The sequence below is a fragment of the Saccharibacillus deserti genome (genome assembly GCF_013618475.1).
GTDB lineage: Bacteria > Bacillota > Bacilli > Paenibacillales > Paenibacillaceae > Saccharibacillus > Saccharibacillus deserti.
On sequence record NZ_JABJVN010000007.1, the window covers coordinates 1 to 56994 of the forward strand.

Here is a 56994-nt window from a genome sequence, read left to right on the forward strand (position 1 = left end):
TCCCTGATAGCTCAGTTGGTAGAGCACTCGACTGTTAATCGAGTTGTCACAGGTTCGAGTCCTGTTCGGGGAGCCATATGGAGAGGTGTCCGAGTGGCCGAAGGAGCACGATTGGAAATCGTGTAGGCGTCTAAAGCGTCTCGAGGGTTCGAATCCCTCTCTCTCCGCCATATTTTTTACAGTAAGGCCCGTTGGTCAAGGGGTTAAGACACCTCCCTTTCACGGAGGTAACAGGGGTTCGAATCCCCTACGGGTCATTCTTCTTTTCGAAAGAGAAGAAGCACGAAAAAACATTTGACATAAGGCTGCTAACATGCTATAATAGTAAGCGTATGTGAAATGGAGGCTTAGCTCAGCTGGGAGAGCATCTGCCTTACAAGCAGAGGGTCGGGGGTTCGAGCCCCTCAGCCTCCACCATATAGTTATACACTCTGACGCGGGGTGGAGCAGCTCGGTAGCTCGTCGGGCTCATAACCCGAAGGTCGCAGGTTCAAATCCTGCCCCCGCAATTGCTTCACCTTATGGCTTGGAACCGTGGTGTAGGGGTTAACATGCCTGCCTGTCACGCAGGAGATCGCGGGTTCAAATCCCGTCGGTTCCGCCATTTTTATTTCTTCAAATGTTTGTGATCGGGTTGTAGGAAAACTGCGAGGCTCGGTAGCTCAGTCGGTAGAGCAAAGGACTGAAAATCCTTGTGTCGGCGGTTCGATTCCGTCCCGAGCCACCATTTGATAACCAAATATCCACACAATCAACAAATTGGCCGGTGTAGCTCAATTGGTAGAGCAACTGACTTGTAATCAGTAGGTTGGGGGTTCAAGTCCTCTCGCCGGCACCATTTCTTGAATTGTGGAGGCTTAGCGAAGTGGCCAAACGCAGCAGACTGTAAATCTGTTCTCTCTGAGTTCGGTGGTTCGAATCCATCAGCCTCCACCAGTTATAGGGGCATAGTTTAAAGGTAGAACAACGGTCTCCAAAACCGTTAGTGTGGGTTCAATTCCTGCTGCCCCTGCCATAGTAATTTCATATTTAACCCAAAGATTCATTTTGTATTTTGGCGGTCGTGGCGAAGGGGTTAACGCATCGGACTGTGACTCCGACATTCGCGGGTTCAATTCCCGTCGATCGCCCTTTTCTTTTTTGGGGGTTAGCCAAGCGGTAAGGCAACGGACTTTGACTCCGTCACGCATAGGTTCAAATCCTATACCCCCAGCCATTTTTATTAGTTTTTGAGCGGACGTGGCTCAGCGGTAGAGCATCGCCTTGCCAAGGCGAGGGTCGCGGGTTCGATTCCCGTCGTCCGCTCCATTTTTATTTTATGGCGCCATAGCCAAGTGGTAAGGCACAGCTCTGCAAAAGCTCTACCCCCAGTTCGAATCTGGGTGGCGCCTCCAGTTTTATTTTAAGAGAAAGTTTGTGCCCTTAGCTCAGCTGGATAGAGCGTTTGACTACGAATCAAAAGGCCAGGAGTTCGAATCTCTTAGGGCACGTTTTATATTTGCCGGCGTGGCGGAATGGCAGACGCGCTCGACTCAAAATCGAGTGGGAAACCGTGGAGGTTCGAGTCCTCTCGCCGGTATACTATAACGAAGAACCTGCATTTTGCAGGTTCTTTTTTTGTTATAATACAAAGAATATAAGGAAAGGAGCAGAGTTTATGTGGAAAGCCGCAGAGCGGAACCCCGGAGAAAACGGGAAAGATTATGCTTATCGGGTAATTCGTCAGAATATTATGGATTTGACGCTGGCCCCCGGTTTGGCTGTCAGTGAGATCGATTTGGCGGCTGCGCTTCAGCTTTCCCGAACACCGGTCCGGGAAGTCATGTCCAGGCTGAAAGAGGAATACCTGGTAGAGGTGATTCCGCAGGTCGGCACCTACATTTCCAAGATTCATGCACAGCTGATCGAAGAAGCGGCTTTTATGCGTTTTACGTTGGAAAAAGAAGTGCTGCTGCTTGCCTGTGAAAGTTTCCCTTTGAACCTCCTGTCGGATATGCAGCGAAATGTAGAAATGCAGCAAAAGAAGGTAGAAAAACTTTCTGCGGGTGCGGCTGCTTTTCACTATTTGGATAATGAGTTTCACCGGCTGCTTTTTCGGGGATGCGGAAAAGAACAGGTGTGGAACGCGGTTACCCGGCTGAGCACACACTACAATCGGATGAGACTGTTGTTCGAGACGGAGCATCCGGCTGAAGCCGCGATCCGGCAGCATATAGAGTGGATGGCTCTGATTGCCGGCGGGCAGCGGGAGGCCGTTGAATCGGCTGTCTATAGTCATATCCTAGAGCCTATTCTTCATTGGAAAACCCTGTTGGGGGACGAGCGCTATAAAAGTTATTTCAAGTCTTCCCATGGTTTTGAGATTTCCTCTTCGTCAAACGGTGTTTTTACAAGGAATGAAGACTGAGGCGGCCGTCCAAGTGCGGGTCTGTCGTCGACAGCGAACCGGAGAAGCGCAGCAGTGAGGGATCGAACTCTTGCAGGATTTAAACTGGCATGCTAGTATTCCAGTAAATCCGATTTTGGTATAGGGAGGGATAAGGGGTGGAAATGACGTTTCGCTGGTATGGCGACGAAGATCCGGTCAAACTGGAATACATCGCGCAGATTCCCGGTATGAAAGGGATCGTAAGCGCAATTTACGACGTGCCGGTTGGCGAAGTATGGCCGATTGAGAATATTCAACAACTGAAGAAGAAGGTTGAGGAAGTCGGACTTCGTTTAGCAGTTATTGAAAGCGTTCCCGTTCATGAAGACATCAAGTTGGGACTGCCTGGACGGGAGCGTTATATTGAGAACTATATCCAGACGCTTCGCAATCTTGGAGAAGAAGGAATCCCGCTAGTCTGTTACAATTTTATGCCGGTATTCGATTGGACCCGTTCGGACCTCGAGTTTGAACTGCCCGACGGGTCGACTACGCTGATCTACGAAGAAGAAACGATTCGCCGAATGGATCCCAAGCTTGGCGAATTGGCGCTGCCCGGTTGGGATACTTCTTACGGAGAAGGCGGATTGGGGCATCTGCTGGAGCAGTATGAACAGGTTGATGAAGAACGGTTGTGGGAGAACCTGGCCTATTTTATCGAACGCATTATTCCGGCTGCCGAAGAGAGCGGAGTCAAGATGGCTATTCATCCGGATGATCCGCCCTGGCCGATCTTCGGGCTGCCGCGGATCATCACGAATCGGACTAATCTGGAACGGTTTCTGAATCTCCACGAATCTCCTTATCATGGTCTGACGCTTTGTTCCGGTTCGCTGGGCTGCGATCCAAGAAACGATTTTGTCGAAATGGTGCGTTACTTCGGGGGAGTTCGCAATCGGGTACATTTTGCACATTTGAGAAACGTCAAGATTACCGGCGACAAGTCGTTCCATGAATCGGGTCATTTGTCCGAGAACGGCTCGCTCGATTTCTATGAGATCGTCAAAGCCTATACCGATTACGGCTTCGACGGACCGTTTCGTTCCGACCATGGACGGATGATCTGGGGAGAGACCGGCCGAGCCGGTTACGGATTGTACGATCGGGCGCTGGGAGCGGTCTACATCAACGGATTGGCGGAAGCGGCGAGCAAAGCCAAAGCGCAGCAGAATTAAAGTCAGAACGACATTCCGGCGGGGCAGAGTACAAGAGTATCCGACAAACGAACTGCTGGATGAACGAAGACATACGCCGAAGGGACGAAGCGTAAATGGGAAAGTTACCGTTTCATATTGACCTGAGCGGAAAAGTGGCTGTAGTGACCGGAGGAACAGGAGTGCTGTGCTCCGGGTTTGTGGATGCACTGGCGGAATGCGGCGCAGCGGTTGCCGTACTGAGCCGGAATCCCGAAGAAGCGGAAGCCAAAGCGCGGGAGGTCGAAGCCAAAGGCGGCCGGGCGATCGGAGTAGCGGCCGATGTGCTCGACAAAACGGCACTCCAAGCGGCACACGCACGGATTCTGGCCGAGCTGGGTCCCTGCGACATTTTGGTCAATGGAGCGGGCGGCAATCATCCGGGGGCTACCACGACGGAAGAATACTGGGAACCCGGCAGTTCCGCAGAACAGGGCGACAAGCACGTCGGTTTTTTTGATCTCGAGACGGAAGGCCTACAGTTTGTACTCAATGTCAACTTCCTGGGAACGCTGCTCCCCTGCCAGGAATTCGCACCGGATATGGCAGGGAAAAAAGGCGCTGCAATCGTCAATATTTCTTCGATGAACGCCTATACCCCGCTGACCAAAATTCCGGCATACAGCGGAGCCAAAGCGGCGGTAAGCAATTTTACGCAGTGGCTGGCTGTACACTTTTCCAAAGCGGGAATCCGGGTCAACGCGATCGCCCCCGGTTTCTTCCTGACGGCGCAAAATGAAAAGCTGCTCAAGCAGGAAGACGGGACACTGACGCAGCGATCATCCAAAATTCTGAACAGTACCCCGATGGGCCGGTTTGGCGAAGCGCATGAATTGGTCGGCACGCTGCTGTTTCTGGTCAGCGAAGAGGCGGCAAGCTTCGTCAATGGAGTCATTATTCCGGTAGACGGCGCTTTCTCGGCTTATTCGGGTGTATGAAGCCGCGCAAAATGCAATTTTACACTTAAGCGCTTTGAGAAGCAGAAGGTATGAACGGAAATGAAGTGAATCTGTAAGTAGCCGGCCCCCAAAATCGAAGCCCTGACAGGATTTCGGTTTTGGAGGCCTTTTTGCTGGGACGTCGGAGATCAACTTTAGGCCGCGCACGCTGCCGGCTGCTTGCCGACCTCACCACCCTATCGGGTACTGTTGCGATAAGCGCTGGGCGAGACACCGGTTGTTTTTTTGAATGTGCGGGAAAAGTGGGCCAGATCCATGCCGACACGATCCGCGATCAGCGAGATCCCCATATCACTCGAAATAAGCAGCCGTCGAGCCAGTTCGATACGCTTGTGCTGAACATAGTTCATAGGCGTGGTACCCATTTTTTTTTTGAAATAGGGGATAAAATAATTGGGATGAAGATGCACGATTTCCGCGAGGTTTTCGACTTCGAGCGATTTGTCCAGCCGGGCGTCGATATATTCGAGCACCGCAGCCAGTTTGCCCCGTTCGCTCTCTTGGATAAACCGGTCCATAAACCCGTCTTCGCCGCTTTGTTCCAAACAATGCGCGAGCAGCTGAAGCAGACAGGCTTTGACACGCAGGGCGGCGAAAGGTCCCGGATGCTCGGAGTGCTCGATCATTTCCCGGAATAGGGCTTCGATTGCCTGCGGATCGGCGGCATCGGCCAAGTGAAAAAAGGAGCCTGCCCGAAAAAGCGGCCATCCGCCGATTTTGGCATCAAAATGGCAGAAGTAACGCGAATACGGATTCTCCGGCGGAGTGAATCGGGTCTGAACGGCTCCCGCAGGCATAATGAACAGCTGGCCGGCACGAGGTTCGTAGCGAATCCCGTCCAGCGTAACCGCTCCTTCGCCTTCAGTCAGATAGTAGAGGCGATTGAAAGACGGTTTCTCCTGCGGAGCGTTCCAACCGTAATAACCCGCACGATAAAAAGCATGGGAGACATGCACCGTCAAATTTTCCAACAGGCGGCCAATCGTATCGGTGCGAAAATGGGATTCCGACTCGGGTTCAACCTTGCCGGTTCGTGAGTAAGAACGCATCCAATCCCTCTCTTTCCGTAAAGTTTCATTATCCGCAGTATACACCTTTTTAGCAAAAACACCTTAGTTTTGGACAAAAAGTTCTTAATCCTATTCATGTTCTTCGGCATCCGGCTGCGTTATTCTCAAAGAGATATGAGGCTCGGACCACAGCCGTCAACGATGGAGGGATAGATATGGAAACGAACAAAAAAGCAGAAGTGAGATTCGGCATTATCGGAATCGGCAATATGGGCAGCGCCCATGCGCACAGTCTCATCGAACGGATTGACGGGGCTGTCCTGACCGCCGTATGCGATCTGCGGCAGGAAAGGCTGGATTGGGCGGCACAGGCACTGCCCGGAAGCGTCAAACGCTACTCGGAACCGAAAGAGCTGATGCGCTCGGGAGAGATCGACGCGGTGCTGATTGCGACGCCTCATTACGACCATCCGACTCTTGCGGTGGAAGCGTTTCAATACGGGCTGCACGTGCTGATCGAGAAGCCGGCCGGCGTATATACCAAAGCGGTCCGCCAGATGAATGAAGCTGCAGCGAAAGCCTCGGAGTCGGGTCTGGTATTCGGGATCATGTACAATCAGCGGACCAATCCCCTTTACCGCAAACTGCGCGATCTGGTGCAAGCCGGAGAACTGGGCGAGATCCGCCGGACCAACTGGATCATTACCAACTGGTACCGTTCGCAGAGCTATTACGATTCCGGCGGCTGGCGGGCAACCTGGGAAGGCGAAGGCGGCGGCGTGCTGTTGAACCAGGATCCGCATCAGCTTGATTTGTGGCAGTGGACAACGGGGATGATGCCGCAGCGGATCAGAGCTTTTTGCAGCTTCGGAAAAAAACGCAATATCGAAGTGGAAGACGACGTCACCGCTTATGTGGAATATGAGAATGGAGCTACCGGATTGTTCGTCACGACGGTCGGCGAAGCGCCGGGCACGAACCGCTTCGAGATTTCGGGAGATAACGGCAAAATCGTGATCGAAGACGATAAACTCACGTTCTGGAGACTGCGGACGCCGGAACCGGAATTTAATGCGACTTACAAAGGCGGGTTCGGAGAACCGGAATGCTGGAAATGCGAAGTGCCGGTCGAAAGTGGAGGAGGCGCGCAGCACGAAGGCATTCTGAATAATTTTACCCGCGCGATCCGTTTCGGAGAAAAGCTGATTGCCCCGGGCGAAGAAGGCATCCGCGGATTGACCCTGTCGAATGCCATGCATTTGTCGAGTTGGACAGACGACTGGGTCGAACTTCCGATTGACGAAGAAGCGTACTTGGCGAAATTGAACGAGCGGATCGAACAGTCGACTTTCGTCAAAAAAACGGGCACGGAAGCGACGCTGAACGTATCGGGTACGCACGGGTAAGCAAAGTCGTTTGATAAACGGCAGGAAGAGTCGAACACGGGGAGGCGAAAATCCGATGAAAAGATCGACGATTGCCGCGCAGATGTATACGTTTCGGGAACAGGCACAGACGGAAGAAGGACTGGCGGACACTTTTGGGAAGCTGAAAAAAATAGGCTACGACGCGGTGCAGGTATCGGGGATCGGTCCGATCGACCCGCGCCGGGTGAAAGAACTCGCCCTGCGGCACGATCTGGCGATCTGCGCCACGCATATTCCGTACGACCGGCTGACCGGAGAACTTCGGGCGGTCGCGGAGCAGCATCGGCTGTGGGATTGCAAATACGTCGGGCTCGGCATGGTGCCGGACCGGTACCGCGGCAGCGCGGAAGGCTACCGGACGTTCGCGAAGGAAGCTTCGGAAATCGGGCGGCGGCTTAAACAAGAGTATGATCTGCAGTTCGTGTATCACAATCATCAGATCGAATTCGAACAATACGAAGGCAAAACCGCAATGGATATTCTGCTGGAAGACAGCGATCCGGAAGCCTTCGGGTTCGAGCTGGACATGTACTGGGTACAGGCGGGCGGCGGCGATCCGGCGCATTGGGCGCATAAGGTCAAAGGGCGGATGCAGGTGGTCCATCTCAAGGATATGCAGATCGTGGACGGACAGGCCGTTTTTGCGGAAGTGGGACACGGGAACATGAATTATCCGGCCATCATCGAAGCCTGCCGGGCGACCGGGGTGGAATGGTATGTCGTCGAGCAGGACGTCTGCCGGCGCGATCCGTTCGAAAGCGTGAAGATGAGTCTGGATTACCTGCATGAGCTGTTGGAGCGGGAGAAAACGATGTAAGGACGAACAGGAACCGGAAAGGGCGGGACAAACCATGGGACGAAACGACGGAATGAACTATGCACCCAAACACGAGGCGAAGCCGGTTGTCGGGCCGGGAGAATTCGTATTTGCGGCCGCGGCGCTGGATCACGGACATATCAACGGAATGTGCAACGGGCTGATCGAGGCCGGCGGCACCTTGAAATGGGTATACGATCCGGATCCGCAAAAAACGGCGGCTTTTATCGAGTCTTTCCCCGGCGTGCGGGCGGCGGATTCGCTGGAGGATATTCTGGCCGATCCGGAAGTTAGGCTGGTCGCTTCGGCTGCGATTCCGGCGAAGCGCGGACCGCTGGGCGTCCGGGTGATGGAAAGCGGCAAAGATTACTTTACGGACAAGGCTCCGTTTACGACGCTGGCACAGCTGGATGAAGCGGAAGCGTGCGCAGCCCGCACCGGGCGAAAGTATATGGTCTATTACAGCGAGCGGCTGCATGTCGAGAGTGCGGTCTATGCGGACCAGTTGATCCGTCAGGGGGCGATCGGCCGCGTCGTGCAGGTGATGGGCACCGGCCCGCACCGGCTGAACGCCGCCGGACGGCCGGACTGGTTCTTCCGCCGCGAAGATTACGGCGGCATCCTGTGCGATATCGGCAGCCACCAGATCGAGCAGTTCCTGCATTATGCAGGCTGCACGAGCGCCAAAGTGCTGCACAGCAAAGTCGGCAACTACAGCAACCCGGAATATCCCGAACTGGAAGATTACGGCGACGCGACGCTGGTCGGCGACAACGGAGCGACGCAGTATTTCCGCGTCGACTGGCTGACGCCGAAAGGGCTCGGCACCTGGGGCGACGGGCGCACGGTTATCCTGGGAACCGAAGGCTATATCGAGCTGCGCAAGTATACGGATGTGGCCCGTTCGGATTCCGGGGATCATGTGTACTGGGTAGACGGGGAAGGCGAGCATTACGAGCAGGTATCCGGCAGGGTAGGCTGTCCTTTCTTCGGACAGCTGATTCTGGACTGTCTGCACCGCACGGAGAACGCAATGACGCAGCAGCACGCGTTCACAGCGGCCAGGCTTTGCCTGGAAGCGCAGAACGCGGCGGTGAATACGACGCCGGATACGCTGCGCAAGCCGGCTGCGGAAGGTGCGTGAGCCCGATGGAGAAAACGGGAGCGGCCATTGTGGGATGCGGAACGATCTTCGAGCAGCACGCACGGGTGCTGCGCGCGATGGAAGAGGCGGAGCTGCGGTTGGTGGTGGATAGCGAGCCTTCCAAAGCGCAGCGCGAAGCCGGGGTCTACGGCTGCGAATGGGAACAGGATTATCGGACGATTCTCGAGCGGGCGGATATCGAAGTCGTTCATCTGTGCACGCCGCATCATCTGCATGCCGGGATGGCGGAAGAACTGCTGGCGGCGGGCAAACATGTGCTGACCGAGAAACCGGTCGCGCATACGCCGGAAGCGGCGGCTTCGCTGCGTACAGCGGCTGCGCGGAGCACGGCCCAACTGGGCGTCGTTTTCCAGAATCGGTACAACGAAAGTTCCAGAAAGATTCGCGAGACGATCGATTCGATGCGGCTGGGCCGTCTGCTGTGCCTGAAAGGCGCGGTGACCTGGGCCCGAACTCCCGGCTATTACACGGAAAATCCGTGGCGCGGAAGATGGGAGACGGAAGGCGGAGGACTGCTGATCAATCAGACGATCCATACGCTCGATCTGCTGCAGTGGTTTGCCGGCGGCGAAATCGAACGGATTGCGGGAAGTATCACCACCGATGTCTTGGGCGAGTATATCGAGGTCGAAGATACGGCCCATGCCTGTCTGGATTTCTCGAACGGCGTGCGGGCTTTGTTCTATGGGACAAACGCTTATCTGACAAACCGGCCCGTAGAGCTGGAGCTGATCTTCGAACAAGGCATTTTGCTGCAGCGGCAGGACCGGCTGTACCTGCTGCAGGGCGGCGAGGAAACGGAATTGTGCCGTCCCGCGCAGAGCGCTTCGGGCGCAAAGTCGTATTGGGGCGTCAGTCACGGGCTGCTGATCCAGGACTTTTACCGGCATGTTCGCGAAAACAAACCGTTCTGGCTTGATGCCGAAGAAAGCAGCCGGGCACTTGAATTGGTCTACGGGATCTATGAAGCTTCAAGACAAGCTGCGGGGATCCGAGATTCTGACCGGGTACAGCCTTCCTGAACAAGAAAAAAGCAAAGACTTTCGCAGAAGGCCTGCGGGAATCTTTGCTTTTTGGCATGACGTTTCATAAAAAGAGACATAAAAAAGCTCCGATCGCACCGCTGCAGGGCGGATCGGAGCTAGGATTTGAGGCCGGGTTGTTCGTTAATCGCCGTGTTCGTCCTGCGCGGCTTTGGCAGTTTTCGCAGGCATCGGACCGCTCATCGGCAGAGACTCGCCGATATCGAGCGTACCGTCCCCGCGATCGTTGTTCTTCGGACGCCGGGAGACAAGGACAACCAGATCGACCAACAGAACCGGAAGCGAGACGGAAGCCGGATATGCCAGGTAGCGGGACTGCCATTCCGGGAAAAATTTTTCTTTGTAGCGGCGCAGTCCTTCGAACCCGTAGAAATGACCGCCGTAGCGGAAAACGAGATTGGCGAATTTCTCCTCGCGCAGCGAGCTGCGGCTTTTGCCTACGCTCGACAGCGGAGCCATACCGAGATTGAACGTCTTGTAGCCTTGTTCCTTGGACCATTCGATCAATCGGGCAAACAGGAGATCCATGGTGCCGTTAGGCGTGTCGGGCAGATGGCGCATCAGATCCACCGAGATCGTTCGGCCGCCGTCGTAAGCCGGTGCCAGCGTTGCAAAAGCGACAATGCGCCTTTCCGGATCTCTCAGCAGGGCAAGCGGCGAACGCTGCAGATACGGCTCGCTGAACCAGCCGAGGGAGAAGCCTTTTTCTTTGCGGTCTCCCAGCCAGATATCGGATATGCGCCGCAGCTCTTCAAGCATCTCCGGGTCGTAAGGAGCCGCTTCTACCGAGAAGGTGTAGCCGTCCCGCTCGAAGCGGTTTTTGGCCGTGCGGAACGCCGTCATCTTTTTGCCCGAGAACGTGAACGTCTCAAGATTGATAAGCGCTTCTTCCCCGAGTTTGAAAAAGCGGTAGCCTTTCTCATGGTAGATCGACAGATAATCCGGCGAAGCCTGGTAGAACACAATAGACAACGCATACCGGTCGCCGAATACCTGGAACTCTTCGATCGCGTCGCCGACGCGTTTCTTCGACCCCAGCGGGTCGCCCAATACGACAAGCTTGTCGCGCGAACGGGCATAAGGGATCAGGACTTGGCCTTCCTGCGCCCAATAGAACTGCTTGTCGCCGAGGTAAAGCATATGCGAGAGCAGATTGCCTTCCTGATGCTGCAGGAACTCATCCAGCCGGCTCAGCTCTTCGCCGCACGGAAGCTCGGCATCCTGACGTTTGGGACGCAGCAGAACCAGAATCGAGAACAGAATCCATGCGCCTACGATTCCGCTTGCGGCAACCGCTCCGTATTCGTTCGGCTGCATGATCCATCCAGTCTGGAAATCGGGCGGAAGATGGTGCAGGAAGCGCGGACGGGACGAAGTGCCGATCAGATAATACAGTCCCGCGAGCAGCAGGGTGAACAGGAACCAGAGTCCGATTCTTTTGCGTGAAAGCGTCGCTCCGGAACGGTAAAAGCGCGCACGCGATACCCAGAGAAGCAGCGCCACGACCAGCAGGAAGATCGCTTCTTCGTAATCGAAAGCCTTGATAAAAGTGAAAACCGCGCCCGCTACCAGCAGCAGCGAGGTCAGGCGGTGCGCCCGGCGCAGCCTCAGGGAAATGCCGCTGGACAAAATAATGAGCATAAATCCGATAACGACCGAAATTTGCTGCGACAGCTTCAGCAGCGGAGTAGACAGAAAACGCGACATGAAATGCAGACGCTCGAACAATCCGGGCGTCGCCGCCGACAGCAGCAGGATGAGGCCGCAGGCAAGCACCAGCTTGCCCAATGCCCAGATTCCCATATCGCTCAGGAAGCCGAACTGGCCCGGCCAATTCCATAATCGCTGCCAATAGGCCGCCAGGCCGTCGTTTTCGCCGGGTACTTGGCCGCGGTCCGCTTCTTCGGTCTTGGCGGATACGGCGGCCGAAGCTTCGGCTTCGGGTTCGCCGGCGGCCGTTTCCTGGCGGATCGCTTTGCGGCGTCCCGGCAGAAGTTCGAACGCCGTCATGACGAGGGCAATCAGCCAAGGAATAATGAAGTAAAAGACGCGGAACAGCACGATGGTTGCCAAAGCCGTCTCCGGTTTGACGCCCGACAGCTGCAGTCCCAAGAGGGCGGTGATATCGAAAGCTCCGATACCGCCCGGCGCAAAACTGACGATACCGGCGATCGCCGCCACGCTGTAGATTCCCAGCGCCTGGGCAAGCGAAATATGATGCAGGAAATTCGAGCAGATCAGCCAGAAGGTAAGTCCGGCAAAAAACCATTCCAGCACGGAGGCCAATACCGAGCTTACAATAATGCTCCATGGCAAGCGCGAGCCCTGGCCTTCCTTGTGAAACCACTTGGCGAACAGTTTGGAACGCTGCATGATGAGGAAGATCGGCAGATAAAGCGCCATTCCCCACACGGCATAGACCAGCCAGCCGTGCTCGCTCAGCATCTGCTGGATCGGCATCAGACCGACGATTCCCGCCCAGGCCAGAACGGACAAGCCGGTGACCAGCGTCGGCGACAAAAAAACGATCGCCGGCGTGATCTGCGCCATCGTGATGCCGCTGCCCCGGTACAGCAGGGCGCGTACACCCGCTCCGGTGAATCCGGCAAAGCCGAGGAAGTTATTGAACGTATTGGATATCCATCCATAGCGGAAAGCGGCCCAATTGGTTACGTTCAAGCGAAAATGCCGGCAGATCAGAAAGTCGTATGTGCTCATGACCGAAACGGCGACCAGCGAGAGACCGAGAATTTGAACAATGGCTTCCGTCGGCATCGTTCGGATATCGAACAGGATGCGCGAGAAATTCAGTTTGCGCAATTCGCCTTCGCTCTGGAAATAGACGAAAGCGATCACGGCAACCGGAATCAGCAGCCGGACGATTTTCATGCGGTAAAGAAAAGCGAACAGCCGCAGAATCTGCAGACGTTCCAAAACAACTTTCGTACGTTTCATAAAGTCACCTACAATTTAGAAAGAGTTAAGTTCATATTCATATTAGAAGGAATCAAACTCATACAATTTTTCCCAACGGTATACGCCCAATAAATCTTAACATAAAACCCCCATTCCCGAACCGAACATCTTTGTAACTTTTTCGCGGCCGTTTTATGCAGGGAAAGTGACTCTCATCGGCTCTTAACTGCGTCCCTACCTTATATCGACGATTGCAAGGCGAATGTTCACTGCCTTTTTACCCGATCCGTTCTACATATACGCGCAAAGGTCTGGGGGGTTCCCCGCCTCAGGTCCAGGTTCAAAAACCGCCTGCGGTCCGTTTTGTTAAAGGGTTCGGACGTCTAGAATAAAGGCATAAGGAAATTGATTCACGAGAGGCGGTGAAAAGTTAATGAGAAGCATGAAACTTAATATCCCGGCTATCGTACTTTTGGTACTGGGAGCGCTGATTCTGTTCGGAAAGTTGGGAGGTTTCGTCGAGTTCCTGTTCGCAGCCGCGATCTTCGCGCTCGGATACTACGGAATCAAGACGGGCAAAACCTTTCTGGGCTGGCTGCTGCTGATTGTCGGAGGATGCATGCTGCTGGCAAAGCTGTCCTGGCTGATCGGACCTCTGCTCGGGATTGCCCTGATCGCGGCAGGTATCGTATGGATCGCAGGCAAACGTTCGAACAGCCGCAGCGGTTTCGGAGGCTAATGCCCCGGCCGCTCGGAAGTTCCCGGAAAAGACTGGAAGAACCGAAATCACGCGGAGGAGGGAAAAAAGCCGAATGAGCATGTTCAAACGAATGAGAGACATTACGTTGGCCACTCTTAACGATAAGCTTGAAGAAAGTCAGGATCCGGTACGGATTATCGATCAATTCCTGGTCGAGACGCGGCAGGAACTCGGCGAGGTGCAGCGCCTGCATGATCAGTGCGCGCACCACAGCAAACAGCTTCGGCAGCAGGTCGACCATGCGAAGTCGATGCGCGAAAAGCGCGAAGAACAAGCGATGCTGGCACTCAAAGCCGAAGAGGAAACGATCGCCAAACTGGCGCTGCAGGAAAAGATGCTGTACGAGGAAAAAGAACGCCAGTATCTCGAACTGTGGGACCAAAGTCAGGAGACGCTTAACGAACTCGGCGAGCAGTTGAATGTCCTTCGGAACGAATACCAGACCGTATACAACAAACGTCAGTACTATTATGCACGGATGGAGACGCTGCGTCTGCAGCAGCGGCTTAACCGCCGGGGCGGCGGGTACGGCTCGGACGTACCGAAGATGTTCGACCGCCTGGACGACCAGATGTCTTCGATCGAATACGAAACCTACAGCCTGCGGGATATCCGCAAGCTGGGACAGGAAGCCTCCCGTCAAATCGGTGAAGTGGGCAGCCTTCTCGAAGAAGAGATGGCCCGCCTGAAAGAAAAACTGAAACGGGGCGAAGGAAAGGAGTAAGCGAGGATGAATAGACTGTACCGCTCGACCCAGGACCGAATGCTTACCGGACTCTGCGGCGGACTTGCGCAAGAATTCGGCGTCAATCCCACGCTGCTCCGCATTCTGTTCCTGGCAGCCATTCCGCTGACCAGCGGAGCGATGCTGCCGATCTACTTCATCGCTTCGCTCGTGATTCCGAAAGCTCCGCCATCGTACTATCCGTACGGACCCGACGCTTACGGCCGCGATCCTTACGCCGGAGATGCGTATGGCCAAGGCCCTTACAGAGGCGAACGCGAAGCGCACGGTACCCGTTTCCCGGGACCCCAAGATCCGCGGGCACCGAGACCTCTCGGTCCGGAACGCGAGTTCGAACGTCCGTTTCCGCCAAGTCGGCCGCAGATGCAGCGCGCCGAGCTGAAGAAACGGGATGTGCCGGACTCCGGAATCGATGCAATGATGGAAGATATCGAGAAGAAGGCGCTCAAGAAAGAACTGGAAGAACTCAAACACAAGCTGTCCAAATACGAGAACGACAATTCGAAAGGGGATTTATAAAATGGGAGTATTCAAAAGACTGCGCGACATGACGAAGGCATCGGTAAACGAAATGTTGGACAAGGTGGAAGACCCGATCGTGATGCTTAACCAGTACCTGCGTGACATGGAAGAAGAAATTCATCAAGCCGAAGTGACGGTAGCCAAACAAATGGCCAACGAGCGCCGTATGAAACAGCGTCTCGAAGAAGCTTACCGGATGTCCGGCCAGCGCGAGTCTCAGGCGGAAGCGGCATTGAAAAACGGCCAGGAAGAAGCGGCCCGCAAACTGCTGGAAGAAAAGATCTACTTCGATCAAAGAATTACGGAGTATCAGGATCTGCATGCCCAGGCCGAAGTTCAGGTATCCGATCTGATGCGCCAGCTGCACGAAATGAAAGACGAGTTCTACCAAATGCGCAACAAGCGCAATGAACTGGTTGCCCGTGCACAAATGGCAAAAGCCAAAAAGCAGATGGCCCAGGTCAACCCGGTCTACGCGATCGACAAAGGCACTTCTTCGTCGGGCTTCCGCCGGATGGAAGAGAAGATCATGCAGATGGAAGCCGAAGCCGATGTGCTCCGCACGCCTTACGGCAGCTCGAGCCGTCCGTCCGCCTACTTCAGCCCGGTCGATGCGCAGAAGCAGCTTCAAGTCGACGAGCAGCTGAGCGCGCTCAAGAACAAGCTTAACGGCGGCCAAAGTTCGCCTGCCCTTACCAAAGGCGACGAGCAGTAAGAACGATAAAGCCACACACCCGGCTCGAACTGTGATATAGTAGGAACGGATTTGCAGGCGGGGACAGATTCGTTCTCCGCAGCGGACAGGCTGCAGGAATCACGGACCGTACGATACGGCTTCCGGCTCAAATAGTCAAATCAAAGGCGAAGCCATACGGTCTATACCGTTATGGCTTTTGCTACGCTTGGAAGAAGAAACGCACCCTATCAAAAATCAACACGGCAGGAGGAGGAGCGGCATGAAAACTCAAAAACGCACATGGGCGATCGTCCTGATCGCCGCCGGCATGCTGATGCTGCTCGGCAGATGGATCAGCCCGCTGTCGCTGGTCGCTCTCCTCGTGCTGTGTTACGGCATTTACACCCTGAGAGCGGGACGGATTTCGTTTGGATACAAGGCTCTTGCGATCGGAATGGGACTGCTGCTGCTTGACCATATCGTGATGCTGCTCGGAGGCCTGCTTCTCTCGGTAGGCATCTTCTATGCCAGAGCGCGCGAACTGCATGAAGGCCGCCCCTACGGGCGACGCCTCGAGATCGCTTCGCAGCTTCACCGCGAACACGAAGCTTGGGTACCGGAACCGGTCAGCCTCTGGCATCTGGTGGGCGACCTGAACTGCGATTTCTCGCTGGCTCTGCCGGCGGAACCGGATACGGTAATCCATCTGCAGGGAGTCATCGGAGATGCGGATCTGACCTTTCCGGAAGAATACGGTCTGGAACTCGATGTGTTTCTCGGCTACGGCAAAGTCAGTTTCGACGGAAAAGGCCGCAGCGGCATGCTGAACAAATTTGTCTGGCGTTCCCCGGGATACGAGCTCAGCGAGCAAAAAGTCAGGGTCGTCCTGGCTTATGCGGCCGGCGACGTGACGATCCGCATGAACTGACAAGCCGTGTGGGAATAACGTTCGAACGGAGCAGGCGTAACGGGTACAGAAACGGAAGGCGGTGAAGAAGCCGGGTGAACGGAGCGCGAAAGTTGAGGAAATCGAATACGATCGTTCGGGGAATGGGATCGGGGATGCTGCTGGCTTTTATCGTGCTGCTGGCGGCGCTCTATGTCCTCTACTCCTACAAGCTGCTGGACGTGCCGGATACGTGGACCTGGCCGTTCAAGCTCCGCGCCGGATTGACCCTGCTCGCGGTCTGTGTGACCGTCGGGGCGCTGTATGGGTTGTACCGATCGATTCAGATCAAGATTCAATACGATCGTCTTCAAGATACGCTGCTCCATTGGGAAAAAGGCAATCCGGCGCGTCCCGTCGGTCCGCTCGGCGGCGAAATGGAAGCGTTGGCCGGACAGCTCGAACGCATCGGCAAAAAGTGGGAAGACCAGGTCAGTTCGCTGCAGCGCCTGTCGACCCACAATGCGCAGCTGGCCGAACAGGCCCGCGTATCGGCGATTGTCGAAGAACGGCAGCGCCTTGCCCGCGAGCTGCACGATGCGGTCTCGCAGCAGCTGTTTGCGATCTCGATGACGGCGACCGCGGTGGGCCGGACTTTTGAAAAAGATCTGTCCAGAGCCAGGCGCCAGGTGGAGCTGATCGAGGAAATGGCTTCCGTCGCCCAGTCCGAGATGCGGGCGCTGCTGCTGCACCTGCGTCCGGTATATCTCGAAGGCAAGCCGCTGTACCAGGGACTCAGCGAGCTGGTGCGCGAGATCCAGGCCAAAGCGCAGATGGAAATCAAGCTGGAGATGGATGCCGGACTGGAACTGGTCAAAGGAATCGAAAACCATCTGTTTCGCATCGTGCAGGAAGCGCTCTCGAATACGCTTCGTCACGCCAAAGCGGACAAGATGGAGATCATGATCGTGCGCCGGAGCGATGCGCTGCGCATGTCACTCAAAGATAACGGGGTCGGCTTTGAATTGGACGACAAAAAGCAGGCGTCTTACGGACTGTCCCTGATGCAGGAACGGGTCAGCGAGATCGGCGGTTCGATCCGCTATATTACCGCGCCGGGAAAAGGAACGCGGATCGAGCTGACCGTGCCGCTGGTAAACGGGGGACAAAGAGGGAGCGAGGAATAGCGATGGAGACGGAACAACTCATTAGCGTACTGCTCGTCGACGATCACGAGATGGTGCGGATCGGTCTGGCCGCCGTGCTTGATACGGAAGACGGCATCGAAGTCGTCGGCGAGGCAAGCGGCGGAGAAGAAGGCGTACGTCTGACGCAGCAGTACAAGCCCGACGTGGTTCTGATGGATTTGGTGATGGACGGCATGGACGGGATCGAAGCCACTCGCGAGGTGCTCAAGATTTGTCCCGACTGCAAGGTGATCGTGCTGACCAGTTATCTGGACGACGAAAAAATGTATCCGGTGATCGAAGCCGGCGCTTTCAGCTACCTGCTCAAAACGTCCAGAGCCAACGAAGTCGCCGATGCGATCCGTGCAGCCATGCGCGGACAATCGATTCTCGAATCGCAGGTCGCCGCCAAAATGATGGATCGTTTCCGCACTCCGGCGCCCGCCCGCGCGCCGCACGAAGATTTGACGGACCGGGAGATGGAAGTGCTTCGTCTGCTGGCCAAAGGCAGATCGAACCAGGAGATTGCGGACGAGCTGATTATCGGAATCAAAACCGTCAAGTTTCACGTGACCAACCTGCTGGCCAAACTGGATGTCGACGATCGGACGCAGGCTGCCATTTACGCTTACAAAAACGGACTGGCCGAGTAGGGGCAGCTGTGCGGAAACTTTCCGTGCAGCCGCCTCGTCGGACGGTTCTTTTTTTGCGAAAAAAAAGGGGGGACGGTATTTCGATTTTTTACAACTAACATATTATGTAATTTCGGCGAGGGAACGATCAAGTTGGATTATACTTTGAAAGCGCTTAACAAATAGAGTGCGAGGAGAGGATGGGGTTCGGGCGAAAGGCCTGAACAAACGGTTTGCCGGAACATCACCCTTATGAAGGAGGTTGCTCTATGTCCATCAAGAAAAACTTCGTTTGTCTGCTGACAGCTTCCGTCCTCGTTCTTCCTGTGTCCACATCCGGTTCGGTATTTGCGGCCGAAGAACAGAAAGCTTCCGCAAAAGTCGTATCGATCGGCGATTACGGAGCCGTGCCGGACGATAACACCGATGATTTGGATTCGATCCGTCAGGCCGTCGCGGCTGCCAAAGCGGCAGGGAAAAGCGTTTATGTGCCCCCGGGTACTTTTTTATACAGTGATGTGATTGTGCTGGACGGCGTCGATCTCGCGGGCAAAGGGGAATCGTCGATTCTCCGAAGCACCAATCCGAACAGGCAGGCGGTGCAGCTGGCGGGAAGCGGATCTTCGCTGCGCAAAGTCGCTCTGACCACCGTTCCGGTGACGACCCGCTTATCCAGTTCCATTTCCGCCCGTGTTCATGTGCTGCCCGAAGCTTCCGGCTTTGCCGTAACGGATACCACGATTGACGGAGGTTCGTCGGCGGGCATTATCGTATACGGAAAAAAAGGCGGAATCGAGCGGAACACGATCCGCAATACGCTGGCCGACGGCATCCATATCACCGGAGGATCTGCCGATATCCGGGTGGAAGACAACACGGTGCGCGACACCGGCGACGATATGATCGCGGTTGTCTCGTACGAGAAGAACAATGCCTGGGTGAGCGGCGTGAAGATTGAAGATAACGACGTTTCGGGCGGCCATGCCCGGGGCATTACCGTATCCGGAGGGACGGATGTCACGATCGAGAAAAACAAAATTGCCTATACGGGCGGAGCCGGTATCTTTATTGCTTCGGAAGGCAGCTACCGCACGTACGAAGTGCGCAACCTGAAAGTCAGCAAGAACGAAATTGTGGGAGACAGCCGCAACCCGTCGATCCCGGAAAAAGGCGGCATTCGGCTTCAAGCGACAAATAAAGAACCGAGTATCGTGAATGCCTCGTTCGAAAAAAACACGATTCGGGACTCGGCGGACAGCGGGATCCTGATCCTGGGTTCAACCCGTATCGAGGCTTCATTTGAAAAGAACCGGATCGTAAATCCCGTAAACCACGGTATTCATATTTTGCGGACGACGGTCGGAGCCCTGCTGTTCGAGAAAAACAAAGTCGAAAACGCAGGCGGCTCGCCGATGTACAACCAGTCGCGGGCGGAAGTCGTCAGCGATCTGCCGAATTCCGCGCCTCCGGGCGGAGGCGAAGAAGACACGTATACGGCTGCGCGGGGGACACCGGTTATCGACGGTTCCGTCGACGATGTCTGGATCAATTCGACTCCCCTGCAGCTGAACCGAGATCCCAACGGCACGGCCGGAACCGCACGTATCGCATGGGATAACGGGGCGCTGTACTATCTGTTCGAGATGAGCGATGCGACGCCGAATGCGCTGGGCTCGGAAGAAAACAACGATTCGGTCGAAGTCTGGGTCGATGAACGGAATGCGAAAAACGGAACGCGTACCGAAGGCGACTACCAACTGCGCGTCGGGCTCGACGGTTCGCTGTCTTCCGCGATTCGCGGGTTCGATCTGTCGAAGGTGAAAAAAGCGGTGGTCAAGCGCGAAGGCGGCTATACGGTTGAACTGGCGGTTCCTTATACGGCGCTGACTCCGAAAGTAGGCGATATCATCGGCTTCAATGCCAGTGCCAACGACGATTCGAACGGAGACGGCAAGCGGGATACGTATCTCAGCTGGGTCGACAAGAATCTGCCTTACTGGGCGGATACGCGAGTGTACGGCGAAGTGAAACTCGCCGATTGAAAACGTTCTCCTTGTTTTGGCCAAGGCCGGCGTGATTCTGCCGGCCTTTTTGGTGGTGGTAATATTAATGAAACCTTCATGTTGGATCAGCATAAATGATATCGATACGATAGCATCAATTTGAGGGATATGTTAAAATGACATCACATCTTTCTTTCTGCGCGCTAACGCGGAGAATTAAGAGTCAGACATAAAGACAAGAGATACTATACTAATACAGGAAGAATGGGGAGCTATGGCGGACAATCAAAATCTTGAAGCATTGAAAGCACCGGGCGCGGTTTTTTTCATCTTCGGGGCTACCGGAGACCTGGCCCGTCGCAAGTTGTTCCCGGCCATTTTCAGCTTGTACCGGGAAGGAAAATTGGCGGAGGATTTTGCCGTGGTCGGAGTGGCTCGGCGTCCTCGTACGAACGAAGAGTTTCGTGACGACGTATTCCGCTCGATCCAGGAATTCGGACGGTACAAATCTTCCGACCAGGAGAAGTGGAACAAATTTGCGGAACACTTCGAATATAAATCCCTCGACATCAACAATGTAGCGGGGTTCCAGGAACTCAAAGAACAGACGGAACAGATCGAGAAGAAGTTCTCGATTCCGGGCAACCGACTCTTCTATCTGGCGCTGGCGCCGGAATTGTTCGGCAGCGTCTCGCTGAACCTGCGCGAAGGAGGCATGCTCGACAACGAAGGCTGGCATCGTCTGGTCATCGAGAAGCCTTTCGGTTACGATCTTAAGTCGGCCGAGAAGTTGAACGAAGAGCTGGGCCATGTGTTCAAGGAAGACGAGATCTACCGGATCGACCATTATCTCGGCAAGGAGATGGTGCAGAACATCGAAACCATTCGGTTCTCGAACCTGTTCTTCGAGTCGCTCTGGAACAACAAATATATCGCCAACGTACAGATTACGCTGGGCGAGACGGTCGGCGTCGAAGAACGCGGCGGCTATTACGATCACGCGGGCGCGCTGCGCGATATGGGACAGAACCATATCCTCCAGCTGCTCACGATGATCGCGATGGAACCGCCTAGCCGTCCGCTTGCGGAAGACCTGCGCGACGAAAAGGTGAAAGTGCTGCGTTCGCTGCATCATTTCGCCGATGCCGCCGAAGTCAAAGCCAATGTCGTGCGCGGCCAGTATACGGCCGGGCAAAGCAAAGGCAAAGACCTGCCGGGGTACCGCGAAGAAGACAAAGTCGATCCGAATTCGAATACCGAGACGTTCTTCGCGGCTCGCGTATCCGTGGATAACTTCCGTTGGGCCGGCGTTCCTTTCTATATCCGTACAGGCAAACGCCTGCCGGTCAAAACGACGGAAGTCGTGATCGAATTCAAGAAGATGCCGGGCAATATCTACCTCGGACAAAAGCACGACCTGCAGCCGAACCTGCTCGTCATCCGCGTCAATCCGATGGAAGGCATCTACTTCAAGATCAACGCCAAGAAGCCGGGTTCGGAATCCGAAATCGCGCAGGTGGCAATGGAGTTCTGTCAAAGCTGCCTGGTGGGCATCAACTCGCCGGAAGCTTACGAGCGCCTGATCCACGATGCCGCCAAAGGCGATTCCACCTACTTCACGCGTTGGGACGAAGTGGCTTCGGCCTGGGCGTTTGTCGACAAAATCGACGCCGCCTGGAAAGAAAATCCGTCGGATGTCAGTTCTTATCCGGCCGGAAGCTGGGGACCCAAAGAAGCGGACGAACTGCTTGCCCGCGACGGGTTCCACTGGTGGCCGGTAAACGGGGAAGAAGAAGACAATGTAATCTGGGTAGCCGCTTCGAGCAGCTAAGCCGATTGCAGCATATAGCGGCCCAAAGCCGCAGATCAGCCGCCGTGCGGCCGGATATTCCGGCTGTACGGCGGCTTTTTCTTTTTGATCCACCGGCGGATTCCGGAGCGAGGTGCCGCCGTTCATGTACCTGTTTACCGAAAGCTTTGGCGGAAGTAGAGCGGCATCTGAACCGTCTGCTGGGCGAATATGACAACGATAAGGTGCGGGAATACGCGCGTTCGTTCCGCCGCGATTCGGATCGGTAACGAAAATTGCGCACCGTCCCTTTTTTCGATCCAGATTCTATCCTTGTCCGGGCTCTAATTATGGTACAATACAGGGATGAAGACGTACGATACAGAAGGGAATGTGAACATGAACGAAGCTGAAGAAAAGGTTTTGCGCGATGAAGTCGAGAAACGCAGAACTTTTGCTATTATATCTCACCCGGATGCCGGGAAAACGACGTTGACGGAGAAGCTGCTGCTCTTCGGCGGCGCTATTCGTCTGGCCGGAACGGTCAAAGCCCGTAAAGCAAGCAAGCATGCGACAAGCGACTGGATGGAAATCGAGAAGCAGCGGGGGATTTCCGTAACATCCTCGGTCATGCAGTTCGACTACGACGGTCACCGCATCAATATTCTGGATACGCCGGGTCACCAGGATTTCAGTGAAGATACGTACCGGACGCTGACGGCGGCCGACAGTGCGGTCATGCTGATCGACGTAGCCAAAGGCGTGGAAGCGCAGACGATCAAGCTGTTCCAGGTCTGCGCGAAGCGCGGGATTCCGATCTTTACCTTTATCAACAAACTCGACCGCGAAGGCCGCAGTCCGTTCGACCTGATGGAAGAACTGGAACAGGTGCTCGGCATCCGCGCCGTTCCGATGAACTGGCCGATCGGGATGGGGCGCGAGCTGAACGGCATCTACGACCGGATGAAGAATCAGGTCGAGCTGTTCCAGGGCGACGACCACTCGCAGATCAAAGTCCAGAAAGTCGACGACTACCGCGATCCGATCATTTCGCAGATGGCCGGCGAGTATCACGCGAACCAGCTGGCTGAAGAACTTGAACTGCTGGACGTAGCGGGCGATCAATTCGATCCCGAAAAAGTGGCGCGCGGCGAGCTGACGCCTCTCTTCTTCGGCAGTGCGATCAACAACTTCGGCCTGCAGACCTTCCTGCAGAATTTCCTGGAACTCGCGCCGAAGCCGGCTCCGCGCCGCAGCACGGAAGGCGAGATCGAACCGGTACGCGAGAAATTCAGCGGCTACGTGTTCAAGATCCAGGCGAACATGAACCCGGCGCACCGCGACCGGATCGCGTTCCTGCGTATCGTATCGGGCAAGTTCGAGCGGGGGATGAGCGTCAAGCACGTTCGCGTCGGCAAAGACATCAAGCTGGCCCAGCCGCAGCAGTTCTTGGCCCAGGACCGCGATATCGTCGAAACGGCATACGCCGGCGACATTATCGGATTGTTCGACCCGGGCATTTTCCGGATCGGCGATTCGCTGGTGGAAGGCCAAAGCTTCGAATTCGACGAGCTTCCGACGTTCTCGCCGGAAATCTTCGCCAAAGTCACGGCCAAAAATGCGCTTAAGCACAAGCAGTACCAAAAAGGAATCGACCAGCTGACGGAAGAAGGCACGATCCAGGTGTTCCGCACGGTCAGCTTCGACGATACGATTCTCGGGGTAGTCGGACAGCTCCAATTCGAAGTGTTCGAGTACCGGATGAAAAACGAGTACGGCGTCGATGTACAGCTGCAGCGCCAATCGTTCCAATTTGCACGCTGGATCGTGGCCCCGGAGATCGACCCTTCGAAATTCCGGATCAACTCCACGCTCGTCAAAGACAAAAAAGGCAACTATGTCGCGCTGTTCGAGAATGAATACGCCATGCGCACTGCGATCGATAAAAATCCGGACGCCCAGTTCCTTGAAATGGCGCCCTGATTTTTAAGGAGGCCGGGGAAAATGGGAAAAGGTAAAAAGCAGTACGCGGTTATCGGTATGGGCCGGTTCGGATCCAGTGTAGCCAAAACACTGAGCCAGATGGGCTTCGACGTGCTGGCGATCGATGCCAGCCAGCAGCGTACCCAGGAGATTTCGAGCCTTGTCACCCACGCGGTATCGGCGGATTCCACGGATGACGAAGCGCTCAAAGCGCTCGGAATCCGCAGCTTCGATGTCGTCGTGGTCGCGATCGGACAGGATATCCAGGCGAGCATTCTCACCACGCTGATCCTGAAAGAAATGAATGCGCCGATGATTATCGCCAAAGCCCAAAACGAGCTGCACGGCAAAGTGCTCAGCAAAATCGGTGCGGACAAGGTGATTTTTCCGGAGCGGGACATGGGAACGCGGGTGGCGCACAATCTCACCTCGCCGAATATTCTCGACTATATCGAGCTGTCGGGCGACTACAGCATCTTCGAGATGCTGGTCCCGGCACGAATGGTAGGGAAGAACCTGATCGAGCTGAATTTGCGGCAAAAATACGGCTGCAACGTCATTGCGGTACGCCGGGGAAGCAAGATGAATATTTCTCCGGAGCCGCACGGACGTCTATGGGAAGGCGATGTGCTCGTCATCGTCGGCGAGCGGGACGATCTGGTCCGGTTGGAGCTGGCGTTCGACAAGCACGGCTAGGGAAAATTCCTGTTCGAGTAAGAAGCTGGGGGCGCTTCTCGCAAAGGCAGGATTTCTAACCGTTGGATGGGTTAGATAAGATATAAGGCAAGGACATGAAGGTATCGCTGTTGCGATACCTTTCGATTTTTTAACGGACATTAAGAAGGGGAGGGAGAAACGGATGCGACATGCGCAGATCGAATCGACGTCGAATGCCCGCGTGAAAGAATGGGCAGGCCTACTGGAGAAAAAGCACCGCGACCGCCAGGGGAAATATATGGTAGAAGGCGTGCATCTGGTGCAGGAGGCTCTGCGCTCGGGAGCCGATGTGGAATGCGTCGCCTATGACATGGCGCGGGGCGTGCCGGCCGAATTGGCCCAGGATGCGCGAAGCAGCAGTACGGATTGGATCGCCGTCTCGGCTGCGATCGTCTCCAAATGCACCGAAGCGAGAACACCGCAGCCGGTATTCGCCGTCGTACGCAAATCGTCGGCGAAACTTGCAAACGTCCTGGAGGCAGCAAACGGCTTGGTTGCGGTGCTGGACGGCGTACAGGACCCCGGCAACGTCGGCACGATCATCCGGGCCGCCGATGCCGCGGGTGCGGCGGGCGTGCTCATCGGCCGGGGCTGCGCGGATATCTACAATCCCAAAACGGTGCGTTCGACGATGGGCTCGCTGTTTCATCTGCCGATCGTGGAAGGCGATCTGACCGAACTGCTGCCGCAGGCGCGCGAAGCGTCGGCCAAGATTGTCAGCACCAGTCTTCAGGCGCGGCAAAACTGCTACGAAGCGGATTACCGCGGCGCGACGTGGTTCGTGTTCGGCAGCGAAGGCGGCGGTGTCTCTCCGGAAGTCGAAGCGTTCGTGGACGAAACGATCATTATCCCGATGCCGGGCCGTGCGGAATCGCTGAATGTGGCAATGGCCGCTTCGGTGCTGCTGTTCGAGGCGGTACGGCAGCGGTTGAATTAGTTCGACCGCCGTGCCCCGAACAACAAAAGGTATCCAAAATAATTCTCAAAAAAAGCCTTTCCCTGTATCAAGGGGAAAGGCCTTTTGCGTACGAACCCTGTTCAAACTCCGTCCCAAATCCGCCGAACATTGTTGAAAGCGATTCGTGTTCCTTCGAGGCAGTCTTCCATGCCTTCGTATTCGATCGACAGGAAGCCGTCGTAACCGGAAGATTTGACCCGAGCGAGAATAGCCTGCAGATCGAGATCGCCGTGACCGGCAATCGCGCCGCGCAGATAGCTGCCGCCCGCGCTGGTGAACCAGCCTTCCCCGGGATTGCGGGAGGACGGACGGATATAGAAGTCTTTGATATGCACCATGGAAGCGATCGGCAAATTGTTGCGGACGGCAGTCAGCGGATTCTCGTCCACACAGACAAAATTGCCGACATCCAGCGTCGTGCGGAAGTTTGGCCGATCCACCGCATGGACCAGCGTCTGCACCCGGTCGCTTGCCTGAACGTAATAGCCGTGGTTCTCGACGCTGGTTGTGATCCCGTACCCGGCCGCATGGTCGGCGATGCGCCGGCAGGCCGCCGCGATCTGCTCCAGGTCTTCGTTGAACCGGAGAATGGAGGTGTCTTCGCGCGAAGCGACATCGTGGCGCATCAGCTTGATGCCCAGACGATTGGCGCGATCGACTTCGGAGATCACCCGCGCAATTTCTTCTTCGTACGACGCTTCGCTGTCCGTAATAAAGTTCGCGCCAATCGCATAATTCGAAAGTTCCAGACCCAGCTCTTGGGCACGGCCGACGAGCCGCTCTTCAAGCCCGGGATCTTCATCGAAGCCAAAACCCAGACCCGGCACGATCTCGATATGCCGGCCGCCGATTCCGGCCGCCCAGTCCAACCCTTCTTCAATAGTCAGGCGGCCCTGCTGCATAGCCTGATACAAACTGTATGAACTGATTCCTAGTTTCATAAGTATCCTCCTTGGGGGACGAAGTGCAACGATCAGGCGTTTCCGCGATACCGCTCAATAAACCGGACCGCGCCGGCAATATCCGCGGCAGGGTCGCTGCCGACTTCGCGTTCGATCGTCAGGTAACCGGTATAGCCGATTTCCTGCAGAGCCCGGAAATAGGCGTCGAAGTCCACGTCGCCTTCGCCCGGCGGCAGTTCGATGAAGTCGGCTCCGCCGGAAGCCATATCGGCGATCGCTTCATGGTCCATCGCGCTGTAGCCGAGATAGCCGTAAACTTTCTTCGGATCGACTTCGCGCAGACGGCGTCCGTCTTTGACATGGGTGTGCACGATATAGTCTTTCAGCAGATGAACGCCCCGGACGGGATCGTCTCCGGTGACCATAACCATATTGGCCGGATCGAAGTTGACGGATACTCCTTTGCCTCCAAGCGTGTCGAGAAAACTTTTGAGATGGGCGGCCGGTTCGGGTCCGGTCTCGATCGCAAAGTAGGCATTCTGGCTGCTGGCATACCGGGCGAGTTCTTCGCAGGCGCGGTGCATCGCTTCATAGATCGGGCCGCTGCGGTCTTCGGGAACGATGCCGATATGGGTCGTGACGACGTTCGTGCCGAGCTCGAGCGCCAGATCGAGAATTCGTTTGGACTTCTCGATTTTCTCCGGGTTGACGGAAGCGTCCTGGAACCCGTGGCCCGCCAGATCGCCGCACAGGGCCGAGATTTCAAGCCCCAGGCTCCCGATAAAGTCCCGCAGCTCGCGCCGTTTGGCGCCGACCAGCACAGCCGGGTCCATCTCGCCGGATACGGCATAGATCTGGACGCCGTCGGCTCCGACTTCTTTGGCTTTCTTGAGCCCTTCGGTGACACCGATTCCGAAGCTGTCCACGATCACGCCGATTTTGTGGGTAAGTTGCAGATTTGCGGTCATCGTTATTCTCCCCCATCCAAACGGATTTCCCGGCCTTCGGCGGCCGAGCGGTAAATGGCGTTCAACAGACGGATCATATCCACGCCGTCTTCGACCGGGCACAGATTTTCTCCTTTGCCCTGGCACAGATCGACGAAATGGCCGATTTCGCGCTTGAAGCTGTCTATGAAATCGAAGCCCGGCGTAGTCAGCTGGGGATCGATATTCAAGATGGTATTGTGGCGTTCGGTGACGATCGACAAGGCCGGTTCGATCTCCGCGCCGCCGCGATCGCCGAACACGGCGATCTGCGACGAATCTTTGCGGGCGTGCAGGGAGAAACTGACGTCGACCGCAAGGGAAGCTCCGTTCTCGAACCGGATCAGCGCGTTGGCCATGTCTTCGACCGTGTTGACCGACGGGTCGAAATCGGCCGCCTGGTAATACGAGAAATTCTCGATGTTCGAACGGTTGCCGAGCTTGCGGTAGGTGTTCCCGGTGACGGAAGCGACTTTGGGTCTGCCCATCAGATACCAGCATAGATCGATGACATGGACGCCGATATCGATCAGCGGCCCGCCGCCCGAACGCTCCTCGTCCGCAAACCAGCCGCCCGGGTTGCCGAGGCGGCGAATCAGGCTGGCTTTGGCATAGTACAGCTCGCCCAGCTCGCCCGCATCGATAAAGCGTTTGAGCACTTCGATATTGGAGGCATGCCGGCGCACGTAGCCGACCTGAAGCACGCGCCCGCTTTCCCGGACCGCCTGTTCGATCGCCAGGGCTTCGTCTACCGTTTTGCAGAGCGGTTTTTCGCACAGGACATGTTTGCCGACGTGCAGCGCTTCGATACTGATTGCCGCATGGGAGTTGTTCCAGGTGCAGATGCTGACGGCATCGACCTCCGCAGAAGCGAGCAGCTCGCGGTAGTCTCCGTAGACGTCGGCAATTGCGTATTTCTCCGCCGTTTGCCGGGCGCGCTCTTCGTTCAGGTCGCATACCGCAGTGAGGCGAACCTGCGGATTTGACGCGTAAGCCTGCAGGTGGGCATCCGAGATCGAACCGCATCCGATAAGACCGATACGTACAAATTCCATGGCCGAATTCATCCTTTCGGGATTCATATGTTATATTTGTTCATGGATAACCGATGTGACAGGTCTAATTTAACATAGCGGAGCAAAGGAGAGAATGTTCAGGATGACCCAGTATATGGACTATACGATCAGTCCGGTTCCGATTCGCGTCTTCTCGCCGCCGTTCGATCCCGTCCGCCGGCGCATCAAGTCGATTGCGCTGGTGAACGCGGGACATCTGCCGGGCAGGACGCTGCAGCGGGAGAATGTTCAGTTCCATTACTGGGCGATCGTATTGATTACGGGGGGACGGGGACATTACCGGGTCGACGGCGGGGAAACGCAGCGCGTCGAGGCGGGATCCTGGTTCTGCGTCTATCCGGGAGCGCTGTTCGACTACGGCCCCGACCCCGGCGGGTATTGGGACGAATACTATTTTACGGCCGAAGGGGAAAGGGTCGAAGAATGGCGCCGGGGCTGGCTGCCGCCTGAAGGCCAGGTTCATGGTCTGGCGGTGGGCGAAGCGCTGCTCCAGAGGCTTGAGAACCTGCTCCGGCTGGTCGGCAGCGGGACACCGGGCAATCTCGACCGGGCGGCGATGCAGCTGGAACAGTTTGTGTACGAAATCGCCGCCGGCGGGGAAGAACGCGAAGCGGGCCGGCGGGAGCTTTTGGTGCAGAAAGTCATCGAGGATATCCAGAGCGTGCTGCATCTGCCGCCGACAGTCTCGGATATGGCTGCCCGGCATCATGTATCGGTCTCGACGCTGCGCCGAATCGTGCACGAGTATACGGGGTATCCGTTCAACGAGTTTCTGCACCGTCTGCGTACGGGAGAAGCGGGCCATATGCTGCTGAATACCGACATGAGCGTCAAAGAAATCGGGGAACGGCTCGGCTACCGGGACATGTTCTACTTTTCCCGGGTATTCAAGCGGATTACGGGAGTATCGCCGAGAGAGTACCGAAGCCGGGTCGGTCCGTAACGAGAGGCACGCAATTCGGGGTGCGAACCCCGGTGCTGCGCAATACCTTATTGGTTTTTTTAACCGCCGCCGTTATAATGGGGGTAGCTTTACAAATATTTTTACAGGCCTGGGCATTCCTTATTGAAGGGACAGAGCCAGAACCATATAGAGTTTTACGACAGCTATCGTTTCGGCAGGGGAGGGAAATTTGTTGTTTCAAATCGGCGGTAAAGTCTATGAAGTGATGATCAACCACAAAAACGGCTGGAATGCGGAAGCGTTCCGCGGCCGCTACAGCGAAATTCTGGAGCGCTACGATTACATCGTCGGAGACTGGGGATACAACCAGCTGCGTCTCAAAGGGATGTACCGCGACGGACAGCCCAAAGCGGCGAAGGAATCCCAGGTTTCTTTTACAACCGACTATATTACGGAACACTGCAACTTCGGCTGTGCTTACTTCGTTCTGCGCAAAGTGAAAGATATGCGGGATGTCAAAGACCCGGCGGAAGCGGCTTTGTACGAAGATCTCGGCGAGCTCAAGGAACCGGTTCGGGAAACCCGCGAATCGCATAAGACCCAGGAAGCCGCCAAGGAGAGAAGCGAGCATACGTCTCCGAAAGAACGCAAGGAACAGCGCGGCGGCCGAAGCGACCGGGATTCCAAAAACGGCCGCGGGGACCGGACGCAGGGCGTCCAGGAACCCAATGCACAGGAATCCAAAGAAAAAGCGCAGGGCCATTCGGGCAAAAAGAACGGGCAGCGCGGCGAACGTCCGAACCGCGACCATTCGGGCCGCGACAAAGACAAGCCGAAGGCATCCGGCGGCGAGCCGAACGCTCAGCCGAGCGGCCGCAACCGCAAACGCGAGGATCGCGGCGGCGAGTCGAGATCCGGACAGCGACGCGACGGAGGCGAACGTCCAAGCCGCGAACAGGCGGCACAGCCGAATCCGAACGCCGGGACGGCCCCGGCTCCGAACGAAGCTTCCCGTCCGGATCAGGAAACGGCCAAGTAACGTCCGAAAGGGACTTCTAAGGAAAACGGAAGTTTCAAGAAAAGGGTACAAAAAAGCGGCTCGAGCGAGCCGCTTTTTTGTACCCTTTTTGAGTGTGGAGTTCGGCTCGCGTGCGGTGTCTGCGAACCGCGAGCGTGCTTTTTGTGGGAATAAGGATCTCCGAACGGATCAGCCCAGGAACGCTTCGCGTACCCGGTTCCAGAACGGAAACGGGCGATACCGCGCAAAGCTGATCTTCTGGCTCGATACGCGGCAGCGGACCGAGACCAGATCGTCGATCGCCAGGTAGCGGTGATCCATGGTCAGCAGCAGCCGCTGCTCCTTGCGCGAGTAGATATCGCAGTGATGGTGCTTCGGAAGCACAAGCGGCGAACCGAGCGTACGGAAGACCCGGTTGTTGATCGAAGCGATCTCCGCGATCTGCAGCGCCTCGAGGGTCGGGTGCATGATCGCACCGCCGAGGCCCCGGTTATAGGCGGTACTGCCCGACGGCGTGGATACGCAGATCCCGTCGCCGCGGAACATCTCGAATACTTCGTCATTGATATCGATTTGGACGACCATGGTCGCTTCGGCGCCTTTGATAGCGAATTCGTTCAATACGGTATGGATCGAAGTTCCCGATTTGCGTTCGATCTCAAGTTCCAGCAGCGGGTACTTGACGATCTTCGGACCCAGTCCGCCTTCGCCCGCTCCCGACATGAATTTGATCAGTTCGGGCAGATCCTGGGCTTTCCAGTCGGCATAAAAACCGAGATGCCCGGTATGGACCCCGACAAAAGCGATCTCCGGAATACGGTCGATAAACGAGTGGAACGCATGCAGCATCGTGCCGTCGCCGCCGATCGAAACGACGATCTCCGGAGACTCGGAATCCATTTCGAATCCTTTTTCGGCCGCGAGTTTATGGAATTGTTGGCTCAAATCGATCGACAGTTGATCGCCGCGATCCAGTACATAATATTTCAACGGTTGAACGCTCCTTTGCTCGGCGTTTTGGCTTGCGGCCGGCGGTTCTGCCGGCACCTGTTCCCGTTCATTTTAACATGCCGGACCATCCCCGTCGCACAAAAAGTTTTTTTGCGCATTTTCTTATCAAACCTGGAGAAAGCGGTTGCAAAATGGCTTTATTTTTTGATGAACTATGATAGAATAAAAAAACCAAACTCTATTTCCGGCCTTTTGGCGGATTACATGTACCGAATGTCGGCACGTTGTCCTTAAATTCGAGATGGACGGAGTGGTCAAATGAGTATCGTAACGGCTATCATGGTATGCGCTTTTGTCTACGTGATCCGCGTTTCTCTGGAACATACCGGGGAAGAGGAATGGAGCGGATATTGAGACTCTAGTCTAACATAGCTGCGGTTCCGGGGGACGGACGCGCGGCAGCAGCTTCAGCGCGGGGCACAGGCCCGGCGCTTTTTGTTTTTCATGGAAACTGTGCACAAAGTCCGGTCTGAAAAGGCCGACAGTTTGCTATAATACAAGAGTGCCTCCTTCCGGAGGACCAAAACGATCATCCCACACGAAATCGGATGCGAAAGCGGGTAATGGATATGAACTCCGAACAGAACATCTACGAGCAGCTTGGCGAATCAGCCGGCCTGCGGCGCATTATCGAAACCTTTTACGCAAACGTGGTGCAGGAGCCTCTGCTGGCGCCGCTGTTTCCTGAGGATATTCAACCGGTCATTGAGCGGCAGCAGCAGTTTCTGACCCAGTTCTTCGGCGGTCCGCCGCTTTATTCGGAGCAGCACGGGCATCCGATGATGCGGGCGCGCCATATGCGTTTTCCGGTGACCAACGAACGGGCGGAGGCCTGGTTGGCCTGCATGAATGCGGCGCTCCGAGAGAACGAAGTGGAGGACGAGCTGCGTGAATTCGTGATTGCCCGTCTCAAAGGTCCGGCTTATCATTTTGTGAATACCCCGTAACCGGACGCAGCCTTGCACAAGACATCAGAAAGAAGGGCTTATCACTATGGAGATTGATCCGCTGTTTCAAATGACGACCGCCTGCGTGTGCTGCGACAAAAAGTTCGAAACGAGCCGGGTGCGGCCGAGTTTTAAACAGACGATCCGGCGGGACTCGGACTTTTGCGCCTATTACAAAAACGAAAACCCGGATTATTACGTCGTTCGGGTCTGTCCGCACTGCGGTTTTGCTTTTACGGAAAACTCCGCGGCCGTATTGAATGCGGATCAGCGCAAGCGATTCGAGGAGAAACTCGGAGCCGCGGCGAAAAAGAAAGAGTACGGCGGCAAACGGACTCTCGAAGGCGCACTGGAGACTTACAAACTTGCGCTGATCTGCGCCCAGGTGATCCAGGACAAAGAGCGGATTGTCGCAAGTCTGCTGCACCATATTGCCTGGCTGTACCGCTACGCCGGCAACGAAGAGCAGGAAGCCCGCTTTATCGGGTTCGCACGCGATTCGTACGTACGCGTCTACGAGACGGAATCGGCCGGTCCGAGCGATGCCCGTCTGATGTACCTGATCGGGGAACTCTGCCGCCGCATGGGCGAGTTCAACGAAGCGGTACGCTGGTTCTCGCGCGTTATCCATGATCAGCGGATCATGGATGCGGGCATGATTCGCGCTTCCCGCGAGCAGTGGGCGACTCTGCGCGAAGAGATGCTGGCGCGCAAAATGGAACTGCCTTCAGAGATGCAGCAGTCCTGAGGCGCGAATCGAAGCGACAGCATTCCCCATATTCAACCATTCAGACCTCCCGTTCGGACAGAGCGGGAGGTTTTTTGCGTTTTTTCGGATCAAAGACAGCGGCCAGGCCTTGCCAAGAAAGAGGGGCTTTTATTGAAAACCTTTTCGGTGATGTAATCTATGTTGACGCGAATCGAACCTCATCCTAATATAGGGGGGTGTACGGGCAAAAGAGGTATTTTTCAGAGAAATTCAGTAAGATACAGCAATCAATGAACAAATTCTGTAACAACCAGCAATGTGCGGGAGCGTTCAACAAAAGAAACGGGGGGATAACGATGAGCGTCATTTTGAACGACAGCAGGCTGAAAGAAAAGGTGGTTTTTCCGAGGGAATACCCGATTCACCTCTCGGATACGATCGGGGTAACCACCCAGTATCAGCGGCTGCATGCCCATGATGCCCTGGAGATCAATATGATCAAAGCGGGTACCGGCTACTACATCATCAACGGGGTGACCTACGATTTCGAAGCCGGGGATATCGTGCTGATCCAGTCGGGGGCGCTGCACTGCGCCTACGAGAAGGAAGGGCTGGTCATGCAGGTCATCACGTTCGACGCCGCCTGGTTTATGGGCAGCCAGCGTTCCGATCCCGACATCTTGAGTCCGTTCAAAGAAATGGGCGTGTATTTCACGCCTGTTCTCGATCGCGCCCATCCCCGCCTGCCGGCTCTGCGCGAGCTGCTGCTGGCGATTCAGGAAGAACACGACTCGGCGCGCGCTTCTTACGTGTCCGTCGTTTATGCCTATATGCTGCAGTTTTTCGTCCAGGTTAACCGGCATTTCCGCCAGGAGAATGTCGAGCCGGGCAAGAACCCCGTTTCTTTCGCCCAGCTTGAGAAGATTCGCCTTGTGATCCGCGCCATGGAAGACCGGCATGCCCATTCGTGGACGCTGGAAGAACTGGCGGGCCTCGCTTATCTCAGCCCTTCCCGCTTCAGCGATATTTTCCGCCGTGCCGTCGGCGTCTCGCCGCTGACCTACCTGATCCAGATTCGCCTGGAGAATGCGTACCGCCTGCTGGAGACGACCGATTTGAAGATCGTGGATATCGCCATGGAATGCGGATTCCGCACTTTGTCCAATTTTAACCGCCTGTTCAAACGCCATATCGGCACCGAGCCCAGACTGATTCGGAGCAAAGTAAATTCATGCTGCAGGAAGATAGTACCGGTTTCCGATCATTTTGGCGGAGTGGAAGCTCCTCTGCCCGAGTAAGATTGAGTCAGGAAAAGTCACTCCAGCGGTGATGCCTACTTACACATGGCTAGGGAAAGGGGGTCCGTATGCAGAATACCACGCACCGGATATCCGTCGAGAAACAAAAGGCCAAGCCGTCGCTGTTCAAACGGATTGGCAGGCAGTGGGATCTTCAACTGATGGTGCTGCCGGCGCTGCTGTTCATCTTGGTCTTCAGCTATATTCCGATGTACGGCGTGCTGATGGCGTTTCAGGATTACAGCCTGTTCGATGGGTTTTCCGGAAGTCCCTGGGTCGGGTTCAAGCATTTCGAAATGTTCTTCGGCGCTCCCGAGTTCTGGACGGTCATCCGCAATACGATCGTAATCAGTCTGCTGAAGCTGCTGATCGGGTTCCCGGCTCCGATTCTTCTGGCGCTGATGCTGAACGAGGTCAAGCACCGGATGTTCAAAAAGGTCGTACAGACGATCAGCTACCTGCCGCACTTTCTGTCCTGGGTTATCGTTTCGGGATTTGTCATGTCGATGCTGTCCACGGAAAACGGGAGTGTCAACATGCTGCTGCAGAGTCTGAACTTGGTCAAAGAGCCGATTAACTTCCTTTCCCTGCCGGAATACTTCTGGACGATTCTCGTGACGACCGGCGTCTGGAAAGAAATCGGATTCGCTTCGATCGTCTATCTGGCGGCCATCGCCGGCGTCGACCCGTCCATGCACGAAGCGGCGGCCATGGACGGAGCGGGCAAGCTCAGACAAATCTTTTCCATTACGCTGCCTTCGATTATGCCGGTTGTGATCGTGTTCCTCATTCTGGCGATCGGCAATCTGCTGAGCGCGGGATTCGAAGACATCCTGCTGCTCGGGTCCAATCCGGTATTGAGGGACGTGGGCGACGTACTCGATACATACGTGTACCGGACCGGGATCCAGAACAACCGGTATTCGTACGCAACCGCCGCGGGACTGTTCAAATCGCTGCTCGGCGTCCTGCTGCTGGTCGGGGCGAATTACGCGGCGCGCCGCTCGGGCAACAGCCTATGGTAAATCGAAACGGAGGTGCGTTGGCATGAAGCCTTCAACCGGAGACCGCATGCTGCTTACGGCGGTCTATGCGCTGCTCGCCGTCATGGCTTTTGTCGCTTTCTATCCGTTCTGGAATGCGGCGGTCATTTCGTTCAACAACGGAACGGATACTTTGCGCGGCGGCATTACCTTCTGGCCAAGAGCTTTTACGCTGGAAAATTACCAGGTCGTCTTCGAAGACAGCCGCCTGGTGAACGGCTTCGCGATCTCGGTGATGCGTACGCTGATCGGCACGCTTCTCTCGATCGGAGCCACGGCCATCTTCGCGTACGGCATGAGCAGGTCCGAACTGATCGGCCGCAAAGGCTACATGATCTTTTGTATCATCACGATGTATTTCAGCGGCGGTTTGATTCCGACTTTCCTGCTGATCCGCTCGCTCGATTTGTTCAACACCTTCTGGGTCATGATTATTCCCGGGATGATCAGCGTGTGGAACATGATTATCTTCCGTACCTTTTTCAAAAGCATGCCGGCGGGACTGGAAGAATCGGCGAAAATCGACGGCTGTTCCAACTGGGGCGTTCTGTTTCGGATCGTGCTTCCCTTGTCGGGTCCCGTCATCGCCACCTTGTCGCTGTTCACGGCCGTGTATCACTGGAATGACTGGTTTACGCCGAGCATCTATATCAGCAACGCCGATCTGCTCCCGATTCAGACGAAGCTGCAGCAGATTTTGAATTCCAACATTATGAGCGAGCAGATGGCGCAGATGGATTCGGCGGCCCAGGGCCGGATGAGCCGGATGAAGGCCGTCACCTCCAAATCGCTGTCGATGGCCACGATGATGGTCGCAACCATTCCCATTTTGTGCGTCTATCCGTTCCTGCAAAAGTATTTCGTCAAAGGTGTGCTGGTCGGTTCTCTGAAAGAATAAACAAAAGCGGCGAAGGGGGCAAAGCGATGGGCAACGGTAAAAAGGCACTGCGTTTCGGATCGGTTCTGCTGGCATTGACACTCACACTGACAGGATGTACGGGGGGCGGCTCATCGGGCTCCGGAGAAGCCAAAGGGGGCAGCGGCACCTCGGCCGAAGGCGGGGGCAAAGACGCTTACGTGCTCGGCGAAAGTCCGCTGGAGTTTTCGTTCTACGGTCATTACGACTGGTACACGATGCCGAACTGGGGCGAGGACAAAGCGTCGGAATGGATCAAGGCCAACAAGAAGGTCAACGTCGTTCCGATCAGTTCCGGCGGCCAGGCCAAGCAGAAGCTGAGCACGATGATCGTGTCGGGCGAGCTGCCGGACGTGATGTGGATGGAGCGCGGCGCGGATGTCGAGACGCTGCGCAAAGCCGGGGCGATCGTGCCTTTCGACGATTATCTGGACAAATATCCGAATCTCAAAAAATGGGCCGGCGAAGAAACGCTCGATATGCTTCGTTCGGAAGACGGCAAACTGTATCAGTTCCCGAACTGGTATACGACGCAGCCCAACGGCAATGCCGGCTATATGGTCAATAAGAAAATCTACAACGAGCTCGGCAAGCCGTCGCTTGAAACGACCGAAGACCTGTACGCCTATCTGAAGCAGGTCAAAGAAAAATATCCGGACGTCGTGCCGCTCGAAGTCGGGCAGTCCGCCGGAGCGATCGATATCATGACTTCGGCTTTTGCGGAGAACCGTCCTTATCTGTACAGCTCGCTCAGCATGATGGCCGTTCCTTCGGGCGATACGCTGAATTCGGTGTTTACGGACGGGGTATTCCGCGAAACGCTGGTCTACTTCAATCAGCTGTACCGGGACAAACTGATCAGCCAGGACGCTTTTACGCAGCCGCTGGAACAGGTGGAACAGAAGATCATTACCGGCAAAGCGGCCGTCTACGTGGCGTCCAGCCCGACCGAATTCGGGGCTATCGGCAATTCCCTGCTCAGCGAGGAAGATCCGGAAGCAGGCTATATCATGGTCTGGCCAGTGCACAAAGAAGGTCTGGACAAGAACAAAATTTTCCCCGGCACCTACAACCAGCTCGGATGGAACGTCAGCGTTATCTCCAAAACGGCCAAAGATCCCGAAGCGATCTTCGCGTTCCTCGATTGGCTCACAGGGCCGGAAGGCCAGCGGATCAGTATGTGGGGACCGGAAGGCCTGTATTGGGACGGCGTCGACGAAGAGGAAGCGCCGCTGTTTACCGAAGCGTTCACCGCGGATACGAAAGGCCGCGACGAGCTGATGAATTCCACGGTCAATCTGCAGTGGGTCGGCAACACGGTCTACGTGGACAATTCCAAGATGAAGTTCGAAGCCACCCTGCCGGAAGAAAAGAAAAGCTGGGAAACGAAATGGCAGTCGGAGATCACGTGGAAAACGCAGTATGACACGACGGAGTTCGTCAATCTGTCGCCTGCCGGAGATTCGGCGGAAGGCATCATTGCACAAAGCGTCGGCGAAATCTACGAGAAAGCCAAAGCCCAGGCCATCTTGAACGCGGGCAGCGAAGCGGACGTGCTGGCGATTATGGACCAGGCGGAAAAAGACGCGCAGCAGGTCGGTTACGCGAAGCTGCTGGAGTACAAAACGCAAAAGTGGAAAGAGAATCTGGCCAAGCTGGGCCGATAAACCGGTCCGAACGGAAAATAAATACAGACATGCGGAAGCGGCGGTTTGATGGAGGGCAACCAATTTGAATTATTATCTGGGCGTTGACGGCGGAGGCAGCAAGACACTCGCCGTAGTCTGCGACGAAACGGGCCGGATCGCCGGCCGCGCTTCGAGCGGCTGCGGCAACCACCAGCTCGGTGCCGACATCGCCGAACGCCATATCCGGCAGGCGGTAGACGAAGCGCTGGGACAGGCGGGGATCGGCAAAGAGCAGGTGGCGCGCTCCGTATTCGGGCTGGCGGGAGCCGACCGGGAAGCCGATTTCCGGATTCTGCGCCCCATGATCGCAGGGCTTGGATTGGATCGCCACGAGATCGTCTGCGACACGGTGATCGGGCTGCGTGCGGGTACCCGCCAGGCCCATGGAGTCGTCGTGATCTGCGGGACGGGAACCAACTGCTACGGTATTAACCGGCAGGGCGAAGAACTTCAGGTCGGCGGATTCGGATACACGTTCGGCGACTTCGGCGGCGGATCGGATCTGGCCGTCGAAGTATTCCGTTCGGTGATTCGGGCCTGGGAAGGCCGGGAACGGCCGACCCTGCTGGCGGAAGCGGTCCTGCGCCGCCTGGCTATGGGTTCGGAAGAAGAAATGTTCCATCATTATCTGGATACCGGCAGACACATTCCGGCCGATCTGGCGAAGCTGCTGTTCGAAGTGGCGGAATTCGACGAGACGGCCAGAAGCATTCTGGCCAGGCAGGGACGGGAGCTGGGGCGCGCGGCCGGAGCGGTCATCCGCAAGCTGGACATGGAAAGCGACCGGTTCGATCTGGTGATGGCCGGCAGTATTCTGACCCGCGGAGACAGCCGTTATATTGTCCCGTATCTGGACGAAGAGGTACGGGCGGCGGCTCCCGCCTACGAGTTGGGCATTCTGACGCTGGAGCCGGCGGCGGGCGCACTGTTTATGGCGATGAACGAGCAGGGCGGTACGGATGAAGAGATTTATCGCCGGATTCATCAACAATTAAGCGTAAAGGCGGCGAGTGCATGACGCAGCATAAATTGAAAGTGGCGGTGATCGGAGGCGGTTCTTCCTACACCCCCGAGCTGATCGAAGGGTTTATCCTGAATTACGCGACGTTCCCGGTGAAGGAGATCGTGCTGGTCGATATCGAACCGGGTCTGCGCAAGCTGTCCACCGTCGGCCGACTTGCCCAGCGCATGGTCGCCAAATCGGGTCTGCCGATCGAAGTCTCGCTGACCCTGGACCGCCGCTCGGCGTTGAAAGACGCGGACTTCGTCTCGACCCAGATGCGGGTCGGCATGCTGGAAGCCCGCGGCTGGGACGAGACGATCCCGCTCAAATACGGCATGATCGGCCAGGAAACGACGGGACCCGGCGGCATGCTGAAAGCGCTCCGGACCATTCCGGTCCTGCTTGACGTCGCCCGCGACATGGAAGAATTGTGTCCCGATGCCTGGCTGCTCAACTTCACCAATCCGGCCGGCATGGTGACGGAAGCGATCAACAAACACTCGCGGATTCGGACGATCGGTTTGTGCAATTCGCCGATCGCCGCGTACAAGTGGCTGTCGAAGCTGTACGAGGTTCCAACCGAACGCATTTACTGCGAGTTCGCGGGCCTCAATCATCTGCATTATATCAGCCGGATCGAGATCGACGGACAGTCGAAGCTGCCGGAACTGCTGGACGATCGCGACGGTTATTCCGCCCGCAACGTGCCGCAGTACGAATGGAACGGCGCGCTGCTGCGTACGCTTGGCGCGATCCCGTCCTATTACCTGAAATACTTCTATCTGCACCGCGAGCTTCTGGCCGAGCAGCAGGAATTGGCGGCCAAAGGCGAGACCCGGGCGGAAACGGTGCAGCGATTGGAAGACGAATTGTTCGAGCTGTACGAAGACGTCAATCTGGCCGAAAAGCCCAAGCAGCTTGAACAGCGCGGCGGCGCTTATTATTCCGAAGCGGCGGTCAAGCTGATGAACTCGCTCTACAACGACAAAGGCGACATCCAGACGTTGAATGTCGCCAATAACGGCATCCTCGATTTTCTTCCGGACGATGCCTGCATCGAGGTGAACTGCAAAGTCTTGAAGACCGGGCCTGTTCCGGTTCCGGTCGAGATCGTTCCCGAAGCCGCCAAAGGCTTGATCCACGCCGTGAAGACGTACGAACGGCTCGCGATCGAAGCGGCCGTGACCGGCAGCCGCGAACTGGCTCTGACCGCCCTGGCCCATCATCCGCTGGTGCCTTCGGTGAACGACGCCGAAGCGATGCTGGATGAGATGCTGGAGCGCAACAAAGGGTATCTGGGGCGGTTTTTCCGGAATGAAGCGGCTGTTCGTTAGTTTTTCGTTGGTTGTTGGTCGCACTCGATCCTACTCACGGAAGTCTTTAACCCATTTTCGTCAAAAAAGACCTTCGAAGGCGCCTCTTCGAAGGTCTTTGATTTATCGTTCGCCAGCTTATGTCATCGTTTCCAAACCGTCTCATGCGTTCTCATTGATAATAAGGATAAGGTGACCCTTGATTGATTTTCCGTCAACGTAGGCGGAGATTTTAATTTTTTATAACAAAAAGCCCTTCGAAGGGCTTTTGTAATCTTCCTCCTCCAAAAAAACAGGGGAGTGAAGGGTTTGGTTCTCATCCCGGCCAAGAAGTCCGCAGGGCTCTGAAAAAGGCTTAGGGCGGAGGAGAAAGTCCAGTGCAGGAGCGGCAGCGTTCGCCTCTGCAGCCGGGAAGCTTCCTCTTCATCCTTGTCCAATCCGGCTTCCCGACTGCAGCAAGCGACCGGAACGGACTTTCTCCGGAGCCCGCCCCGCCTTCCCCCAGGTCCTTCCGCACAGGATTTTCACCCGCGTCTCACTTCACGACCGTGTCCGTCATCAGATAATCGTCGTCGCAGTCCAGCACCGTCAGTCTGCCGTGGCAGCACGGAAACACCGTCAGCCGCTTGCGGCCGGTATGAATGTCTTCCAGTTCCGAGGGCTTGATCGGCAGCAGGACGTTCTCCGCCCCGCAGAACGGACACTGGGGAACCGTAAGATCGCCCATCAAATGATCGTAAGGCAGTGCTTTTTCAAAAGGGATCATGAGCTTATTCGTTCTCCCCGGTCTTGTCGCTGCCGGTCTTGCTTTCCGCTTCCTGTTTCGCCAGCTCGGCCAGCTTCTGCATCAGGATATGCTGCGGCATATGCATCAGATGTTCGATCGGAACATTCAGCTGTTTGGATAGTTTGATCGCCGTGTCCGGCGAGATTTGCAGAGGTCTCATGATGGATTCCCTCCCGTGTCAGATTTGGCTTCATAAGACGTTTTCGCTATAGTTATACTGTACCATGAGGCCTTATCAAACACCATATAGGCCCATGAACCGATTATGACGCAGCGTTCCGGCCCCTACATTAGGAAGCGAAAGGTGAGGAAGAGCATGAGCAACCGTTTGAGACAGACCTGGGATTTGGAGACGATTTTCCCGGGAGGCTCGGCTTCGGCCGAATTCGATACTTTTCTAAAACAATTGTCGGCTGACGTGGAAGATCTGCAAAAGCGCATAAACGGACTTCAACCTCCGGCCTCCGCCGAACAGACCGCGGCGTTCGATCCGCTGTTTGTCGACGTGCAGAACGTATCCGCAAGGTTCCGTCAGGCGGGCGCATTCGTATCGTGCCTGGGCGCGCAGAATCAGAACGACCAAAAAGCCGGGCAGCTCTCGGCGCGCGTCGGTTCGATCCGTGCCCGCTGGCAGAGCATTGTCGCAACCTTCGACAGCGTGCTGCAGAATACGCCGGATGCCGTCTGGACGGAGTGGATGCAGCAGGAGGCGGTGGCGCCGGTCGCGTTCAATCTCAGCGAGAGCCGCTTGCAGGCGCGCGAGAAGATGACGCCGGAGCTTGAGAGTCTCGCACTCTCGCTCTCGGTCGACGGGTATCAGGGCTGGAGCAGCTTCTACAATACGATCGTTCGCCATGTGCGCGTGAAGTCCGAAGAGAACGGCGAGATCAAGCATCTGTCCGCGGCGCAGGCCGCCAACAAGCTGGGCTCCACCGATCCGAAGCAGCGCGAAGAAATGGGTCGGAACTGGGAGCAGGCGTGGACCGACGTTGAAGATTACTGCGCGGATACGCTCAATCATCTGGCGGGGTTCCGGCTGTCGCTGTACGAGAAACGCGGTTGGGAAAACGTGCTGCGCGAGCCGCTCGAGATCAACCGGATGTCCGCCGAGACTCTCGATACGATGTGGCAGGTCATTACCGACAACAAGCCGGTCTTCGTGGAATATCTGAAACGCAAAGCGCAGCTGCTGAACGTAGAGAAACTCGGCTGGCATGACTTGGATGCGCCGATCGGCGAGTCCGAATCCAAGATCGCCTATGACGACGCGGCCGATCTGATCGTGGAGCAGTTCCGCAGCTTCAGTCCGCGCATGGCGGATTTTGCGCAGCGCGCGTTCGACAACAACTGGATCGAAGCGGAAGACCGGGCGGGCAAACGTCCGGGCGGATTCTGCACGGCGCTTCCGCTGACGAAGGAAACGCGTATCTTCATGACGTACAGCGGCACGGCATCCAATGTCTCGACGCTTGCGCATGAACTGGGCCACGGCTATCATCAGCACGTCATGGACGAACTGCCGGCCTTCAGCCAGCGGTACGCGATGAACGTGGCGGAGACGGCGTCGACGTTCGCGGAGATGATTGTCGCCGATTCCCTGGTGCGCAAAGCGGCGGACGAAGAAGAACGCATGGTGCTGCTCGAAGACAAAATCCAGCGCAGCATCGCCTTTTTCATGAATATTCACGCGCGCTTCCTGTTCGAGACCCGCTTTTACGAGAAACGCCGCCTGGGTCTGCTGACCCCTCAGGATCTGAGCGATCTGATGGTGGAAGCGCAGGAAGAAGCGTTCTGCGGCGCGCTGAGCGATTATCATCCGCATTTCTGGGCTTCCAAGCTGCATTTCTACAATACGGGCGTTCCGTTCTACAACTTCCCGTACACGTTCGGCTATCTGTTCAGCACGGGCATCTATGCGCAGGCGCAGCGGGAAGGTACCGGCTTTGCGGAGAAATACGACGCGCTGCTGCTCGATACCGGCCGTATGGCCGTCGAAGAACTGGCTGCCAAACATTTGGGCGTGGATCTGACAAAAGCGGACTTTTGGCAGGCGGCAGTCGACGTAAGTGTGTCGGACGTCCGAACTTTTCTGGATATGACCGCATCCAAAGTCGGGCAAAGCCGATAAAAAAGAATCGAAAACGCGAAAGAGCCTCAAAATTTAGTTAAAATTTGTATGGATATCAAAAACGAAAACTCGAAAAAAGGCGATCAGGAGTCGAATCTGATCGTCTTTTGTTTGATTATAGTTGAAAACCGGCTGTTATTTTTGAGCGAATAGTTATATATAACCAATTATTGCCTGTTGTATTGAAGCGGAGAATTTATGGCTCTATAATGAGTCTTAAGCGCTACATACCGGTATAGAAGCTGCAAGTAAAAGGTACTTAAGAAACACCAATGATAAGGGGGACTAGCATGTTTGTCGTTAACGAATACTCGCTTCCCAGACAGCTCGATATCGTATTCAAGGAATTGAGCGAAGAACTTTTGGGTCTGGAAGCCGGAACGGTATTCATCCAGATTCGCAACAACGTCGTCGGCAAATTCGGAATTCGCCATACGCCGCTCGCAGGTCGGGACGGACATGTGGAAGGGCCGGAACGGGGACTGAACGAACATCAGCTCCGGGCTTTCCGCAATATGGCTATCGAATCGCTCAACTATAAGAAGAGTTGGACGCATGGCGAGATCAATTATGATTTTGCGATCCGCAAAGCCGCGGTGGTCGTCGACGCCCAGTTCGAATCGAACTACAACATGGCCAGCAGCATGATCCGCTACCCGAAACAGGCTTACAAGGAAGCTCGCTCCGAGCTTTCCTGAAAGCCGATTCAAGGCACGAGTCCCCTCGCGGAAAGGGAGCCAAGAGGAGACCCGGCGGAGTCGAAGAATTGACAAAGTACGATCTCAACTTTATGATGGGGAACAAACCAATGCAACAAAGCGATGACGGGGACAAGTAAGCGGGAGAAGCTTTCTTCAGAAAGCCGGCGGATGATGCGAGCCGGCGGAAGCCTCCTGTCCGAATGGACCCTTGAGCGCCGAGCCGAACCGGAAGCCCGACTTCCTCAATAGGCCGGCCGGCCTGCGTTCTCCGTTACCGGAACGTTCAAGATCGGTTACGTGTACGCGGTGCGTTTTGCACAGCTTACGCCTGTTTATCCCGGGGATACCCTGTGCAATACGCACAACGGATAAACCCGTTTATCCTAGGAATATCCTGTGCAATACGCACAACGGATAAACCCGTTTATCCTAGGAATATCCTGTGCGATAACGCACAATGGATAAACGGTAAATCGATGAATAAGGGTGGTACCACGGTCTCACGTCCCTTGCGGATGCGGGGCCTTTTTGCGTTCGAACAGTCCGCCGCAGTACGCGGCGGGCCAACCAGAAACGGAGGAAGAACAATCATGAAAAAGGTCTTATCGGGCATCCAGCCCAGCGGTCAGCTGACGATCGGCAACTATATCGGGGCCATCAAGAATTTCGTTAACCTGCAGCACGATCACGAATGTTTCTTCTCGGTCGTCGATCTGCATGCCATTACGGTCCCTCAGGATCCGGCCGCGCTGCGCGAGCAGTCCGAATCGGTGGCGACCCTGTATGCGGCAGCCGGAATCGATCCGGAGAAAGCCCATATCTTCATGCAGTCCCATGTCCCGCAGCACGCGGAGCTCGGATGGTTGATGACGACGCTGACCGGGATGGGCGAGCTGGAGCGGATGACGCAGTTCAAAGACAAGTCCGAAGGCAAAGGCTCGGTCGGAGCCGGTTTGTTTGTCTATCCTTCGCTGATGGCGGCGGACATTCTGCTGTACCAGGCCGATCTGGTTCCGGTCGGCGAAGACCAGAAGCAGCATCTCGAACTGACCCGCGATCTGGCCGGCCGTTTCAATTCCCGCTTCGGCGATTTCTTTACCGTGCCGGAACCGTATATCCCGAAAGTCGGCGCGCGGGTGATGGGCCTGGACGACGCTTCCAAAAAAATGAGCAAAAGCAGCGCGAACGCGGGCAGTTATATTGCCCTGCTCGATCCGCCGGATGTTATCCGCAAAAAATTCAGCCGTGCGACGACCGATTCGGGCAGCGAAGTACGCTACGACCCGGCGAACAAACCGGAAGTCAGCAACCTGATGGGCATTTATGCGGAATGTACAGGCCGGACGCTTCAGCAGGTACAGGAACATTTCGAAGGCAAGATGTACGGCGCATTCAAAAAAGAACTGGGCGAAGCCGTCGTCTCGGTGCTGGAACCGCTGCAGCAGCGCTACCATGAGATCCGCGAGTCGGGCGAAATCAAGCGGATTCTGGCCAAAGGCGCGGAACGTGCCGAAGCCGTAGCCGAAGAAACCATGAAGGGCGTACGCGAACGGATGGGTTTTCTGCCTAAAGGTTAATCCAATCGGACCTTTTCAAATGGATTCTTACATTAAAATGTAAAAGGGCAAACGCCTATTGAAGCAAAGCGGACAAACCAAAAGCCGCTGCCTCGTCGATCGACGAAGCGGCGGCTTTTGATTTGTCGGGTAAACCTGTTCGGTTCCGGCTCAAGCAAGCGCTCTCAAATGCCGGCTTGACGGCTGCCCGAATTCGGATGCAAAGCGGGTCCGTTCATCGACCTTCGCTTCGAACGCGGTCCGTCCACTAGACGAGCGGCTTTTCCTGGCGCGGTTGGGCAGTGCCCGTTTTACGCTGGATGCGGGCTTTGGTAATAAATCCCCAGCCGATATTGAGTACAGCGACAATCCCTACTCCAAGAGCCAGCCATGCGCTTTCGTTAATCAGGATCGCGCAGAGGGTGATAAGAGCCATCGAGGATACGGCAAACCACAAGGCAAGACCTTTATTCATCGAACAACCTCCGTTTTAAATTGGACTTTGTTTCAGTATACCCTTTCCAAGAAAATTCCACATCTTTTTTGAAGAATGTCTTGAAAAGCTCATGAAATTGTCAAATTATCGAACTTGTTTCGGGAATCGTTGGCAATCCAAGGGGGCTTTGATATGATAAATTTCATAGCGATGCCTTTTCTCGACTTATTGAAGGTCGATTTTAGTCTTTATCGGAACACCAAAGGAGGAATGACAAGCGTGGGCAAACCGTTAAATTATGCAGCCTCGGAAGCCGCCCCTATCCCGGATGACGCGGATACGCGGATTACCTGGAGAGATTTCGTCACACTCGCCAAACCGGGCATTCTGCGCTCCAACCTGTTCGTGACGCTCGCGGGCTTCTGGCTGGCTTCGCAGTGGAATATCAACTGGGCCAATCTGATTGCGACACTGGCCGGCACGATGCTGATCGTCGGCGCATCCGGCGTCTTCAACAACTATCTCGACCGCGAAATGGATACCAAAATGGAACGGACCAAGAATCGCGCGCTGCCGACCGGCCGAATCGCACCGGGAGTCGTCCTGACTTACGGAATCGTTCTGGGCGTCCTGGGACTGGCCATTTTGTTCGGCTTCTGCGGAGTGCTGACCGGCATCTGCGGCGCGATCGGCATGTTCGCTTACGTGGTCCTGTACACGATGTGGCTGAAACGCACATCGACCTGGAGCACGTCGCTCGGCGGAATATCCGGTGCCATGCCGCCGGTGATCGGCTACGTCGCCGTGACCAACCGCATCGATATGGGAGCCGTTCTGCTGTTCCTGTGGATGTTCCTGTGGCAGCCGCCGCATTTCTGGGCACTCGGCATCCGCCGCGTCGAAGAATACCGCGCAGCGGGCTTCCCGATTCTGCCTGTTGTCAAAGGCATTCGCCGTACCCAGTGGCAGATGCTTCCTTATATCGTGCTGCTGATTCCGGTGCCGATCTTGATGTACGCATACGGTTATGTCGGCATGATCTTCACGGCCGCTTCGGTTGCGATTACCGTGCTTTGGCTGTATTTTGCGGTTAAAGGATTGGCCAAAGGCCAGGATCCCGATGCATGGGGCAAAAAAGTGTTCATGTATTCCATCTATTATATGATGGTGACCTTCCTGCTGATGATTATCGATACGGCGCACTGATCGGATGAGGCGCTTATAGTATCCTTTCAACTCTTCATCCGAGGTTTACGTTTTCCTGAAACGCACACGCTTTAGGTGCGATTCAGGGGAGCGTACCCTTACCTTTAGTGTTGACAAGGTAATAGAGCCGTTCTTCGCTCCAATCGGAGAGGAGGGCGGCTTTGTCTTTGTGCACAGCTGCCGGTTCTTCTCAAGATGGAGGAGTCCGATCCGCGGAAAGATTTCGGCGGCGCTCGGTTTCCGCTTCCGGCTTGAGCATGGGCTCGGGATACCGGATAAACTCTTCCAGCCCGGCTTTCTCCAACTGCTGGACGGCATACTCGTCCGGCGTGCCTTCGACCCCGGCATAACCGCGGCGCGTATACATATGGTCCGCATCCGGAAACAGATCGGACAGCAGCGCCCGGATCTTCCGGCCCGAGGAATCGTTGTCGAGGAACAAGAAGACTTCGTCGTCGCGCGCTTCCCGATACAGCGACTCCAGCCTGGCGGAGTTCGGGGTGCCGAACGTGCACAAAATCCGGATATTTTCTTCCAGCAGCCGCCGAAGCTTGCTGCGGTCGTTTTTGCCTTCTACGATGACGGTAATCGGCATAAGGGTTGGCCTCCTGCTGCAATCGGATCGCATGTTTTTGTTTATTTTACCGGCCTGCGCAGCGGAATGCAAAAGCCCGTGGGGAAGAATCCTTCGAAAGCTGACAGAGGGCCTTTTATTCCTGTATAATTGAAAAGCGCCGGATGGCTCCGGAACCATTGAGCCGGGTGCCGAAAGAAGAACAAAGAACGAAGAAGGAAGAACGGAGGTTGGGCCTGAATGAATACGGAAGTCTGGTTCGAATTCGCCAGGCAGAACTGGTTGATTCTTCTCATCGCGCTGGTAGCGGTCCTGCTGGTCATAAATATAATCAAAACCATGCTGAAATGGGCAATTGCGATCGTGATCGTCGTGGCGCTTGCCGTCTACAGCGGAGTGTCGCTCGGTCAAATCCAAGATACGGCAGCGGGTGTAAAAGACGAAGCGGTAGCCAAGCTGCAGGGGGAAGCCTTGAAGATGCTGAAATCCGAAGCCTCGGAAGCTGTGTTTAAAAAAACGGCGGACGGTTCTTTTACCGTAGAAACACCGAGTCTCAAGCTGGAAGGAAAGCCGAACGCACCTGTCGTGCAGGTCGCGTACCGCGGCGTGCCTCTCGGCGAATGGGAACGCGGCGAACAGGTGAATGCGCTGATCCGCGCGGCGCAGAGCCGCAAATGAGGCGGCGCAGGGGACACACGCGGTCCGCGCGTCCAATAGCCGGGAGGTGGGTTTCCCGATGAATCTGGATCTTCTCAGTCTGCTGCTGTTGGCCGTCCTGCTGCTATCTGCTGTTCATGGCTCCGTGCTTGGAACCAAAAGGATGGCGGCGGGTCTCGGAAGCATGGTCGGACGGCTGCTGCTGCGGGTGCTGAGTATTCTGGCCGCGCTGCTTCTCGCCGGATGGGTCTCTCCGTACGCGCGGGATTGGGCCGATCGGACTGTGCTGGACATGCCGGTCGGCGAGCTGCCGAAGTGGAAGGAAATCGGATATTCGCTGCTTGGCTTTGTTTCCGAATTTTCACTGCTTCGGATTGTGCTGCTGTTCGCGCTGATCTATCCGGTCTGTCTGGCGGCGCTTGCGCTGCTGGGCAGATGGCGGACGCCTACGGAAGAACCGCCGAAGAGAAAGAGCAAACGCCGCAGCGGCGGAACGTTCATGGACCGGGTCGGCGGAGCCGGGCTTGGCCTGGTGGCCGGAGTCTGGAGAAGCCTGCTGCTGCTGGCGCTGCTGTTCGTCAGCGTCTCTCTGCTGCCCAAAAGTCCGGTGAGCCCTTATACCGAAGCTTCGCCGGTGTATCGCGCCGTGTCCCAGCATGTATTCGAACCGGCGGCGGGCGAATGGATCAGCGGCAAACTGCCGGTACTGACCGCGTCGGCCGCCGAAGAACTGGACAGTATCCTTCAGCGGAAATACGAAGTGATCGACCGGAATATTCCGGCCGATATCGGACAAGCCGCCATTAAGATTGCGGAAACGGGCAGTGAGCAAGAAAAGGCCGAGAAGCTGTACGACTGGGTCGGCAGCCGGATCCGATACGATTACGATAAAGTCGGCGCCTATGAGAATGAAGGCATCTGGCACGAACAGACGCCGCGCGATACGTACGATACGCGCCGCGGCGTCTGTATCGATTATGCCCGTCTGTATGCCGTTATGGCCCGCTCCGCCGGACTCCAGGTTCGCGTCGTAACCGGACTTGGGGCGGATGGCAGAGGCGGCTACGGCTCGCATGCCTGGAACGAAGTCTATATACCGGATGAAAAGCGCTGGATCGAACTCGATCCGACCTGGGCATCCGGAGGAGATTGGTTCGATCGCGATAATTTCGCCGATACCCATATCAAGCAGAGTGTGCTGTAACTAAGTTACTGCCCTGCGGTCAAGGAACATCAAGAGGAGGCGCCCATGAAAGTGCAGGATAAAGACCGGGAAAACGAGATGCGCCGACAGCGCGGCTTCGGACTGCGGCTCAATTTGTTTTTTTTCAGCGTATTCGTCATCTTTTCCGTGATTATCGTCCGGACAGCCATGCTTCAGTTCGTCGAAGGTCCCCAATTGAAACAGGAAGCGGTCAGCCGGGTGACGCGGGATATTCCGATGCAGCCGATCCGCGGAAACATTCTGTCGGCGGAAGGCATTCCGATCGCATACTCCAAGCCTGTTCAGACGCTGTACGCGACGCCGTTGAAGAACTTTTCGAACAACGACGAGAAAGGTCTCAAGAATCGGCCGGAACTCAAAAAAGCCGTCAACGAGCTGCTGCTCAAATTCAAAGAATTGAATCCGTCCGGCGAACAGCCGACGCTTGAAGAAATGTTGAGCCGGGATCGGCTTGATCTGGAGAATGTCAGACATTACGGCTACACGCCGCGTAAAATCAGAACAGACTTGACGGAAGCCGAAGTCGCTTATTTCAAAGAGCATAAAAATGAATTTAAGGGCATCTTGATGCTGGACGTCGTCGAAGAAGCGACCCGGGAGTACGATGCCGATTCGGTTGCGGTACAGACGGTCGGTTATTTGTCGAAGTTCAAAAGCGTTAGAGAAAATAAAAATTTCCCGTTCTATCAAAAAATTTATAAAGCCCAGGCTTCAGGAGCCGATCCTTCCATTCAATACCAGGAAGACGAGATTGTCGGATATTACGGGCTTGAACAGCAGTATCAGGAATACCTGCGCGGCAAAAACGGCTATAAACGAATCGAGATTACGCCGCAAAGTATGGCCAAGGAAGGCGGAACCGAAGAAATCGTCGCGCCGGAAAAAGGCAATACGGTCTGGATGAACATCAATAAATCGATTCAGACCCAGACGGAAAAAGCGATCGCCGATCAAATACAGATTTTGAGAGGCAAACACCCGTATGTTTCGACCGGATTTGCCGTGGCGATGGAAGTCGATACGGGCAATGTGGTGGCAATGGCCAGCATGCCGGACTTTGATGCCAATGTTTATAAGACAGGCAGTGTATCCGGTGATGATTTTAATCAAATCGAGAATCTCTACATCAACGGCACGATTCGGGCAAAAGCGCCGGACGATCAGCGGAATAAGGCTGAATCCGTCGTGTATCTGGGTTCGACGATCAAGCCTTTATCCGTGCTGATCGGATTGAAAGAAGGGTTTTTCGGCACGGGCACGGGATATACGGATAGAGGTTACGCCGAAATCGGGAAAACCAATACGCGAATCCAAAATGCCGGAGGACACGTGATCGGTTGGATTTATCCTTGGGAAGCGATCGCGGAATCTTCCAATGCTTTTATGATTGATGAAATTGGAAAGCCGATGTTGAGCAAGTACGGTTCCAAGGTAACACAAGTGTGGAGCGATTATATGAAGCAGTTCGGCCTGGGCGTGGAAACGAAAGTCGACCTGCCCGGCGAACAAATGGGGACGGAAGACTTTATGAAAGAAGTAAGCGGCAGTTTGCTCACCCGTATGGCGTATGCTTCTTTTGGTCAGCAGGGGAAGTATACGACGATGCAGTTGGCTCAATATACGGTGATGTTGGCGAATCGCGGAGAACGTCTCAAGCCGCATATCGTTGGCAAAATCACGGATTCGGAAGGCGGAACCGTCAAGGAATTCGGACGCGAAGTGATCGGAAAAGCAGAATTTAGCGATGAGTATTGGGACACGGTTCAAAAAGGTATGGCTACCGATGTAAAAGATGCATTTGGCGATTTTGCCTATAAAGATAATTTTGCACGGAAAACGGGTACTTCTACGCAATGGATTCGAAATCAAAATATCGATAACGGCGTATTCATCGCTTACGCTCCGCGCGATAACCCGAAGCTCGCCGTGGCGGTTGTCGTACCGGAAGGCGGCTTCGGCTCCCAGAGTGCGGCGCCGATTGCGCGCAAGATCTTCGATGCATACGATTACGAGTACGGCCTGGACGGCAACCCGAAAAAATTGCAGCCCAAAACGAATGAAGACGGCACTCCGGTAGACGGAGCCGCTGTGCAAAATCCGTAAGAACCAACAAATTTCGGAACCCCGAAGGGCGCTCTACCGAAGAGCGCCCTTCGCCGACGAAGGAGGATGGGATGAGAATCTGGTCAAGGGAAGAGCAGGACGATTATCGCAAACGCCGAACTTTCAACGTGCGGATGAGCCTGTTCTTTTTCACCGTATTTGTCGTATTTGCCATCATTATTGTGCGCACGGCCGCCCTGCAGTTCGTAGAAGCTCCAAGGCTTCAGAAGGAAGCCGAAGAACGCGCTACGCAGGATATTCCGATGAAGCCGGTCCGCGGCACGATCTTTTCGGCGGACAGAGCGAAGCTGGCTTACTCGGAGCCTACGCAGTCGCTCTACATTACGTTTGAGAAGGACTTCAGCAAAGGCCAAGGACTAAAGGAGCGGCCGAAGCTGGATGCTGTACTTCAAGAGGTTTTGGATACGTTCAACGAAAAAGGAGACCCAACAATCGTTAATCCGACGATGGAGCAGCTGGTCGATAAAGACTTTCTTGATATGGACAATGTGAACAGCTACGGTTATTCCGCCCGACTTGCCAAAGTAGGTTTGAGTGATGACGAAGTCGCTTACTTCAAAGAAAATAAAAACAAATATAAAGGAATTCTGACGTTCGACGTTGTGGAAGAAACTCTTCGGCGCTACGATCCGGATACGGTCGCCGTTCAGACGATCGGGTATGTGAAAAAATTCGACTCGGTAAGCGGAAAAGACAGCAAAATCGATTTTTACAAAAAGATCGCAGCCGGACTCAAAAAACAGAAGGACGAAGGATTGATGTACAGCCGGACGGAAAATGTCGGATACTTTGGTCTTGAGCAGCAGTACCAGACAGTACTGCGCGGCAAGAACGGTTACCGCAAGATCGGTGTGAGCGCACAGAATACCGCTCAGGGAGTAGAGGAAGTCGTGGCTCCCGTCAAAGGCAATAATATTTGGAGTACAATCAATAAAAGTATACAGATCCAAACAGAAAAAGCGATGTCTAAACAGTTGTCGAAGCTGCCCAACGCGATTTCGGCTTCGGCCGTCGCCATGGAGATCGATACCGGCAATGTGGTTGCGATGGCGAATATGCCCGATTTCGATGCGAATGTTTATCGGACAGGATCGATCAGCGATGCCAACTACAAAGCCGTAGAATATCTTTACTTAAATGGAGCAATTCGCTCCAAGCCGACCGATGATACAGGTAAAAAAGCGGAGTCGGTCGTTTATCTCGGCTCCACAATCAAGCCTTTATCGGTATTGATCGGACTGGAAGAAGGACTCATTTCGCTTGGGACGACTTATAACGATACCGGAATCGCGGAATACGGCAAAGGCACCGATAAGATCCGTAACGCCGGCAGCCATCCGTACGGTTCTTTAAATCCCATCACAGCCATTGAGCACTCATCCAATACGTTTATGGTCAAAAAGATCGGCGAGCCGCTGTATCTCCGTGACGGCGTTAAGTCACTCGAAGTGTGGGATAAATATATGAAAGAGTTCGGACTTGGCGTCAAAACGGGTATCGATTTGCCGGGTGAGTGGACCGGCACAGCCGATTATTTCGACGCTAACGATGAGAGCAGCACCTTGTCCAAGATGGTATTTGCTTCGTTTGGACAAAAAGGAAAATATACGGCGATCCAGCTTGCGCAGTACACGGCGATGCTGGCGAACCGGGGCTCTCGTGTTCAGCCGCATTTGGTGAGTAAGATTACGGACCCTACAGGAAAAGTCGTCAAACAGGCAAAATATACCGTGCTGAACAAAGTCGATTTTCCTGATTCATATTGGGACGCGATCCAAAACGGGATGAAAACGAAAGTCGACGATTCGTTCGGGGACTTCGCTTACAAAGATAATTTCGCACGCAAAACGGGAACATCCACGCAGGACGTAAACGGCCGTCACGTCGACAACGGCGTCTTCATCGCCTACGCTCCGCGCGACAACCCGAAGCTGGCCGTCGCCGTTATGGTGCCGGAAGGCGGATTCGGGTCGGAGAGCGCCGCGCCGATCGCACGCGCGATTTTTGACGCTTACGACGAAGAGTACGGGCTCGACGGTACTCCGAAGAAAGAAGAAGCTCAAAATGCCGATGGCGAGGCAGCGGCGAACGGCCAATAAACGTCTTTGCCGATTTGGGCAGGAAGGGTTCTGCCGCGGAAAAAGCCCGCTTTCTACGGAAAGCGGGCTTTTTCTCGTCTTTTTCAACCGGCGGTTCCGACGGGACTTGCTTTTTCCCTTTTTTTATCTTAAAATTTGCCCTAAGGAAACATTTTTAGTGTAAAGAAATAAAGAGTCACCAAGAAAACAATTTAGCGTATGGAAAAGTTTACAGAGAAAAATCGGAGAACCCGGTATCGGGCCGATTCGGGAAGGAGACCACGATGCACACGAATAAGAAACGTATGCGAATAAGGTTGATGCTGCCGGCCCTGCTGCTTATGGCTCTGCTGGCCGGCTGCTCCGGCAGCGGCAGCGCGCAGGGGACAAGCGAAGACGGCAGGGTGCTCGTCACGGCAACCACCGGCATGATCGGCGATGCGGCCCGGGAAATCGGCGGCGATCTCGTCGAAGTGACGACGCTGATGGGGCCGGGCGTGGATCCTCATCTGTTCAAAGCTTCGCAGGGAGATATCCGCAAGCTGGACCGGGCGAAGATCGTGTTCTACGGCGGGCTGCATCTGGAAGGCAATATGGAGCGCATTCTGGAGAAAATGGCGCAGCAGAAAACGGTCGTCGCGGTTACGGAGAATATGCCCAAGGACCGGCTGCTCGGCTCGGAAGGCAGCGAAGAGTACGATCCGCATGTGTGGTTCGATGTGAATCTCTGGAAGACGGCGGCCGAATCGGTGCGCGATACGCTTATTGCCGAAGATCCGGCAAACGAAGCGGCTTACCGCGAGCAGGGCGAACGCTATCTGCGGGAGCTTGAAGAGCTGGATGCCTACGTGCGGGAACGCATGCTGGAAATCCCGGAGAAAGGACGCGTACTGGTGACAGCCCATGATGCGTTCGGATACTTCGGTCAGGCTTACGGCGTAGAAGTGGTCGGACTGCAGGGGATCAGCACGGCGGCCGAGTTCGGAGCCCGCGACGTCAGCGCGCTGCGCGATTATCTGGTCGAACGCGGGATCCAAGCCGTATTCGTCGAATCGAGCCTGCCGGCCCGTTCGATGGAAGCGATCGTAGCGGGTGCCGCCCGGCAGGGACATGAAGTGGTGATCGGCGGGGAATTGTTCTCCGACGCCATGGGCGAACCGGGAACGCAGGAAGGCACTTATCTGGGAATGATCCGGCATAACGCCGATACGATTGCGGAAGCTTTGAAATAATAGAGACGGAGAGACCCGGAGGAGGATACACGAATATGAACAGGGAAACGAAGCGGGAAACGGCCGCCGCGCCGCTCAGCGTAACAGGCATGACGGTCGCCTATCAGAAAAAAGCCGTAGTTGAAAACGTAAGCTTTACGCTGCCGGAAGGCCGGCTGGTCGCTTTGATCGGACCCAACGGAGCGGGCAAGTCGACGCTGCTCAAAGCCGTGCTCGGCTTGGTGCCTTCGATCTCCGGCTCTGTCGCGATCTACGGCGATACGTACAAAAAGATGCGCAGCCGCGTAGGCTATGTGCCGCAGCGGGAATCGGTCGATTGGGACTTTCCGACGGATGCGCTCGACGTCGTAATGATGGGCCGCTACGGCCATCTGGGCTGGATCAAACGTCCGGGGCGCAAAGAAAAGGAATTGGCGATGAACACGCTCGAGAAAGTAGGCATGGCCGACTTTGCGAGACGTCAGATCAGCCAGCTGTCCGGCGGGCAGCAGCAGCGCGTCTTTCTGGCCCGGGCACTGGCGCAGGAAGCGGATCTGTACGTCATGGACGAGCCGTTCGCCGGCGTCGACGCCGCAACGGAGAAAGCGATCATCGCGCTGCTCGGCGAACTGAAGCGCGCCGGCAAGACGGTACTGGTCGTGCATCACGACCTGTCGACCGTGGAAGAGTATTTCGACCATGTGCTGCTGCTCAACAAAAAACTGATTGCCGCGGGTTCTGTCGAGACGACCTTTACGCCGCAGCTGCTGCACGAGACCTACGGAGGCAAACTTGCGATCGTCAGCTCGGGCGGCCGGGAAGCGCTGGTCGGCGAATGAAGGCGCGGTTCGGTTCGAACGAACGGCCGCAGAACCCGCAGACTGCACATGAATATGCCAGGAAACAGCGGGCAAGGAGGAATGAACGATGCTCGATTGGTTAATCTCGCTCTGGAGCGATCCGAATACGCGCTGGATTCTGTTGGGCTGCACCCTGCTTGGACTCGGCAGCGGCGTGATCGGCAGCTTTACTTTTCTGCGCCGGGAAAGCCTGCTCGGAGATACGCTGGCGCACGCGGCACTGCCCGGCGTCTGCGTCGCTTTTATGCTGAATGAAGTGAAATCGGCTTCGCTGTTTCTGCTGGGCGCTTTGTTTGCCGGCATCGCGGCGGTTCTGTGCGTCAGCGCTATCTCGCGCTGGACGCGCATTAAGTCCGATGCCGCGATGGGCATCGTGCTCACGTTCTTCTTCGGCGTCGGAACCGTCATGCTGACTCATATTCAGCACAGCGGCAGCGGCAGTCAAAGCGGTCTGGACAAATATTTGTTCGGGCAGGCGGCCGCTATGGTTACGGGTGACGTCTACCTGCTGATGGGCGTCTCCGTTCTGCTGATCCTGGCGGCGATGCTGCTGTTCAAAGAATTCAAGCTGATTAGCTTCGATCCGGGCTTTGCCCGGGGAATCGGCCTGCCGGTGGGACTGCTGGAGCATGCCATGCTGATTCTGACGACGATCGCCGTAGCCGCCGGTATTCAGGCGGTCGGCGTGGTGCTGGTGGCGGCACTGTTGATTACGCCCGCCGCCGCCGCGCGTTACTGGACGGACCGTCTGCCGGTCATGCTGCTCTATGCCGGCTTGTTCGGGGCTGTGAGCGGAGCTGCCGGCGCGGCGGTCAGCACAC

The 56994-nt window shown here is 55.7% G+C and carries 50 protein-coding genes and 16 tRNA genes (1 of these 66 only partly in view); 56 read left to right on the top strand and 10 right to left on the bottom strand.

Annotated elements, in window-relative coordinates:
- From HOP44_RS16635 to HOP44_RS16725, 19 genes are all read left to right on the top strand, one after another.
- Window positions 1-76: transfer RNA gene (locus HOP44_RS16635), tRNA-Asn, on the top strand.
- A 3-nt stretch (window positions 77-79) separates the two neighbouring features.
- Window positions 80-170: transfer RNA gene (locus HOP44_RS16640), tRNA-Ser, on the top strand.
- A 15-nt stretch (window positions 171-185) separates the two neighbouring features.
- A tRNA-Glu gene (locus tag HOP44_RS16645) sits at window positions 186-257 on the top strand.
- An 84-nt stretch (window positions 258-341) separates the two neighbouring features.
- Window positions 342-417: transfer RNA gene (locus HOP44_RS16650), tRNA-Val, on the top strand.
- Window positions 418-435: 18 nt separating this feature from the next.
- Window positions 436-509 (top strand) — tRNA-Met (locus HOP44_RS16655).
- Window positions 510-528: 19 nt separating this feature from the next.
- Window positions 529-604: transfer RNA gene (locus HOP44_RS16660), tRNA-Asp, on the top strand.
- A gap of 47 nt (window positions 605-651) precedes the next feature.
- Window positions 652-727, top strand: a tRNA-Phe gene (locus HOP44_RS16665).
- A gap of 35 nt (window positions 728-762) precedes the next feature.
- Window positions 763-838: transfer RNA gene (locus tag HOP44_RS16670), tRNA-Thr, on the top strand.
- Window positions 839-851: 13 nt separating this feature from the next.
- Window positions 852-936 (top strand) — tRNA-Tyr (locus HOP44_RS16675).
- Between the two features lie 5 nt (window positions 937-941).
- Window positions 942-1015 (top strand) — tRNA-Trp (locus HOP44_RS16680).
- A gap of 42 nt (window positions 1016-1057) precedes the next feature.
- A tRNA-His gene (locus HOP44_RS16685) sits at window positions 1058-1130 on the top strand.
- Between the two features lie 11 nt (window positions 1131-1141).
- Window positions 1142-1216, top strand: a tRNA-Gln gene (locus HOP44_RS16690).
- 17 nt (window positions 1217-1233) lie between these two features.
- A tRNA-Gly gene (locus HOP44_RS16695) sits at window positions 1234-1308 on the top strand.
- Between the two features lie 12 nt (window positions 1309-1320).
- A tRNA-Cys gene (locus tag HOP44_RS16700) sits at window positions 1321-1394 on the top strand.
- A gap of 22 nt (window positions 1395-1416) precedes the next feature.
- Window positions 1417-1490: transfer RNA gene (locus HOP44_RS16705), tRNA-Arg, on the top strand.
- A 10-nt stretch (window positions 1491-1500) separates the two neighbouring features.
- Window positions 1501-1579: transfer RNA gene (locus HOP44_RS16710), tRNA-Leu, on the top strand.
- A 78-nt stretch (window positions 1580-1657) separates the two neighbouring features.
- Window positions 1658-2407 (top strand): GntR family transcriptional regulator, encoded by a 750-nt coding sequence (locus HOP44_RS16715; RefSeq protein ID WP_172255344.1) that lies wholly within the window; start codon window positions 1658-1660, stop codon window positions 2405-2407.
- 137 nt (window positions 2408-2544) lie between these two features.
- Window positions 2545-3603, top strand: coding sequence for a mannonate dehydratase (uxuA, locus tag HOP44_RS16720; protein ID WP_172255346.1), 1059 nt, complete (start codon window positions 2545-2547; stop codon window positions 3601-3603).
- A 95-nt stretch (window positions 3604-3698) separates the two neighbouring features.
- Entirely contained in the window at window positions 3699-4559 is an 861-nt protein-coding gene (locus HOP44_RS16725; RefSeq protein ID WP_172255348.1) for an SDR family oxidoreductase, read from the top strand.
- 197 nt (window positions 4560-4756) lie between these two features.
- Here the strand turns inward: HOP44_RS16725 and HOP44_RS16730 are convergent, their stop codons facing one another.
- Window positions 4757-5629, bottom strand: coding sequence for an AraC family transcriptional regulator (locus HOP44_RS16730; protein WP_172255350.1), 873 nt, complete (start codon window positions 5627-5629; stop codon window positions 4757-4759).
- A 176-nt stretch (window positions 5630-5805) separates the two neighbouring features.
- Between HOP44_RS16730 and HOP44_RS16735 the strand changes: the two genes are divergently transcribed.
- From HOP44_RS16735 to HOP44_RS16750, 4 genes are read left to right on the top strand one after another with little or no spacing between them, the layout of a single operon-like run.
- A complete protein-coding gene (locus tag HOP44_RS16735) occupies window positions 5806-6996 on the top strand; it encodes a Gfo/Idh/MocA family protein (RefSeq protein WP_172255352.1) in 1191 nt (396 codons plus the stop codon).
- 55 nt (window positions 6997-7051) lie between these two features.
- Window positions 7052-7834 carry a sugar phosphate isomerase/epimerase family protein gene (locus HOP44_RS16740; protein ID WP_172255354.1) on the top strand — a complete coding sequence of 261 codons (783 nt, stop codon included), beginning with the start codon at window positions 7052-7054 and terminating at the stop codon, window positions 7832-7834.
- Between the two features lie 34 nt (window positions 7835-7868).
- The gene (locus HOP44_RS16745) at window positions 7869-8978 is read left to right on the top strand and encodes a Gfo/Idh/MocA family protein (protein WP_172255356.1); all 1110 of its coding nucleotides are present in this window, start codon (window positions 7869-7871) and stop codon (window positions 8976-8978) included.
- 5 nt (window positions 8979-8983) lie between these two features.
- Window positions 8984-10021 (top strand): Gfo/Idh/MocA family protein, encoded by a 1038-nt coding sequence (locus HOP44_RS16750; RefSeq protein ID WP_172255358.1) that lies wholly within the window; start codon window positions 8984-8986, stop codon window positions 10019-10021.
- Window positions 10022-10165: 144 nt separating this feature from the next.
- Here HOP44_RS16750 and mprF read toward each other — a convergent pair whose 3' ends face one another.
- On the bottom strand, window positions 10166-12997 hold the full coding sequence (gene mprF, locus HOP44_RS16755; protein WP_172255360.1) for a bifunctional lysylphosphatidylglycerol flippase/synthetase MprF: 2832 nt from the start codon (window positions 12995-12997) through the stop codon (window positions 10166-10168).
- 394 nt (window positions 12998-13391) lie between these two features.
- On the opposite strand from mprF, the gene HOP44_RS16760 reads away from it, so the two are divergent.
- From HOP44_RS16760 to HOP44_RS16815, 12 genes are all read left to right on the top strand, one after another.
- Window positions 13392-13697 (top strand): hypothetical protein, encoded by a 306-nt coding sequence (locus HOP44_RS16760; protein ID WP_172255362.1) that lies wholly within the window; start codon window positions 13392-13394, stop codon window positions 13695-13697.
- A gap of 73 nt (window positions 13698-13770) precedes the next feature.
- Window positions 13771-14442 carry a PspA/IM30 family protein gene (locus tag HOP44_RS16765; protein WP_172255364.1) on the top strand — a complete coding sequence of 224 codons (672 nt, stop codon included), beginning with the start codon at window positions 13771-13773 and terminating at the stop codon, window positions 14440-14442.
- A 6-nt stretch (window positions 14443-14448) separates the two neighbouring features.
- The gene (locus HOP44_RS16770; RefSeq protein ID WP_172255366.1) at window positions 14449-14982 is read left to right on the top strand and encodes a PspC domain-containing protein; all 534 of its coding nucleotides are present in this window, start codon (window positions 14449-14451) and stop codon (window positions 14980-14982) included.
- Between the two features lies 1 nt (window position 14983).
- Window positions 14984-15700 carry a PspA/IM30 family protein gene (locus HOP44_RS16775; RefSeq protein WP_172200568.1) on the top strand — a complete coding sequence of 239 codons (717 nt, stop codon included), beginning with the start codon at window positions 14984-14986 and terminating at the stop codon, window positions 15698-15700.
- Between the two features lie 241 nt (window positions 15701-15941).
- Window positions 15942-16589 carry a cell wall-active antibiotics response protein LiaF gene (gene liaF / locus HOP44_RS16780; protein WP_172255368.1) on the top strand — a complete coding sequence of 216 codons (648 nt, stop codon included), beginning with the start codon at window positions 15942-15944 and terminating at the stop codon, window positions 16587-16589.
- A 122-nt stretch (window positions 16590-16711) separates the two neighbouring features.
- The gene (locus tag HOP44_RS16785) at window positions 16712-17734 is read left to right on the top strand and encodes a sensor histidine kinase (RefSeq protein WP_172255863.1); all 1023 of its coding nucleotides are present in this window, start codon (window positions 16712-16714) and stop codon (window positions 17732-17734) included.
- 2 nt (window positions 17735-17736) lie between these two features.
- Entirely contained in the window at window positions 17737-18387 is a 651-nt protein-coding gene (locus HOP44_RS16790; RefSeq protein ID WP_172255370.1) for a response regulator, read from the top strand.
- A gap of 248 nt (window positions 18388-18635) precedes the next feature.
- Window positions 18636-20408, top strand: coding sequence for a sugar-binding protein (locus HOP44_RS16795; protein ID WP_172255372.1), 1773 nt, complete (start codon window positions 18636-18638; stop codon window positions 20406-20408).
- Between the two features lie 235 nt (window positions 20409-20643).
- Window positions 20644-22200, top strand: a complete 1557-nt coding sequence (zwf, locus tag HOP44_RS16800) for a glucose-6-phosphate dehydrogenase (protein WP_172255374.1) — start codon at window positions 20644-20646, stop codon at window positions 22198-22200.
- Window positions 22201-22557: 357 nt separating this feature from the next.
- Window positions 22558-24141 carry a peptide chain release factor 3 gene (locus HOP44_RS16805; protein ID WP_172255376.1) on the top strand — a complete coding sequence of 528 codons (1584 nt, stop codon included), beginning with the start codon at window positions 22558-22560 and terminating at the stop codon, window positions 24139-24141.
- Between the two features lie 21 nt (window positions 24142-24162).
- Window positions 24163-24837 carry a potassium channel family protein gene (locus HOP44_RS16810; protein WP_172255378.1) on the top strand — a complete coding sequence of 225 codons (675 nt, stop codon included), beginning with the start codon at window positions 24163-24165 and terminating at the stop codon, window positions 24835-24837.
- 163 nt (window positions 24838-25000) lie between these two features.
- Window positions 25001-25795 carry a TrmH family RNA methyltransferase gene (locus HOP44_RS16815; protein ID WP_172255380.1) on the top strand — a complete coding sequence of 265 codons (795 nt, stop codon included), beginning with the start codon at window positions 25001-25003 and terminating at the stop codon, window positions 25793-25795.
- A gap of 101 nt (window positions 25796-25896) precedes the next feature.
- Here HOP44_RS16815 and HOP44_RS16820 read toward each other — a convergent pair whose 3' ends face one another.
- From HOP44_RS16820 to HOP44_RS16830, 3 genes are read right to left on the bottom strand one after another with little or no spacing between them, the layout of a single operon-like run.
- On the bottom strand, window positions 25897-26757 hold the full coding sequence (locus HOP44_RS16820; protein WP_172255382.1) for a sugar phosphate isomerase/epimerase family protein: 861 nt from the start codon (window positions 26755-26757) through the stop codon (window positions 25897-25899).
- A gap of 32 nt (window positions 26758-26789) precedes the next feature.
- Window positions 26790-27686, bottom strand: a complete 897-nt coding sequence (locus tag HOP44_RS16825; protein ID WP_172255384.1) for a sugar phosphate isomerase/epimerase family protein — start codon at window positions 27684-27686, stop codon at window positions 26790-26792.
- A gap of 2 nt (window positions 27687-27688) precedes the next feature.
- Window positions 27689-28759: a Gfo/Idh/MocA family protein gene (locus HOP44_RS16830; protein WP_172255386.1), complete on the bottom strand. Its 1071-nt coding sequence runs from the start codon at window positions 28757-28759 to the stop codon at window positions 27689-27691.
- A 103-nt stretch (window positions 28760-28862) separates the two neighbouring features.
- Between HOP44_RS16830 and HOP44_RS16835 the strand changes: the two genes are divergently transcribed.
- Complete coding sequence (locus HOP44_RS16835) at window positions 28863-29723, top strand: helix-turn-helix domain-containing protein (RefSeq protein ID WP_172255388.1); 861 nt, start codon at window positions 28863-28865, stop codon at window positions 29721-29723.
- Between the two features lie 193 nt (window positions 29724-29916).
- Complete coding sequence (locus HOP44_RS16840) at window positions 29917-30723, top strand: YutD family protein (protein WP_172255390.1); 807 nt, start codon at window positions 29917-29919, stop codon at window positions 30721-30723.
- Window positions 30724-30891: 168 nt separating this feature from the next.
- On the opposite strand, the gene HOP44_RS16845 is transcribed toward HOP44_RS16840, so the two are convergent.
- Window positions 30892-31692: an NAD kinase gene (locus tag HOP44_RS16845; protein ID WP_172255392.1), complete on the bottom strand. Its 801-nt coding sequence runs from the start codon at window positions 31690-31692 to the stop codon at window positions 30892-30894.
- A 590-nt stretch (window positions 31693-32282) separates the two neighbouring features.
- Here HOP44_RS16845 and HOP44_RS16850 point away from each other — a divergent pair.
- The 8 genes from HOP44_RS16850 (at window position 32283) to HOP44_RS16885 (ending at window position 40651) form a co-directional block, all read left to right on the top strand.
- Window positions 32283-32660, top strand: coding sequence for a globin domain-containing protein (locus tag HOP44_RS16850; protein ID WP_172255394.1), 378 nt, complete (start codon window positions 32283-32285; stop codon window positions 32658-32660).
- Between the two features lie 46 nt (window positions 32661-32706).
- Window positions 32707-33408: a DUF2225 domain-containing protein gene (locus HOP44_RS16855; RefSeq protein ID WP_172255396.1), complete on the top strand. Its 702-nt coding sequence runs from the start codon at window positions 32707-32709 to the stop codon at window positions 33406-33408.
- Between the two features lie 317 nt (window positions 33409-33725).
- The gene (locus tag HOP44_RS16860) at window positions 33726-34667 is read left to right on the top strand and encodes an AraC family transcriptional regulator (RefSeq protein ID WP_172255398.1); all 942 of its coding nucleotides are present in this window, start codon (window positions 33726-33728) and stop codon (window positions 34665-34667) included.
- Between the two features lie 68 nt (window positions 34668-34735).
- Entirely contained in the window at window positions 34736-35692 is a 957-nt protein-coding gene (locus HOP44_RS16865) for an ABC transporter permease (RefSeq protein WP_172255400.1), read from the top strand.
- Window positions 35693-35714: 22 nt separating this feature from the next.
- Window positions 35715-36608 (top strand): carbohydrate ABC transporter permease, encoded by an 894-nt coding sequence (locus HOP44_RS16870; RefSeq protein ID WP_172255402.1) that lies wholly within the window; start codon window positions 35715-35717, stop codon window positions 36606-36608.
- Between the two features lie 26 nt (window positions 36609-36634).
- Window positions 36635-38293: an extracellular solute-binding protein gene (locus HOP44_RS16875; RefSeq protein WP_172255411.1), complete on the top strand. Its 1659-nt coding sequence runs from the start codon at window positions 36635-36637 to the stop codon at window positions 38291-38293.
- Window positions 38294-38357: 64 nt separating this feature from the next.
- A complete protein-coding gene (locus HOP44_RS16880) occupies window positions 38358-39332 on the top strand; it encodes an N-acetylglucosamine kinase (RefSeq protein WP_172255412.1) in 975 nt (324 codons plus the stop codon).
- Window positions 39329-40651 (top strand): 6-phospho-beta-glucosidase, encoded by a 1323-nt coding sequence (locus HOP44_RS16885; protein ID WP_172255414.1) that lies wholly within the window; start codon window positions 39329-39331, stop codon window positions 40649-40651. The genes HOP44_RS16880 and HOP44_RS16885 overlap by 4 nt, the downstream gene beginning before the upstream one ends.
- A 514-nt stretch (window positions 40652-41165) precedes the next feature.
- On the opposite strand, the gene HOP44_RS16890 is transcribed toward HOP44_RS16885, so the two are convergent.
- Together HOP44_RS16890 and HOP44_RS16895 are read right to left on the bottom strand one after the other, a co-directional pair.
- Complete coding sequence (locus tag HOP44_RS16890) at window positions 41166-41396, bottom strand: hypothetical protein (protein ID WP_141447133.1); 231 nt, start codon at window positions 41394-41396, stop codon at window positions 41166-41168.
- A gap of 4 nt (window positions 41397-41400) precedes the next feature.
- The gene (locus HOP44_RS16895; protein ID WP_172255415.1) at window positions 41401-41577 is read right to left on the bottom strand and encodes a YycC family protein; all 177 of its coding nucleotides are present in this window, start codon (window positions 41575-41577) and stop codon (window positions 41401-41403) included.
- 156 nt (window positions 41578-41733) lie between these two features.
- On the opposite strand from HOP44_RS16895, the gene HOP44_RS16900 reads away from it, so the two are divergent.
- From HOP44_RS16900 to trpS, 3 genes are all read left to right on the top strand, one after another.
- Complete coding sequence (locus HOP44_RS16900; RefSeq protein ID WP_172255417.1) at window positions 41734-43545, top strand: M3 family oligoendopeptidase; 1812 nt, start codon at window positions 41734-41736, stop codon at window positions 43543-43545.
- A gap of 290 nt (window positions 43546-43835) precedes the next feature.
- A complete protein-coding gene (locus tag HOP44_RS16905; protein ID WP_172255418.1) occupies window positions 43836-44243 on the top strand; it encodes an O-methyltransferase in 408 nt (135 codons plus the stop codon).
- 593 nt (window positions 44244-44836) lie between these two features.
- The gene (trpS, locus tag HOP44_RS16910; protein ID WP_172255420.1) at window positions 44837-45823 is read left to right on the top strand and encodes a tryptophan--tRNA ligase; all 987 of its coding nucleotides are present in this window, start codon (window positions 44837-44839) and stop codon (window positions 45821-45823) included.
- Between the two features lie 247 nt (window positions 45824-46070).
- On the opposite strand, the gene HOP44_RS16915 is transcribed toward trpS, so the two are convergent.
- Window positions 46071-46277 (bottom strand): hypothetical protein, encoded by a 207-nt coding sequence (locus HOP44_RS16915; RefSeq protein ID WP_172199505.1) that lies wholly within the window; start codon window positions 46275-46277, stop codon window positions 46071-46073.
- A gap of 240 nt (window positions 46278-46517) precedes the next feature.
- On the opposite strand from HOP44_RS16915, the gene cyoE reads away from it, so the two are divergent.
- Window positions 46518-47444, top strand: a complete 927-nt coding sequence (cyoE, locus tag HOP44_RS16920) for a heme o synthase (protein ID WP_172255422.1) — start codon at window positions 46518-46520, stop codon at window positions 47442-47444.
- 190 nt (window positions 47445-47634) lie between these two features.
- Here cyoE and HOP44_RS16925 read toward each other — a convergent pair whose 3' ends face one another.
- Window positions 47635-48039 (bottom strand): toprim domain-containing protein, encoded by a 405-nt coding sequence (locus tag HOP44_RS16925; protein WP_172255424.1) that lies wholly within the window; start codon window positions 48037-48039, stop codon window positions 47635-47637.
- A 219-nt stretch (window positions 48040-48258) separates the two neighbouring features.
- On the opposite strand from HOP44_RS16925, the gene HOP44_RS16930 reads away from it, so the two are divergent.
- The 7 genes from HOP44_RS16930 to HOP44_RS16960 form a co-directional block, all read left to right on the top strand.
- A complete protein-coding gene (locus HOP44_RS16930; RefSeq protein ID WP_172255425.1) occupies window positions 48259-48696 on the top strand; it encodes an ATPase in 438 nt (145 codons plus the stop codon).
- Window positions 48697-48754: 58 nt separating this feature from the next.
- Window positions 48755-49879, top strand: coding sequence for a transglutaminase domain-containing protein (locus HOP44_RS16935; protein ID WP_172255426.1), 1125 nt, complete (start codon window positions 48755-48757; stop codon window positions 49877-49879).
- Between the two features lie 45 nt (window positions 49880-49924).
- Window positions 49925-52003: a peptidoglycan D,D-transpeptidase FtsI family protein gene (locus tag HOP44_RS16940; RefSeq protein ID WP_172255427.1), complete on the top strand. Its 2079-nt coding sequence runs from the start codon at window positions 49925-49927 to the stop codon at window positions 52001-52003.
- 71 nt (window positions 52004-52074) lie between these two features.
- On the top strand, window positions 52075-54123 hold the full coding sequence (locus tag HOP44_RS16945; RefSeq protein ID WP_172255428.1) for a peptidoglycan D,D-transpeptidase FtsI family protein: 2049 nt from the start codon (window positions 52075-52077) through the stop codon (window positions 54121-54123).
- Between the two features lie 263 nt (window positions 54124-54386).
- Entirely contained in the window at window positions 54387-55334 is a 948-nt protein-coding gene (locus HOP44_RS16950) for a metal ABC transporter solute-binding protein, Zn/Mn family (RefSeq protein WP_281367807.1), read from the top strand.
- 35 nt (window positions 55335-55369) lie between these two features.
- Window positions 55370-56152: a metal ABC transporter ATP-binding protein gene (locus tag HOP44_RS16955; protein WP_172255429.1), complete on the top strand. Its 783-nt coding sequence runs from the start codon at window positions 55370-55372 to the stop codon at window positions 56150-56152.
- 88 nt (window positions 56153-56240) lie between these two features.
- Window positions 56241-56994, top strand: the 5' portion of a protein-coding gene (locus HOP44_RS16960) for a metal ABC transporter permease (protein ID WP_172255430.1). 191 nt of this gene lie beyond the right edge of the window; 754 of the gene's 945 nt are visible here — the first part of the coding sequence; its start codon is at window positions 56241-56243; the stop codon falls past the right edge of the window.

Bases quoted from the DNA above. Each gene is read 5' to 3' on its own strand.
- HOP44_RS16750 (WP_172255358.1), top strand. From the start codon at position 8,984: ATGGAGAAAACGGGAGCGGCCATTGTGGGATGCGGAACGATCTTCGAG.
- HOP44_RS16745 (WP_172255356.1), top strand. From the start codon at position 7,869: ATGGGACGAAACGACGGAATGAACTATGCACCCAAACACGAGGCGAAG.
- HOP44_RS16775 (WP_172200568.1), top strand. From the start codon at position 14,984: ATGGGAGTATTCAAAAGACTGCGCGACATGACGAAGGCATCGGTAAAC.
- HOP44_RS16860 (WP_172255398.1), top strand. From the start codon at position 33,726: ATGAGCGTCATTTTGAACGACAGCAGGCTGAAAGAAAAGGTGGTTTTT.
- HOP44_RS16875 (WP_172255411.1), top strand. From the start codon at position 36,635: ATGGGCAACGGTAAAAAGGCACTGCGTTTCGGATCGGTTCTGCTGGCA.
- HOP44_RS16805 (WP_172255376.1), top strand. From the start codon at position 22,558: ATGAACGAAGCTGAAGAAAAGGTTTTGCGCGATGAAGTCGAGAAACGC.
- HOP44_RS16765 (WP_172255364.1), top strand. From the start codon at position 13,771: ATGAGCATGTTCAAACGAATGAGAGACATTACGTTGGCCACTCTTAAC.
- HOP44_RS16770 (WP_172255366.1), top strand. From the start codon at position 14,449: ATGAATAGACTGTACCGCTCGACCCAGGACCGAATGCTTACCGGACTC.
- HOP44_RS16835 (WP_172255388.1), top strand. From the start codon at position 28,863: ATGACCCAGTATATGGACTATACGATCAGTCCGGTTCCGATTCGCGTC.
- HOP44_RS16825 (WP_172255384.1), bottom strand. From the start codon at position 27,686: ATGACCGCAAATCTGCAACTTACCCACAAAATCGGCGTGATCGTGGAC.
- HOP44_RS16820 (WP_172255382.1), bottom strand. From the start codon at position 26,757: ATGAAACTAGGAATCAGTTCATACAGTTTGTATCAGGCTATGCAGCAG.
- HOP44_RS16785 (WP_172255863.1), top strand. From the start codon at position 16,712: ATGGGATCGGGGATGCTGCTGGCTTTTATCGTGCTGCTGGCGGCGCTC.
- HOP44_RS16740 (WP_172255354.1), top strand. From the start codon at position 7,052: ATGAAAAGATCGACGATTGCCGCGCAGATGTATACGTTTCGGGAACAG.
- HOP44_RS16870 (WP_172255402.1), top strand. From the start codon at position 35,715: ATGAAGCCTTCAACCGGAGACCGCATGCTGCTTACGGCGGTCTATGCG.
- HOP44_RS16715 (WP_172255344.1), top strand. From the start codon at position 1,658: ATGTGGAAAGCCGCAGAGCGGAACCCCGGAGAAAACGGGAAAGATTAT.
- HOP44_RS16905 (WP_172255418.1), top strand. From the start codon at position 43,836: ATGTTTGTCGTTAACGAATACTCGCTTCCCAGACAGCTCGATATCGTA.
- HOP44_RS16930 (WP_172255425.1), top strand. From the start codon at position 48,259: ATGAATACGGAAGTCTGGTTCGAATTCGCCAGGCAGAACTGGTTGATT.
- HOP44_RS16895 (WP_172255415.1), bottom strand. From the start codon at position 41,577: ATGAGACCTCTGCAAATCTCGCCGGACACGGCGATCAAACTATCCAAA.
- HOP44_RS16850 (WP_172255394.1), top strand. From the start codon at position 32,283: ATGAACTCCGAACAGAACATCTACGAGCAGCTTGGCGAATCAGCCGGC.
- HOP44_RS16865 (WP_172255400.1), top strand. From the start codon at position 34,736: ATGCAGAATACCACGCACCGGATATCCGTCGAGAAACAAAAGGCCAAG.
- zwf (WP_172255374.1), top strand. From the start codon at position 20,644: ATGGCGGACAATCAAAATCTTGAAGCATTGAAAGCACCGGGCGCGGTT.
- trpS (WP_172255420.1), top strand. From the start codon at position 44,837: ATGAAAAAGGTCTTATCGGGCATCCAGCCCAGCGGTCAGCTGACGATC.
- HOP44_RS16925 (WP_172255424.1), bottom strand. From the start codon at position 48,039: ATGCCGATTACCGTCATCGTAGAAGGCAAAAACGACCGCAGCAAGCTT.
- HOP44_RS16815 (WP_172255380.1), top strand. From the start codon at position 25,001: ATGCGACATGCGCAGATCGAATCGACGTCGAATGCCCGCGTGAAAGAA.
- HOP44_RS16940 (WP_172255427.1), top strand. From the start codon at position 49,925: ATGAAAGTGCAGGATAAAGACCGGGAAAACGAGATGCGCCGACAGCGC.
- HOP44_RS16900 (WP_172255417.1), top strand. From the start codon at position 41,734: ATGAGCAACCGTTTGAGACAGACCTGGGATTTGGAGACGATTTTCCCG.
- HOP44_RS16810 (WP_172255378.1), top strand. From the start codon at position 24,163: ATGGGAAAAGGTAAAAAGCAGTACGCGGTTATCGGTATGGGCCGGTTC.
- HOP44_RS16950 (WP_281367807.1), top strand. From the start codon at position 54,387: ATGCACACGAATAAGAAACGTATGCGAATAAGGTTGATGCTGCCGGCC.
- HOP44_RS16730 (WP_172255350.1), bottom strand. From the start codon at position 5,629: ATGCGTTCTTACTCACGAACCGGCAAGGTTGAACCCGAGTCGGAATCC.
- HOP44_RS16955 (WP_172255429.1), top strand. From the start codon at position 55,370: ATGAACAGGGAAACGAAGCGGGAAACGGCCGCCGCGCCGCTCAGCGTA.
- HOP44_RS16915 (WP_172199505.1), bottom strand. From the start codon at position 46,277: ATGAATAAAGGTCTTGCCTTGTGGTTTGCCGTATCCTCGATGGCTCTT.
- HOP44_RS16760 (WP_172255362.1), top strand. From the start codon at position 13,392: ATGAGAAGCATGAAACTTAATATCCCGGCTATCGTACTTTTGGTACTG.
- HOP44_RS16935 (WP_172255426.1), top strand. From the start codon at position 48,755: ATGAATCTGGATCTTCTCAGTCTGCTGCTGTTGGCCGTCCTGCTGCTA.
- HOP44_RS16795 (WP_172255372.1), top strand. From the start codon at position 18,636: ATGTCCATCAAGAAAAACTTCGTTTGTCTGCTGACAGCTTCCGTCCTC.
- HOP44_RS16890 (WP_141447133.1), bottom strand. From the start codon at position 41,396: ATGATCCCTTTTGAAAAAGCACTGCCTTACGATCATTTGATGGGCGAT.
- mprF (WP_172255360.1), bottom strand. From the start codon at position 12,997: ATGAAACGTACGAAAGTTGTTTTGGAACGTCTGCAGATTCTGCGGCTG.
- liaF (WP_172255368.1), top strand. From the start codon at position 15,942: ATGAAAACTCAAAAACGCACATGGGCGATCGTCCTGATCGCCGCCGGC.
- HOP44_RS16790 (WP_172255370.1), top strand. From the start codon at position 17,737: ATGGAGACGGAACAACTCATTAGCGTACTGCTCGTCGACGATCACGAG.
- HOP44_RS16945 (WP_172255428.1), top strand. From the start codon at position 52,075: ATGAGAATCTGGTCAAGGGAAGAGCAGGACGATTATCGCAAACGCCGA.
- HOP44_RS16855 (WP_172255396.1), top strand. From the start codon at position 32,707: ATGGAGATTGATCCGCTGTTTCAAATGACGACCGCCTGCGTGTGCTGC.
- HOP44_RS16725 (WP_172255348.1), top strand. From the start codon at position 3,699: ATGGGAAAGTTACCGTTTCATATTGACCTGAGCGGAAAAGTGGCTGTA.
- HOP44_RS16735 (WP_172255352.1), top strand. From the start codon at position 5,806: ATGGAAACGAACAAAAAAGCAGAAGTGAGATTCGGCATTATCGGAATC.
- HOP44_RS16830 (WP_172255386.1), bottom strand. From the start codon at position 28,759: ATGGAATTTGTACGTATCGGTCTTATCGGATGCGGTTCGATCTCGGAT.
- HOP44_RS16885 (WP_172255414.1), top strand. From the start codon at position 39,329: ATGACGCAGCATAAATTGAAAGTGGCGGTGATCGGAGGCGGTTCTTCC.